Below are 55533 nucleotides of genomic sequence, written 5' to 3'. Positions count from 1 at the left end.
GTGCCGTGGAAGCCCGAAGCGCCCGCTGGGCCGCGGCAGGTGCATTGCTGTTCGTCGCCAGCGATTCCCTGCTGGCCTGGGACCGCTTCGCCGGTGGCCTGCCGTTGGCCAGCCTGCTGGTGTTGTCCACGTACTATGGCGCGCAGTACGCCATCGCCCGCTCGGTGAAACAGCAAAAAGGGGACGGAGGGGATTAAGTCGCAATCCGCACCAAGGCACATACGACTTAATCCCCTCCGTCCCCTTTTTGTGCGGCCTATCGGTGGTTCACGCCGCGCAGGGTGCCCTGCGCATCGAACTGCAGGCGCACGGATTCGCGGTCACCGGCCACTTCGTCCGGCAGCCACACCAGCTTGCCGCCCTTGCGCACGATCACATACACGTGGCCGACTTCGGATGCGGGGTTCTGCAGGGCATTGCGTTGTTCCTGCAATGCCTGCGCCACGCGCGGCACGGCCTCGAAATCGATGCTGGCCAGGGATGTGCTGCTGCGCTGCAGGCTGATGGTCGGCGCGAACTGCTGCGGGTTCACCGGATTGCCCTTGCGCCATTGGCCACGCTCGAAGTGGTAGCTGTCGACGTGGGTCGGCTGCTGCGGGTCGACCAGGTCCAGGTTGATGCGGCCATCGTCGTAGAAGTGGATGCTGTGGAACACCGTCAACCGGTGCCCGGCCAGTGCAGGCATCTGTTCCAGTGCCTGGCGGGCGGCCAGCAGGTAGTCCGCATCGAACAACCGGTTGCTGCGTTCGGGAACCGGCATTGATCGCGGTTCGGGAATCGGAGCGAGCGAAGCGGGCCCCTCGCGCGATGGCGGCATGGTGATCGGCGCGGTCGCGCGGTCAGCCTGCACCGAATGCCCCAGTGTTTCGCCTATCGTCTGCAGCGCACCACCGGCAACGGCGGCGCCGGCCAGCACCAGCAGCACGGCGGAAAATACCACGGGTGTGGAAGGCGACCGCTTCATACAGCCTCCAGGCGCACATTGCTGCGGTCATCCGGGTCGTACAGCAGCGTGACCTGCTCGCGTGGAACGTTGGCCAGCTCGATCAACGGGATGAAGCGGCGCACGCTCACCTGCTGTATGCCACCTTCGCGGTCGGTATATTCCAGCTGGAACTCCACCTGCGGCTGTTCGTTGAGGTAGGTGCCGGTCTGGCGCACCTTCAATACCCGGGCCTCCACACCGATGCCGCGGTACTTCAGCGCGTCTCCGCGGGCATCGGCGTGCAGCAGGCGGCCGAGCAGGCGCAGGACCAGGGCGTAGCCGCACAACACCAGCGGGCACACCAGCAGTGGGTGGCCAAAGGTCAGGAAGGTCCAGCCCAGGCCCTCGCTCTGCAGCCGATAGGCCCACACATAGGCAGCGGCAACGGCTGCGATGCCGAGTGCTGCACCGATGCCGCGTCGCCACAGGCTGGCGACATTCAGTTCGGGCTGGGCACCGTCCAGTACCACGTTCGGGAACGCGCCCGGCACCCGGCTCAGGCGTGCATCGACGTGCCTGCCGACGCCGAAGCGCTGCAGTTGCGGCTTGCTGTCGACTACCAGCAGCAGTTCGCGGATCGGCGTGCCGGACAGGTTCTTGAAGGACAGCTGCAGTTTCCATTGCGCGAAGCCACGCACCTGCACGCCGGTCTGTTCAGCGTGTTCGATCAGCGCATCGCGTGGTTCGCCATCGGCGAGGATGGAGCGAACGCGATGCAGGGCGCGTGGTGGGCCGAGCAGCAGGAAATGCAGGAACGCGAACAGCAGAGCGAGCCATGCAGCGAGCGACAGTGCCAGCAGCAACAGTGCCAGCCACGGTGCACTGCGATCAGCCAGCGCCACCGGCCACGAGGTGCCGAAATAGAGAATGCAGGGGAAGGGCAACGCGAAGAACAGCAGGAACGCGCCCCAGAACCAGAGATAGGCCTTCATGGGGGGAGGTGGCAGACCGGTGGAACAGGCCGCGTAGGTTACTACGCTCAGCGGAACTGCAGGGTAAGCAGGTAGTAGCGGCCGAGCGGATCATCCAGCCCCGGCATCTGCCCGCCATTGCCGACCAGGTAGTTCACCGGTTGCGTGTCGAGCACGTTGTGCACGTCCAGCGCCGCGACGACGCGCGGGCCGAGGCGGCGTGCCAGGTGCAGGTTCCAGCGCAGCTGGCGCGGATTCATGCAGTGGTTCTGTTCGGCCTGATCCTGCGGGCATTCGGCCCCCGGCAGCCAGGCACGGGTGCGACCGACCTGGTTGCCGCGCAGGGCGACGTCCCAGTTGCTGTTCTGCCATTGCGCGTTCAACACCGCAGCCAGTTCGGGTGTCACATGGCCGCGCAGGTCCACGGCGGCCTCGTGGTCACGGCGCCGACGCAGTTCCTGCTGCTTCAGCGCATCGAGTGAGAACAACCATTGGCCGTTGCTGCCGCTGTCGATGCGGTATTCGCCACGCAGGACCCAGTTGCGGGAGGTGGTGCGGCCGATGTTGTCGAACGACAGGCGCAGGCTGCTCAGGTAGCCGTCGTCATCCAGCTCCCAGGTACTGCGATTCCACACCGCATCGCTTGGCTGCAGGGCGAGGATCTCGTTGCGCAGTTCCACGATGTTGTGGGTCAGCGACAGCGAAAACGTGTCGTTGGGTGTCCATGTGGCGGCCAGCGAATGGCTGCGCGATCGCTCGGCCTTCAGTGCATCGTTCTCAACCACGTTGGCCGTGACGCTGCAGCCGCCACTGGCCGTGGCCATTGCACATTCAGGAAGGGCACTGGACACCGGAAGCGTGATCGACCCGAAGTAGCCCGGGGGGCGCCGTTGCTCGAACAGGCTCGGCGCACGGTAGCCGCGTCCGCTGGCCAGCAAGAACGACCAGTGAGGCGTCGGGGTCCAGCGCAGTCCGGCACGTGGCGAGAACGCCATGAAGCCGTCGTCGCGGTCCCAGCGTGCGGCCAGGTCCGCGCGCAGCGTGGGTGCCAGTGGCAGGCCCAGCTCGGTATAGACACCGCTGCTTTGCCGCGACAGGCGGCGTTGCTGCTGCGGCAAACCCAATGCAAGGTCGCCCTGGCTCAGCAGCGCATCCGGATGCGAGGTCCAGCGCTCATGGCGCAGGTCGATGCCGGTCGCCAGTTGCGCATTGCCCCCAGCCATCGCCATCAGCTCACGCTGCACGCCCCACCAGCCCTGCCACTGTGCAGTGCTGCCGCGGTTGCGGATGGATGGGAACAGCGCGTCCATATCGGCTGCCGGCGGCGCGTCGAAGCCGGGAATGAACCTGCGTGCCTGCGTTGCTTCAAGCAGCAGCGCCGTGCGCACCGTGCCTGCCGTGGACAAGGTGACTTCGCTGCGCTGCGCACTGATGCCGGCTTCCCAGCTGCGCCGGCCCTGGTCACGTCCGATGCCGAAGGTGACGTCCGTATCGGTGGCGCGGACCTTGGGACGCACGTTGCCGGCCTCACGCAGCACACTGTTGAAGGTGATGCCCCGCGACACCACCGCAACGGCGGTCGGGCCCAGGTCGAAGCGCTGGCGGTTGTGACTGGCCCGCACCTCGGCATAGGCATAGCGTCCCTCACCCCGTTCGTGCCGGTAGCGCAGGTAGGCCGACGCGGTATCCGAGGCCGGTTGCAGCGAACGCGGCCGGGCGCTGTCGAACCAGCAGCCGTCCTCGCGCCGCTCCAGGGGCGGCTCGCAGCGCCGCGCGGGCACGTACCAGTTGCCCAGGATCGCGCCGATCGGATACAGCGAGGTTTCCGCATGCCAGTCACGCTGGTCACCGGCGACATGTTCGACACGGTGCAGATCGAGACCGGCAAACCAGCGGTCTCCGTTGCCACGTGCGCCGCCCGTGGCGGCCTGCAGGCGGTACTGGCCCGCGTCGCCACGGCTGCTGAGCCCGGTCTGCAGCATGGCTTCGGGCCCATCGGCCTGGTCGCGCAGGATGATGTTGACCACGCCGGACATGGCGTCGGCGCCATAGATGGCCGAGGCACCGCCGCGTACCAGTTCGATGCGGTCGACGAAGCTCAGCGGAATGCCGCCGAGGTCGGTCAGCCCACCCTGTTCCAGCGACACCATCGGATAGCGCGGCAGGCGCCGGCCATTGACCAGGAACAGCGTCGCCCGCGGTCCCATGCCATCGAGGCTGGTGGTGGCCGCTGCACCCACCGGCAGGTACTGCGAATCGCCGCCGCGCGAGGTGCTCATGGCAGGATGGCCGTTCATGCCGGGCAGGTGCCGCAGCAGGTCGAACAGGTTGCCGTAGCCACTGCGCAGGATGTCGTCACGATCAATGGTGGTGACCGGCAGCGTGGTCTGCACCGAAGAGCGTGGCAGCCGGCTGCCGGTGACGTGGATGGGAGCCAGTTCCACCTCGTGCGGCGTGTCGGCGGACCTGGGAGGCGGGCGCGGCAGACGCGGGGCGGTGAACGCTGCCGGCGGCTTGGCAGGCTCGGCATGGACCCGCCGCACGACAAAAGCACCCGAGGACGTGCGCAGGATGCTGACCGGCAGGCCGGCAACCAGTTGCTTCAGCGAAGCCCCGGTATCGCGCTGGCCACGGGTGCCATCGGTGCGCAGACCCTCCAGTTCACGTGCGTCGAACAGCAGGGCGGTGCCACTCTGCCGGGCCCATTGCTGCAGTGCCGGTACCAGTGGGCCGGCGCCCACGTCGATCGCCAGCGTGCCCGCGGGCGTGCCGGCATCGGCCATCGGTACTGCGGCAACGCCCAGGGCAAGGCATAGCAGGGCCCGGAGCAGCCCCCACTGCAGCGCACCCGGACCTGCCTTCACCGCCGGTCTCCTCAGTATGTGCGGCGCAGTTCCAGCGCGCCATCCGGACGCGTCTGGCCAGCCACGGACCACCCCAGTTCCAGCGCCGACAGCAGTTCCTGCGCATCGCCGGCACGGAAGGTACCGCTCACGGCCAGGCTGGCGATCTCAGGATCGGCGATCACCAGCGGCGTGCGGCCGTAACGGTTCATGCGTTCGACCACGATCGACAGGGGGGTGGCATCGAACACCAGTTGCCCCTGCAGCCAGCCTTCAGCGGCGGCAGTGGAGGAGAGGGCAGGGCCTGGCTGGATACGGCCGGAAGGCAGAACCTGCAGCTGCTGGCCGGGCGCCAGCGTGTGCTGCGCTGCGCCGCTGCTGACTTCGACGGCACCTTCCAGCAGCGCGACCTCGACCAGGCCGTCGCGCAGGCGTTCCACCTGGAAGGTCGTGCCGATGTCGCGGATCGTACTGTCGCCGGCGCGCAGTTGCAGCGCCTTGTTCGACGGTGCGACCTGCAGTTGCAGCCGGCCCTGCTCCAGCACCAGCTCACGATGGCGCCAGCCGAAGCGGGCGCGGAGAGTGGTGCCAGCATCCAGCATGGCGACGCTGCCATCGGCCAGTGTCTGCTGCTGTGGCTGGTGCGAATCATTGGCGTAGACCTGTGGCGTCGGGTTGCCGTCGACGGCAGCCATCCAGCCGATGCCGATCGCCATGCAGACACCGGCAGCAGCGGCCACGCCCGGCAACCAGCGCCGGCGCGGCGGACGCGCCGCGCGTGCCGCAGCGGTCCGCAGCCAAGGGTCAGCCGCAAGCCCAGCGCCCTGCTGGAACAGGGTTTCGGCCTGCACCCAGGCTTTGACGTGGGCCGGATCTTCGGCCAGCCAGTCCTCGAACGCTTCGCGTTCGGCCGACGTGCAGTCCGGGGCTTCCAGGCGGGCTACCCAGGCGCTGGCGCGTTCAAACAGCTGTGCATCATCCCTGTGCGGGGTGCCACTCATTGGCCGTCCCTGTCGTTGTGCAGCGGATCCGATCCCAACTCCTGACGCAGGCCCTGCAGGGCGCGGGCGATATGTTTTTCCACGGTCTTGGCAGTAATTCCACAATGCCGCGCGATCTGCGTGTAGCTCATGCCGGTGATGCGGTTGAGCAGATAGACCTCGCGTGCGCGTTCGGGAAGCTTGAACAGGGCCTGCCGCAGCAGGAACAGCATCTGCCCCGACTCGGCCTGGCGCAATGGATCGGGCGAGGAACTGGACGGTTCGTCGCTGCCATCGTGTTCGGCCAGCGGCAGATGCGGCCGCGACAGCGGTGAGCGGCCGCGGTCTGCCAGGCGGTTGCGGGCGATACGATACAGCAGCAGGCGCAGTTCGTCCGGGCCCTGTGCGCGGTAGCGGATCAGCCGCTCCATGCAGTCCTGCGCGATATCCTCCGCATCCTCAGGCCCAACCCCCCGCGTGCGCAGGAACGCGCACAGCGGTGCGCGCTCTTCGCGCACGAACGCGATGAAGGCATCCGCAGGTGCGGGTAGCTCCGGCGCGCGATGGAGCAGGGGAGACGGGGTGGACAGGGCTGGCCTCGACGGTGGGTGGCGAATGCGTCGTCGAGTTTTACGCGACGATGACCGGATGGGGAAGAGTGTGCATCGATCGAATTCCCATTGTGAATGTATTCATTTTTTAGGATCCGTTCCACTGGGGGAGATCACCCCGCTGTGGCGTTGATCGCTCCATCCGCGTGTTGCGGGTGGAGAGAGAGCACATGAAGTATTCGAAGTTGAGCCTGGCCCTGGCCGGGCTGATGGGCGTTGCCGCCATATCCGTGGTGGATGACGTCATGGCAATGAATTATCACGTGCAGGGCGATCGCATCTTCCTGAGTGGCGATGTGACCTACGCCGACGTGGTGTCCCTGCCGGCACTGCTGGCCAAGGCGCAGGCCGAAGGCCGGCCGGTCCGTGAGGTGGTGCTGCGCACGTCCAACGGTGGTGCGTTGATCGCCGGCGAGTGGCTGCAGGGCATCATCCGCACTTCCGGACTGAACACCATCGTGTCCGGCAATTGCATCTCGTCCTGCTCGATCATGCAGTCTGGTGGCGTCGAACGCTATCTGGCCGGCGATCTGCCGCTCATCGACTCGGTGCAGATCCACGCGGCCAGCAGCGGCGGCAAGGTGATCTACACGCCGTCGCCGCGCATGACCCAGATCTACACCGGCAACTACGGTGGTGGCATGGATGCCGGGCTGCTGCACAAGGCCATGTACGAAGTGGTGAAGCCGAACGGCCTGCTGGTGTTTCGCGATCCGGCACGCAGCGCCGGTTCCTCGGTCACTTTCGACCCCGATGGCAGTGGCAGCAAGCTGGAGTCGTTCCCCGGCCAGGATATCTACAGCAACAGGATCATCACCGCGAACGGGTACCGCGATCCGGGCGACACCCTGAACGTTACCGCCAACGTGACCGGCGACATCAACCCCGGCTACCTGCGTACCGGACGCCAGTTGCAGGCGTTCGTCGATGATGATTTCGCGCGCTGGAATACCGACTGGCGATCCACCTACATCAATCTCGCGCAGAGCATCTACAACGCATCCAGCAAGGGTCCGCAGGGCATCGGTGCGCTGTCGGTGCAGGGTTACCTCAGTGACCCGGACATCCAGGACCTGTTGCTGTCCAAGCTGCGGCTGGCTGATCTGGATGTCTCCACGCTGGACAACGCCATGGGCGTGATCCGGGTGAGCAACGGCGCCACCTGGCGCACGTCCGCGACGACGGGTGCGGATTTCATGCTGGTCGACAATGGCACCATCGCGCTGGAAGGCGGTGCCCTGCGCGCATCGGAAGTGCGCGTGCTCGGCGCAGGCATGCTGGTCGGCCATGGCGACGTGGCGGGTACTGCGATGGACCGCGCTGCATTGCTGGACGGCACCGGCCCGTCGTACCGCGAAGACGGTTTCAACCGCCTGCGCGTGTTCGGCACGCTGATGCCGCGCGGTGGCGACCTGGTCACCCATGGCTACGTCAACATCATGCCGGGCGGCAAGGTGCTGTTCGACGTTACAGAGAATGGCGGCACCGCTGCAGGCCGCCTGCGCGTGGGTACCTTCTTCGATGACGAGCAGACCGAGGGGGCACTGGTGATCTCCAAGGGTGCCTTCCTCGAACTGAACGTGGCGCAGGGCTACTACGGCCAGGATTTCCGTCGTGATCTGGTTGAGGGCCCGATCTACCAGGGTGGCTTCGAAGAGGCCGTGCGCCTGGGTGACACCGGCTACAGTGCCAGCATCAGCGGTGATGTGTTCCGTCCCCGCCACAATTCGCTGTTGAGCTTCAACGTGAAGCAGACGGCCGACGGCCTGTGGCTGACCGCCAACCCCGGCTTTGACCAGCTGGGCCTGTTCGCCAACGGTACGTCCGGCGACGGCCTGGGCCGTGCGCTGGCGACGGCCTCCGATCGCCAGGACAAGGGGCTGAGATCGCTGCTGGGCGCACTGCAGTTCGCCGACCGCGATGTGATCGCACAACAGGCCGGTGCCCTGCGCGGTGATGCGCACGCCAGCCTGCGCCTGGCAGACACCGCACTGGTGGGCAGCATCGGCAACGTCGTGCAGCAGCACCAGTCGGCCATGCGCAGCGGCGGCGATGCCGATGGCCTGGCCTCGCAGGTGGCGCAGTCGGTCTCCTCCCAGCCGGGCATGCGCCATGGCAGCCTGTTCAACCAGCTGGCGATGCACCTGGTCGAACCGGCGCCGGGCAGCGTTGCGGGTAGCGGTGACGCCGGACGCAGCCATGGCATCTGGGCACGTGGTTTCGCCAGCCATGGCCGCATCGATGCCGACGGTGGCGTGGCCGGCCTGAGCCACAACATCGGCGGCATCGTGGTCGGTGCCGACACCCGCGTGGCCGATGACCGCGTGACCCTGGGCGTCAGCGTGGCCGCGGCGGACATGTCGACCAAGGCCAGCGATGGCTCTGGTTTCACCGGTGATGTGCGCGCGCTGGACGTGGGCGGTTACCTCGATGCGACGTACGCGCGCGGCTATCTGTCGGCGGCCGTGCGCTACACCGATCTGCGGCATGACACCCGTCGCAGCATCGGCGGTATCGATGGCCTGCAGCAGCCCCTGCGCGCGAAGTACAGCAACGATGCGATCTCCGCACGAGTTGAACATGCGTTCTCGTTCACCACCGGCAAGGGCCTGGTGATCCAGCCGTTGCTGCCGGTGGTGGACTACGCGCGCACTTCGGCCACCCGCTTCAACGAAGGGCAGGGCGCCGGTGCGCTGGTTGGCCGCAGTGGCAGCCTGGAGAGCATCCGCGTGGGTGCGGGCCTGCAGCTGTTCAAGACCTTCGAAGGCAACAACGGTGAGCGCATCACCCCGCGCGCCCGGGTGGTCTGGCAGAAGGAGCTGGGCGATTCGCAGGCCCGCTACAGCACCGGCTTCGCCGCAGCTCCGGATCTGGTGTTCGGCGCCAGCAGCCAGGCGGTGGGCGAGCAGGTGCTGGCCTGGAACCTGGGTGTGACCAGCCGTGCCAGCGAGCGGCTGTCGATCATGGCCGATTACGTGGGCGAGCGCCGCGATGGGCAGATCCAGAACGGCGTGATGCTGGGCCTGGGCTGCAGGTTCTAAGTGGCACCCGGCACCGGCGATGACGGCATCGCCGGTGCCATCCCAACGCGGGCGCTGCTGCGGTATGGTCGGTATGGCATTCCACCCAGGCCCATCCATGCAGATCGCCGTCTTCAGTGCCCGTCCCTACGACCGCCACTTCCTTGATGAGGCGAACCAGCGCGATGCAGCTGGGGACGGCTTTGCGTTCGTGTACTTCGATGTGGCGCTGGACGTGCACACGGCGGCGCTGGCGCAGGATTGCGCAGCCGTATGCGTGTTCGTCAACGACCGCCTGGATGCGCCGGTACTGCACGCCCTGCATGCGGTGGGGGTGCGGGCCGTGCTGCTGCGATGCGCAGGTTTCAACAACGTGGATCTGGCGGTTGCAAAAGCGCTGGATCTGTTCGTCGCACGCGTACCGGCCTATTCGCCTGAAGCCGTGGCCGAGCATGCGCTGGCGCTGGTGATGACCCTCAATCGGCAGACCCATCGCGCCTACAACCGGGTGCGCGAAGGCAACTTCATGCTCGATGGCCTGCTCGGGCGCACCCTGCATGGCCGCACCGTGGGCATCGTCGGTACCGGCAAGATCGGCCTGGCCACTGCGCGCATCTTCAAGGGCATGGGCTGCATCGTGCTGGGACACGACCCGTATCCGTCGGCTGCGTTCGGCGGAATCGGCGATAGGGTCGGGCTGGATGAACTGCTGGCACGTGCCGACATCGTGTCGCTGCATTGCCCGCTGACGCCTGAGACCCACCACCTGATCAATGACGCGTCGCTGGCGCGGATGAAGCCGGGCGCGATGCTGGTCAATACCTCGCGCGGCGCACTGGTCGATACCCATGCGGTGATCCGCGCGCTGAAGGCGCGCCGGCTGGGTCATCTGGCCATCGACGTGTACGAGCAGGAAAGCGCGCTGTTTTTCCAGGACCTGTCCGGCGAGATCATCGACGACGAGGCCTTCCAGCGCCTGATGACCTTCCCCAACGTGCTGGTGACCGGCCACCAGGGCTTCTTCACCGTGGAGGCGCTGCAGGAGATCTCGGCGATCACGCTGGGGAACCTGCGGGACTTTGCCGAGGGGCGGGTGTGTGCGAACCGGGTGTAGCGGGCTGAGCCGGGTGGATTGACCGCCGGGGCGCCCAGCCCGTAAAATCGCGGGCTCCGCCGGAATAGCTCAGTTGGTAGAGCGGCGCATTCGTAATGCGTAGGTCGCAGGTTCGACTCCTGTTTCCGGCACCAGTTGCAATGAAAAGCCCCGGCCTTTGGCCGGGGCTTTTTGTTTGGCCGATTGGCGGCGCGACGCCATCAACGCCGCGCCATCCCCGCATCCTTCGCCAGCCACCACGCCAGCTGCTGGAGATAACCACCCGCTGCTCCCGCCAATGCGCCGATCAGCAGGCGTGCGAGCACTCTGGTCCCGCGGCTGGCCCGCTCGCGTACCCATGGCAGCACCGCGACCACCTGCGCACCCAGCAACAGCATCAGTACGTCCAGTCCCGACGCATCCACCAGCGGCAACAACGGCAGCAGATCCGGATTGCAGGCCAGCACGATCACCAGCGTAGCCCCAGGCACGGCCATCAGCCGGCGCCCGGCGGGCAGGGTGGTCCAGCGCAGCAGTCGTTCGATCATGCGCATGACGTTCCTCGGGTCATGCGCGAGAACCCTCGTCAGGCCCAACCGCCCGCACCGGTTGCCGCAGCACGGTCTTCAATCTCGCCGCGTCGGTCTTTCGCGGATCACTCAGGTAGATCTCATGGTGGGGGCCGGCAAAGGTGTAGCCCAGCGAAGGCATCAGTTCGTCGTGCAGATGAGCCAGGATCGGGCCTTCGTCATCGTAGGCGCCCACATGCAGGGTCTGCAGGCAGAGGCCTTCCTCAAGCACCCTATGACGAAGGCCAGCCGGTGTCTCGCCCAGCTTCTTCGTCGCCTTGGCGATGGCGGTCTCCAGTTGCCCTGGGCTGATCCCGTCCGGCGTACGGATCATCACCGTCCACGACCACTCGTCCTTGCGGCGTGCCACAAAGCTCGCCGGGTCGTCGGCGGTCCAAAGCGCTTCCAGCGGCGGCACTACGTAGTCCCAGCCCTCGGCCTTCAGCGCGAACTTCAGTGCATAGCTCACTGCATACAGCCACTGCACCGACTGCAGGTAAGCCGGGGCGGTATTCGGGTCGCCGCGGCCGTCGATCATCAGGTAGGGCAACGGCGGCACCTCCACTTGGACGAACCGGCCTGCCGGGGGCTGGTACAGCGCCCGGTCGCGCTTCTTGAAGTCGATCTTGTCCATGGCATCCCTCCTGCCTGGAGCATCCCATGTTCCTGTCTGTCCGCGCACCTGAATCTGTTCAGGCGACTTTGCCGAGCGCGGCGGATCACCGGCCGATGCCATCGTGCGTGCGCGGTGCGACAACGTGTCGCAGCCAGAATCGGGCCTTTCCTGCGCTCGATCAATGTCAATGCCTTTCTTAAATGATGGGTGACGGCCTAAAATTGAAAGGCTGACTCGACCCCACCTGCCTGCCTGTCTTCCGGACCGGTGGGACCGGCTTTGGCCGGAACAGGCAGGGACGGGGAACGGCATTCCCTCGCAATTGGATCGACCGATGATTCCGTTGAAAACCCTTGGGCGCTGGTTGCGCCCGGGCCTGCTGCTGTCGTTGCTGGTGATGCTCACCGGCTGCGATGCCGTGGCCATCCTCAGTCCGAAGGGCCAGATCGGCCAGGATGAGAAGACCCTGCTGATCACGGCCACCGTGCTCATGCTGCTGGTCGTCATCCCGGTCATCATCATGACCCTGACCTTCGCGTGGAAGTATCGCGCCTCCAACACCAAGGCCCGTTACGAGCCGAAGTGGTCCCACTCGACGGCGATCGAGGTGGTGGTGTGGTCGATCCCGTGCATGATCGTGCTGGTGCTGGCGGTCCTGACCTGGCGCTCGTCGCACGCACTGGATCCGTACCGTCCGCTGGATTCGGACGTCAAGCCGGTCACCATCGAGGCGATCTCGCTGGACTGGAAGTGGCTGTTCATCTATCCGGAAGAGAAGGTGGCGGTCGTCAACGAAATCAAGTTCCCGGTCAACACGCCACTGAACTTCAAGATCACGTCCGATTCGGTGATGAATGCGTTCTTCATCCCGCACCTGGGCAGCATGATCTACTCGATGGCTGCGATGGAGACCAAGCTCCACCTGATCGCCAACGAGACCGGTAAATTCCCGGGCATGTCTTCGCACTACAGCGGCGCGGGCTTCGCCAAGATGCACTTCACCGCCTACTCGGTCACCGATGCCGAATACCGCCAGTGGCTGGACCAGGTCCGCGCCGGCGAGCAGACCCTGGACAAGGCCTCGTTCAAGGCCCTGGGCGAAGCACGCAACGCCGAGTGGTATCCGGTCACCTACTTCGGCAAGACCGAAGAAGGCCTGTTCGACTGGGTCATCGCCAAGCACATGGGCGACAACAAGCATTACGGCATGAAGCACTCGCATGCCGGTGCCGCCGCTGCCGACGCCGCCACCCATGAAGCGCACGAGGGCCACGCCCCCAGTGATGCGCATGATTCCAAGGAATCGGGTGAAAACCTGGATGCCAACGAACACGAACACGCAGGCCATGCCGGCCACGCGGGTTCGGGAGAATGAACATGTTGGGAAAACTCTCTCTTGAGTCGATCCCCCACGATCCGATCGTGCTGACCACCCTGGTCGGCGCGGTGCTGGGTGGCCTGGGCGTCGTCGCCCTGATCACCAAGTTCAAGCTGTGGGGCTATCTGTGGAAGGAGTGGTTCACCTCGGTGGACCACAAGAAGATCGGCGTGATGTACCTCATCGTCGCCTTCGTCATGCTGCTGCGCGGCTTCTCCGACGCCATCATGATGCGCACCCAGCAGGCGCTCGCCGTCGGCGGGTCCGAGGGCTACCTGCCGCCGCACCACTACGACCAGATCTTCACCGCCCACGGCGTGATCATGATCTTCTTCGTGGCGATGCCGCTGATCACCGGCCTGATGAACCTGGCCGTGCCGCTGCAGATCGGTGCGCGTGACGTTGCGTTCCCGTTCGTCAACTCGCTCAGCTTCTGGCTGTTCGTGGCGGGCGCGGTGCTGATCATGCTGTCGCTGTGGATCGGTGAGTTCGCCGCCACCGGCTGGCTGGCGTTCCCGCCGTTGTCGGGTATCGAATACAGTCCAAGCGTCGGCATGGACTACTACATCTGGGGCCTGCAGGTGGCGGGTTTGGGTACCACGCTGAGTGGTATCAACTTCTTCATCACCATCCTGAAGATGCGTACCCCCAGCATGAAGCTGATGCAGATGCCGGTGTTCACCTGGACTGCCCTGGTGACCAACGTGCTGATCGTCGCTGCCTTCCCGGTGCTGACCATCACCCTGGTGCTGCTGACCCTGGATCGCTACCTGGGTACGCACTTCTTCACCAATGATGGTGGCGGCAACGCCATGCTGTACATCAACCTCATCTGGATCTGGGGTCACCCGGAGGTGTACATCCTGGTCCTGCCGGCGTTCGGTGTGTTCTCCGAAGTCATCGCCACGTTCTCGCGCAAGGCGCTGTTCGGCTACAAGGGCATGGTGTACGCCACCGCCTGCATCGGCGTGCTGTCGTTCATCGTGTGGCTGCACCACTTCTTCACCATGGGCTCGGGTGCCAACGTCAATGCCTTCTTCGGCATCACGACGATGATCATCTCGATCCCGACCGGCGTGAAGATCTTCAACTGGCTGTTCACCATGTTCCGCGGTCGCGTGCACTTCACCACCCCGGTGCTGTGGACGATCGGCTTCATGGTCACCTTCGTCATCGGCGGCATGACCGGCGTGATGCTGGCGATCCCGGCCATCGACTTCGTGCTGCACAACAGCCTGTTCCTGATCGCCCACTTCCACAACGTCATCATCGGCGGCGTGGTGTTCGGCATGTTCGCCGGCATCACTTACTGGTGGCCGAAGATGTTCGGCTTCCGCCTCAATGAGTTCTGGGGCAAGTGCGCGTTCTGGTGCTGGTTCATCGGCTTCTACGTGACCTTCATGCCGATGTACGTGCTGGGCTTCATGGGCATGACCCGTCGCCTGCAGAGCACCGTCAACCCGGCCTACGAGCCGCTGCTGCTGGTTGCTGCCTGCGGTGCGTTCATCGTCGGCGCCGGCATCCTGTGCCAGATCATCCAGGTGGCCGTGTCGATCCGCGACCGCAAGAAGACCGTGGACCTGACCGGTGACCCGTGGGATGCCCGTACGCTGGAGTGGGAAACCTCCTCGCCGCCGGCCTTCTACAACTTCGCGACCCTGCCGGACGTCACCGAGCTGGACGATTTCTGGGAACGCAAGCAGCGTGGTGAAGCCTGGCCGAAGCCGGCCAAGTACACCGACATCCACATGCCGCGCAACACCGGCACGGGCGTTGTCATCGGTGCCTTCAGTCTGGTGTTCGGCTTCGCGATGATCTGGCACATCTGGTGGCTGGCCATCGTCGGCTTCGTCGGCATGATCGCCACGTTCATCTACCGCACCTTCGACCAGGACGTGGACTACTGGGTCCCGGCCGCCGAGGTGGAACGCATCGAGAACGCACACCGCAAGCACCTGGAAGCCCAGGGCCTGGTGAAGTCGGAGCTGAAGGCATGAGCACCAATACCTCGACCCTGAGCCCTGGGCACGCCGCACACGCGGCGGCCCATGGCCATGACGACCACGAGCACCACGACACCGGCGGCAACACCGTCTTCGGTTTCTGGGTGTACCTGATGAGCGACTGCCTCATCTTCGCCTCGCTGTTCGCCACCTACGTGGTGCTGGCAGGCGGTACCGATGGTGGCCCCACCGCGAAGGACCTGTTCGAGCTGCCGTTCGTGGCGTGGGAAACCGCGCTGCTGCTGACCTCGTCGCTGACCTTCGGCCTGGGCATGATTGCCATGCACCGCAAGCAGATGGGCCAGATGTACCTGTGGCTGGGCATCACCTGGCTGCTGGGCTTCGGCTTCATGTGCATGGAAGTGTGGGAGTTCCAGCATCTGATCCATCAGGGCTACGGTCCGGACCGCAGTGCCTTCCTGTCGGCGTTCTTCGCCCTGGTCGGTACTCACGGCCTGCACGTCAGCGCGGGCCTGCTGTGGCTGCTGGTGATGTTCGTGCAGCTGAAAAAGTACGGCCTGACCGCGACCAACAAGACCCGCATGGCGTGCCTGAGCCTGTTCTGGCACTTCCTGGACCTGATCTGGATCGGCGTGTTCTCCGTCGTCTACCTCAATGGAGCGCTGTAATGGCACATGACAACCATGCACACGACCACGGCACCGGCGGCGAAAGCCACGGCAGCGTGAAGTCGTACCTGATCGGCTTCGTGCTGGCGGTGGTGCTGACCGTCATCCCGTTCTGGATGGTGATGTCGGGCGATTTCTCGCGCACCGTCAACGGTGTGGTGATCGCGGTCACCGCGGTGCTGCAGATGCTGGTCCACCTGGTGTTCTTCCTGCACCTGGACCGCTCTTCGGAAAGCCGCTGGAACGTCAACGCGGCGGCCTTCACCGTCGTGGTGATCGGCATCATCGTGATCGGCACCCTGTGGGTCATGCACAACATGAACGTGCACATGATGCACTGACGTCCTCGCGACGTTGCCACGCAGAAAGGCCGCCCTCGGGCGGCCTTTCTGGTTTTCCGTTGTCCGGTAGTGCCGGCCGCTGGCCGGCAATCGCGGGACGCCGGCCAGCGGCCGGCTTTACCCTGCCACCCGGCGCAGGAATTCCTCTGCCTCCATCGGCCGGCCCAGGTGGTAGCCCTGCAGCTGGTCGCAGCCCAGCTCGCTCAGGTACTCGCGCTGCGCCTGCGTTTCCACGCCTTCGGCCACCACCTGCAACTGCAGGGTGCGGCCCAGCGCAATGATCGACGACACGATGGCGGCATCTTCGTCGTTGCATTCCAGATCACGAACGAACGCGCGGTCGATCTTCAGTTCGGTGGCCGGCATGCGCTTGAGGTACAGCAGGCTGGAATAGCCGGTGCCGAAGTCGTCGATGGCGATGTGCACGCCCATCGTGGTCAGGTCGTTGAGGATGGCCAGGCTGGCATCGACGTCCTTCATCGCGGTGGTCTCGGTGATCTCCAGGGTCAGCCGGGCCGGTTCGATCCGATGCCGCTGCAGTACTTCGCGCACGCTGTCCAGAAGCGCCGGCGAGGCGAACTGCAACGGCGACAGGTTCACCGCCATCGACCAGTCTGCGTGGCCGGCGTCATGCCAGGCGCGCAGCTGTGCACAGGCGCGGTCCAGCACCCAGTCGCCGATGGGGAGGATCAGTCCGCTGCGTTCGGCGATCGGAATGAACACATCCGGCGCCAGCAGCCCCAGCTCCGGGTGCTGCCAGCGCAGCAGCGCTTCGGCGCCGGTGGCCGGTGCGCCCGCGGCCGGGAATTTGGGCTGGTAATGCAGGATCAGTTCGTTGCGGGCGATGGCCTTGCGCAGGTCCTGCAGCAGGCGCAGCTGGCGATTGGCACTGAGCTGCATCGAGGGAGTGAAGAAGGTATAGCCGTTCCGCCCGGTTTCCTTGGTGTGGTACATCGCCGCATCGGCGTGCGCCATCAGTTCGCGCTCATTGCTGGCGTCGTCCGGGTACAGGGCGATGCCCAGGCTGGCGCTGACCTGCAGTTCGGCCGCATCCAGCGTGAACGGCTCACCGGCGGCGGCAATGATGCGCTCGGCCACCACCACCGCATCGTCGGGAATGTCGATGGCCAGCACGATCACGAACTCGTCGCCGCCGAGGCGGGCGAACGTGTCCTGCGGGCGCAGCAGGCCGCCGATGCGCTGCGCCACCGCCACCAGCAGGCGGTCGCCAAGCTGGTGGCCATAGGCATCATTGACCGCCTTGAAACCATCCAGGTCGCAGAACATCACCGCCACCGCATGATTGCGGCGCCGCGCCTTCTCGATGGCCTGCTCGATGCGGTCCTGCAGCAGCATGCGGTTGGGCAGCTGGGTCAACGGGTCGTGCAGTGCCGCCTGGATCAGCTTGTCGTTGGCGTGCGCCAGCGAATCGGCCAGCAGCCCGGTGCGCACGCGCATCTGCCGGTCGAACAGCGAGGCCACCAGGGCGATGCCCAGCGTGGCCACGGTGGTGACGATCACCAGCACCGCCAGCCAGCGCGTGTCGATGCCGCCGCTGCCGACGGCGCCACAGATGCTGCCTTCGGGGAAGCGCGCCGCCGCCATGCCGGTGTAATGCATGCCGACGATGGCCAGGCCCATCACCAGCGATGCGAGCGCGCGCAGCAGCAGGGTGTTGCGCTGCTCGGCGCGCAGCCGGAAGGCGATCCACAACGCCGCACCTGCGGCACCGATGGCCACCGCAATGGAGGCGGCGAACCAGCCGGGGTGATAGTCGATGCCCGGCTGCATGCGCAGCGCGGCCATGCCCAGGTAGTGCATGGTGGCAATGCCCAGGCCCATCAGTACCGCACCGGCCAGCAGCCGCCGCCACGGCAGGCTGGGGCGCGACACCAGCCACAGCGCATAGGCCGAAGCGCCGATCGAGACGGCCAGCGAGTACAGGGTGATGCCCAGGTCGTAGCCGACTGGAATCGGCAGGTCGAAGGCCAGCATGCCGATGAAATGCATCGACCAGATCCCCAGGCCCATGGCCGCCGCGCCACCCGCCAGCCACCAGCGTGCCACGCGCCCCTCGGCCGTGGCCAGGCGGCCGGCCATGTCCAGCGCCGTGTACGAAGCAAGAATGGCCACCAGCAGCGAGATGGCGACCAGGCTCTGACTGTAACTGCCAGTCATGTTGAATCCAGAGGGAGAGGGAGGGGCGCCCGCAAGGCGCACGCCCGCGACAGCTATCGGCGCGGGTGGACGGGACTTGAGCGGTCGCAGCACCTGCGACCCGGCTCGGCTATCCTGCCACGCCTGTTCCCATTGCTGGAAATCATCCGATGGCAAAAGCCCGCACCGCCTACGTCTGCAATGAATGCGGCGCCGAATTCAGCAAGTGGCAGGGGCAGTGCACCGAGTGCAACGCCTGGAACTCGTTGTCGGAGATCGTGCTGGAGAGCGCGGCGGCGGCCAAGGCGCCGGCCTCGCGGCGGGCCGGCTGGGCCGGGAAGATCGACCCGCCGAAGATCACCGCGCTGAAAGACGTGGAGCAGACCGAGCATCGCCGGGTCTCCACCGGCATCGGCGAGTTCGACCGCGTGCTGGGCGGCGGCCTGGTCGAAGGCGCGGTGGTGCTGGTGGGCGGCGACCCGGGCATCGGCAAGTCGACGCTACTGCTGCAGGCGGTGGCGAAGATGGCGGCCGAACTGCCGGTGCTCTACGTCACCGGTGAAGAGTCGCTGGCGCAGGTCGCCGGCCGCGCGCATCGCCTGGAGCTCCCGCTGGACGGCGTCAATGCGCTGGCCGAGACCGGCGTCGAGTCGATCCTGCAGCACGCGGCCAAGGCCGGCCCGCGGCTGATCGTGGCCGACTCGGTGCAGACCCTGTGGACCGAAACGCTGACCGCGGCGCCCGGCTCCGTAAGCCAGGTGCGCGAGAGCGCGGCACGGCTGGTGCGCTTTGCCAAGGAAACCGGCACTGCGGTGTTCCTGGTCGGCCACGTCACCAAGGAGGGCGGCATCGCCGGCCCGCGCGTGCTGGAACACATGGTTGATGCGGTGCTGTACTTCGAAGGCGAGAGCGGCAGCCGCTTCCGCCTGTTGCGCGCCTTCAAGAACCGGTTTGGTGCGGTGAACGAACTGGGCGTGTTCGCGATGGGGGACAAGGGCCTGAAGGAAGTCTCCAATCCATCGGCCATCTTCCTGTCCGGCGGCAGCACCCATCAGCCGGGCAGCTGCGTGATGGTCACCCGCGAGGGCACGAGGCCCCTGCTGGTGGAGGTGCAGGCGCTGGTCGATGCATCGCCGCTGTCGAACCCGCGCCGTGTCGCGGTCGGCCTGGAGCAGAACCGCCTGGCGATGCTGCTGGCGGTGCTGCATCGGCACGGCGGCGTGCTGGTCGGCGACCAGGACGTGTTCGTCAACGTGGTCGGCGGCATCCGCGTGCAGGAGACCGCCGCCGACCTGCCGGTGCTGCTGGCGGTGCTGTCGTCGCTGCAGGATCGGCCGCTGGCGGAGAAGACCATCGCCTTCGGCGAGGTGGGCCTGTCCGGCGAGATCCGCCCGGTGCCCAATGGCGAAGACCGCCTGCGCGAGGCCGCCACCCATGGCTTCAAGCGCGCCATCGTGCCCAAGGCCAATGCGCCCAAGGGCGGTTCGGTGAAAGGCATGGAGGTGATCGCGGTAGAACGCCTGTCCGAGGCCATCGACGCGGCGTGATGCCAGCCCTGTAGAGCCGAGCCCACGCTCGGCTGCTTTCTGTGGAGTCGAGCCATGCTCGACTGGTGGTCGAACAGCAGCCGAGCATGGGCTCGGCTCTACAAGTGTCCAATGCAGTAACGGTCAGCTTCACTGTGCTAGTTTTTCCCGCTCGACGAAGACGCCCTCTGGCGTCTTTCCGTGCCCAGGAGTAAACGATTACATGCAGGACACCGCGCTCACCACCCCCAACGCCGAGATCCGTCGCGCCGGGGTCGATCTCAATGGACTGATGACGGTGCTGGGCAAGCACCTGTATTCCACCCCGGTGGTGGCGCTGCGCGAACTGGTGCAGAACGCGCACGACTCGATCATCCGCCGCCGCATCGAACAGCCCGGCGTCGCAGTGCCGTCGCGCATCTCGGTGCAGGTCGATGCCGGTGCCGGCGTGCTGCGCATCTCCGATACCGGTGCCGGCCTGACCCGCCAGGAGATCCACGATTACCTGGCCACCGTCGGCGTCGGCTATACCCGTGGCCTGCGCCAGGGCGGCGAGGACGATGAGGGCCTGATCGGCATGTTCGGCCTCGGGTTCCTGTCGGCCTTCGTGCTGGCGCGCCGGGTCAGCGTGCGCACCACCTCGTACCAGACCCCGGACCTGGGCCATCTGTACGTGTCCAGCAATGCCGAGCAGTACACGGTAAGCGAAGTGCCGGCACGTGCGGTCGGCACCGAGGTGGAGCTGGAGCTGCATCCTGATTTCCTGCCGCTGGCCAACGAGGCGCGCCTGCACGAGGTGCTGGGCCGCTACTGCGCGCTGCTGTCCGAGCCGATCTTCATTGGCGCTGCGACCGAGGCGATCAATCCCGAGCCGCCACCGTGGCGCGATCAGGGGGATGTTGCCGTGCATCCGGTGCAGGCCCGCCGCCAGGCGCTGCAGTTCGCCGCGCGGTTCGAGCATGATTTCGAGCCGATCGTCACCGTGCCGTTGCGTGCCGATGGCAACAGCGATGCCACCGGCCTGCTGTGGGTGCAGGACGGCGCCACCTATGGCACCAGCGACAACCGCAACCTGTCGGTGTTCGTGCGCGGCATGCTGCTGGATGACGACGCGCGCGACCTGCTGCCGCCGTGGGCCGGTTTCATCGGCGGGGTGATCGAATCCTCGCGGTTGACGCCCACCGCCAGCCGCGAAGACCTGCAGCGCGATGACCAGTACCGCGCGGTGCAGCATGCACTGCTGGAGGCGCTGATCGACGGCCTGGCCGACGTCGCGAAACAGCAGCCGGAAGCCTGGCGGCGCGTGCTGACCCGCCACAACGAGGCCCTGCTGGGTGCGGCACTGTGCGATGAGCGCCTGTTCGAACTGCTGATGGAGCATGTGCGGGTGCCGACCTCGCAGGGCGACCTGCCGGCCAGCGCGTTGCCGGCGCGCGGTGCCGTGCATGTCATCCTCGACAACGGCGGTGGCTTTGAAGAGATGCTGTTCCGCGCGATGGGCGTACCGGTCGCGCATGGCCATCGCTACGCGGTGGTGCCGTTCCTGCGACGCTGGGCACAGGCCAAGGGCCTGCGCCTGGTCGAGCTGGGTACCGAGCAGGGCAACCGTGCGCTGTTCCGCAGTGATGACAGCCTCGACGAGGCGCAGCTGGCCTGGCTGCGCGAACAACTGGGTGACGGCGAACAGTTGCTGCCGGCACGCTTCAGCCCGGAGGCGCTGCCGGTGGTGGTGGTGCCCGACCGCGAGGCCGAGCTGAAGCAGCGCCTGGAAGACGACGAGAACGACAAGCGCGTATCGATGGCGGCGCTGCGCCTGGCGCGCCAGTTCACCGCGCGCATCGAATCACGCGCACCATCGCGGCTGTACCTCAACCTCGACAACCCGGCGGTGCAGGCGCTGTTGCGCGCCCAGCGCGAGGGCCATCCGCAGGCCGAGGCCGCAGCCCGCCTGCTGCGCTCGCTGAAAGTCATCGTCGCCGCGCAGGGCCGCCCGCTGGCACGCGCGAACGCTACGCCCGGCCCGGATCTCAACGGCGCCTTTACCGATATCGCCGGTGCCCTGCAGCAGATGCTGCGCTGAGCACCGCACCTTCTCATCCAGCCTTCGCTAGACAGGAGCAATTACCCCCATGGACATCTGGAACTGGGTCGAAAAGCTGCAGGGTGACCTGCGCCAGGCCGGCCAGGCGCAGAACGCGCACCTGCTGAACCGTCTCGCCGACGAGGTCAGTGAACTGCAGATCGACCGCGTCGATGCGCTGCTGCCCGAAGCGCGCGCATTGGGCAAGGCGTTGGACAACCCGTGGGTTGACGTCTATGTCGGCCACTGGGCGCTGCGCAACCGCGTCGGCAACCGCGTGGAAGGCGAAAGCGCACTCGGCGAAGCCGTAGCGCTGTTTGAACGCGCGCACCGCGAGGACACGCTGGAATGCCCGCAGTCGATCTGCGTGACCCAGGACCTGGCCGCCTGCTACGGCAACATCGATGGCCCGGGCTGGGTGCCCGAGCGCATCGAGGTCTGCGATGAAACACTGGGTCGCATCGACCCGAGCTGGGCCTGTTTCCAGTGCCTGAGCTGCGAGAAGGCCGATGCGCTGCTTGATGATGGCCGTGGCCAGGCGGCACTGGATTACCTGCAGGTGCAGGCCGATGCCGTGGAGGCCTGTGGCAAGGAAGTGTTCGACAGCTTCCCGGAGATGCAGATCAAGATCCTGCTGGGCATGGGCCGTGCCGATGAGGCACTGGCGCTGATCGAAAAGCGGGAGGCCGAAGTTGCTGCGTCCGGAGAGTACGAGCCGGCCAACTGCACGGTGCCGCGCCGCCTGTCCAAGGCCTGGGCGCTGGCCCAGCTGGGCCGCGACGAAGAGGCGCTGCAGCAGCTGGTGCCGTGGAGCGAACTGACCCCGAACTACTGGCGGCTGTGGGCAAACACCGCGGCAGCGCTCTGTCAGCGGGATCCGGCGCGCAACAGCTGGGACCTGGGCACGCGCTTCAACACGATCATCGAGCACTTCGCCCGGGTTGGTTCGCATCGCCTGCTGATCGAAGTGGCGGCGCTGAGCCTGGAGCTGGCGCTGCAGCGTGGCGCGCGCTGGGTCGCACTGCGGCAGCTGGAACTGGCCCGCACCCATCTGGCGCAGCTGCGCCAGGACCGTGGTGCCGCGGCCCTGGTGGCCGGCCTGGCCGCGCGCATCGAGGCATTGCCGGACGTCGCGCCGCTGCCGGTGCCGGCCGGCGAGCTGCTGGCATGGCTGGACGCGCAGGGCGAACAGAACCAGTCGCGCGATCCCGAGCGCGAAGCGCAGTGGTTGCTGCAGGCGCATGCCGAGCTGCCCGATGACGAGGCGCTGGCCGACATGGCCGCCTCGGCACTGAATGCCTGCGGCGCGCAGGCCGAGGCGCGGTCGCTGCTGTGGCGGTTCGTGCGCGGCCATGCGCAGCACGATGGCCCCGCGGCCTACACGCTGATGCGCTGGCTGGCCGAACAGGGCGATGACGACGGACTGCGCCAGCTGGCCGATCTCTATCGCGGCAGCGTGCCGGTGTTCGCGCACTGGTGCGAGGTGCAGCGTGCACGCCGCGTGTCCGACTGGCCGGCGCTGGAGCAGGCGGCCCGATCGCTTCTGGAGCTGTCTCCGGGCTCGCACGGCGCGCGCGGCACGCTGGCGCGTATGTACATGGAAACCGGCCGTTTCAGCGACGCCCAGGCCTGTTATGCACAGCTGGTGGAGCTGCTGGAGGAGCCCAATGCCGCGCATTGGGACCACATGAGCGCAGCCAGCGCGGCGCGCGACTGGGACGCCGTGCGCCGCTCGGCGGCGGCGCTTGGCATGGAATTGTCCAGCCAGCAGGGCGTAGTCGAAGAGCCGTGGGGCTGGGTGATCATCCGCAGCGAAGAAAACGGCGAGCCGATGGAGTACTACGCCCGTCGCAGCGGTCCGGTGACCGCGCGCATCGTCGAGAACGCGCCGTCCAACCGCGCCCAGCAGGTGGGCGACTGGGTGGTGTTCGATGCCGCGCTGGTGCATCCGGCACCCGAGGAGGAGGAAGCTCGCGAGCATTTCATCCCGACCTACTCGCAGGTGCATGTGCTGGAGCGCGGCGGCTTCGCCCGCAGCTGGATGATCGATGGCGCGCACCCGGGCGAAGAGGCCTGGAACGCCTTCGTCGAGGCGGCCGAAGCACAGGGCTGGAAGGTGTGGTCACACAGTCGACCGGACTACACCGTCACCGACCCCGATGTGGAGGAGGGGACGCTGCCGGGCCTGCTGTTCACGGTGGCCCAGCCGCAGGACCATGCACCGCTGGCACTACACCGCTTCCTCCAGCAGCAGACCGCGACGTGGCCGCATCCGCATTGCTGGCTGCGGCTTGCCGAGGCCTGTGACCAGGACCGCCAGCCGCACCTGGACGTGATCGAGCGTTACGGGCTGTAAGTAGAGCCGAGCCTGCGCTCGGCTTATGCTGGAACGCAGCCGAGCATGGGCTCGGCTCTACAAGAGATCGCCATCACGACCAAAGGGATTGGACATGCGAAAGACAGGGATGTTCGTGATCGCCGGGGTGCTGCTGGCCCCTACCGCACAGACCGCACCCGCCTACCAGGAGCCTGCGGCTGTCGCCCGCGCTTTCTACGAGGCGACGACCGGCAACGGTGATCTGCTGGAGCCGCCGGCCGCGCTGGTCAGCGTGGCCTTCGGCAAGGCGCTGCGTGATGAGCGCGCCTGCCAACAGCGCGAGGAGGGCATCTGCACGATCGATTCCGATCCGTGGCTGGATGCGCAGGACGGCGACATCGAAACGCCGGTGCGCTACAGCTGGGAAGAGGCGTCGGCCACCGCCGGCCAGGTTGAGATGCGCTACTCGGTGTGGAAGAAGGCTTACCTGACCCGCCTGCCGATGGTGCGCCAGGGGCAGGGGTGCTGGCAGGTTGATGACATCCTCACCAACAGCGGTCGTTCGGTCCGGAAAATCCTGGCGCAGCCGATTCCCTGACCGGCGGCAGCGTCCGCGCATTGCGTGGCTGCCGGCCAGCGGCCGGCACTACCAGGGGGGGGGGGCGGCCGGTGGCCTGCAGTACCGGGGTGGGTGGGAACGGCCGGTGGCCTGCAGTACCTGGGTTGGTGCCGACCGTTGGTCGGCACACGGCCTATCGCGTATGCCCGAACACCAGCTCGATCACGAACTGGCTGCCGAAGAACGCCAGCAGCAGCAACAGCATCGCCGCCAGCGTCCAGTGCACCGCCTTCATGCCGCGCCAGCCGTAGCGGCGGCGGCCGATCAGCAGCACGCCGAACACGATCCACGACAGCACGCTCAGCACGGTCTTGTGCACCAGCTTCTGCGCCAGCAGGTCATCGACGAACAGTACGCCGGTGACCAGGGTCAGGGTCAGCAGCGCGAAGCCGACGGTGATCACCCGGAACAGCAGCGACTCCAGGTCGGCCAGCGGTGGCAGCGCGCGTAGCCATGGCCGGAACTCGCGGCGGCGCAGCGCGCGCTCCTGCAGCCACAGCATGATCGCCAGCAGGGCGGCGATGCTCAGCGTGGCATAGGCCAGCAGGGCCAGCCAGGCGTGGCTGGCCAGGCGCCAGCCCAGCACCTTGCTCGGCTCGTGGCCGTAGCCGTGGTAGGCCAGCAGCAGCACGGCAGCCAGTGGGAACACCACCACGCCCAGCGCCGACATCCGCCCGCGCGCGCCGACCAGCGAGGTCAGCCAGGCCATGCCCAGGCCGACCAGCGACAGCGCGGCGAAGAAGTGCATGTCCGGCCCGCCGGTGGTACGCATCGCCACCATCACGTGGTAACCGCCATGCAGCAGCATCGCCGGCAGGGCGGGCCACAGCCAGGTGGGCGAGCCGGTGGTTTCATCGCGGCCGAGCGCGCGCACCAGCAGGGCACTGGCAGCCAGGTAGAGCAGGACGGCGATGAGAACGATTGTCATCGTTGCAGTTTCGCATACCCCTGTGATGCTGGCGACGGCCCTGTGGTCGCAGTCCGGGGCGACGGCCGGACCCGTTATACTGTCTGCCTTATTGTCCCCCGCTTTCAGACAGGTTGCGCCGCATGTTCGAGTCCCTGACCCAGCGCCTTTCCGGCACCATCGAGCGCCTGCGTGGCCGTGGCCGCCTGACCGAGGAGAACATCCGCGAGGCGACCCGTGAAGTGCGCATCGCACTGCTCGAAGCCGACGTCGCGCTGCCGGTGGTGCAGGCGCTGATCGAGCGCATCAAGGTACGCGCAGTCGGCCAGGAAGTGCTGAAGTCGCTGACCCCGGGCCAGGCCCTGATCAAGGTCGTGCGCGACGAGCTGACCGCCGTGATGGGCGCCGAAGCCAGCGACCTGAACCTCAACGTTCCCGCTCCGGCCATCATCCTGATGGCAGGCCTGCAGGGTGCCGGCAAGACCACCACGGTGGGCAAGCTGGCCAAGCACCTGAAGGAAAAGCGCAAGAAGAAGGTGATGGTGGTGTCGGCCGACGTCTACCGCCCGGCCGCGATCGAGCAGCTCAAGACCCTGGCCGAGCAGGTGGGCGTGCTGTTCTTCCCGTCCAGCGCCGACCAGAAGCCGGAAGCCATCGTGCGCGCGGCCATCGACGATGCGCGCAAGTCGTTCGTGGACGTGCTGCTGGTCGATACCGCCGGCCGCCTGGCCATCGACGAAGCGATGATGGCCGAGATCAAGGCCCTGCACGCGGCGGTGAACCCGGCCGAAACCCTGTTCGTGGTCGACGCCATGACCGGCCAGGACGCGGCCAACACCGCCAAGGCCTTCGGCGATGCCCTGCCGCTGACCGGCGTGGTGCTGACCAAGACCGACGGCGACGCCCGTGGCGGTGCCGCGCTGAGCGTGCGCTACATCACCGGCAAGCCGATCAAGTTCGTCGGTGTCAGCGAAAAGCCGGAAGGCCTGGACGTGTTCCACCCGGACCGCATCGCCAGCCGCATCCTCGACATGGGCGATGTGCTGTCGCTGGTCGAGCAGGTCGAACAGCAGGTCGACAAGGACAAGGCCGCCAAGCTGGCCGAGAAGGTCGCCAAGGGCAAGAAGTTCGACCTGAACGACATGCGTGACCAGCTCGAGCAGATGCAGAACATGGGCGGCATCGGCGGCCTGATGGACAAGCTGCCGGGCCTGGGCAACATCCCCGACCATCTGAAGCAGCAGGTCAGCCAGGGCAAGGAAGTGCCGCGCATGATCGCCATCATCAACTCGATGACCAAGAAGGAACGGCGCAATCCGAACCTGCTCAACGGCTCGCGCCGCGCGCGCATCGCCAAGGGCTCGGGCGTGACCCCGGCCGACGTCAACAAGCTGATGAAGCAGTACATGCAGATGGAAAAGATGATGAGCAAGATGGCTGGCGGCGGCATGAAGGGCATGTTGCGCAGCATGAAGGGCATGATGGGCGCCATGGGCGGCCGCGGCATGCCGTTCCGTTGATGACGGCCCGGTCGCAGTCTGATGTAGCGCCCGAGCCTGTGCTCGGGCGGCGGCGCGCAGGCGACGCAACAAGCCGCCGGGCAGGCTCGACTCTACCCCCGCCCTGCGCGCACCATGGGGGCCTGTCCGAAACGATGGGCCGTCATGCAGAGTTCCGCTGTATCTTCCCGCGTCGAGGCGTTCTGCCGGCGCTTTGACGTTTCCGTTCCGATCCTGCTGGCACCGATGGCCGGCGCCTGTCCGGTGCCGTTGTCGGCCGCGTTGGCCAATGCCGGCAGCATGGGTGCGATGGGCGCGGTGCTGTCGTCATCTGCCGATATCGGTCGCTGGATGGAGGACTTCCGCGCGACCTCCACCGGCCCGGCACAGGTGAACCTGTGGGTGCCTGACCCCGTGCCGACCCGTGACGTTGCCGCCGAGGCCGCCAGCCGCGCCTTCCTCGCGCAGTGGGGCCCGGACGTGCCGGCCAGCGCCGCCGATGCCACGCCCGCCGACTTCGAAGAACAGTTCGCCGCGCTGCTGGCGGCGCGTCCTGCGGTGGCCTCGACCATCATGGGTGTGCTGCTGCCGCGCCACGTGCAGCAGCTGAAGGACGCCGGCATCGCCTGGATCGCGTGCGCGACCACGTTGTCTGAAGCACGCGCTGCCCAGGACGCCGGCGCCGATGCCGTGGTGGCGCAGGGCGTGGAAGCGGGTGGGCATCGTGGTTCATTCGATCCGGCGATGGCCGAGCGCCAGCTGGTCGGCCTGTTCGCGCTGCTGCCACGGCTGGCCGATCACCTGCACATTCCGGTGATTGCCGCCGGCGGCATCGCCGATGGCCGTGGTATCGCCGCCGCACTCACCTTGGGCGCCAGCGCCGTGCAGATCGGCACCGCGTTCCTGCGCACGCCGGAAGCGGCGATCGCCTCGGCGTGGGCCGATGGGCTGGCTGCCAGCGAACCGGAAGACACCTGGCCGACCCGTGCCTTCAGCGGTCGTCTGGGCCGTGGTCTGGCGACACCCTACGTGCGCGCCGCCGCCGCAGAAGGCGCCCCGGCGCCGCGTCCGTACCCGGTGCAGCGCGGCCTGACCGCGCCGATGCGCAAGCAGGCCGTGCAGGAAAACCGCCTGGCCGCGATGCAGGCCTGGGCCGGGCAGTCCGCGTGGATGGCGCCGGCACAGCCGGCCGCCGACGTGCTGCGCGGCATGTGGGAGCACGCGCAGGCACTGTTGCCATGATGGTGAGCTGCAACGGCCGGGCGGCGCAGGTGGAGGATCTGCTGCCGGCGCTGGTGAACTACGGCCACTTCACTTCGCTGCAAGTGCGCGACAGCGCAGCGCAGGGCTTGGACCTGCATCTGGCGCGGCTGTCGCAGGCCACGCGCGAACTGTTCGGCAGCAAACTGGATACGGCGCAGGTGCGGGGCTGGATGGCGCAGGCGCTGCGGCAGGCCGGCCTGGCCGATGCCTCGCTGCGGGTGACGGTGTACTCGCGCCGCTTCGATTTCCGCAATCCGCTGGCGGCGGTGCCGGTGGACGTGCTGGTGGCGGTTTCAGCGCCGGTGACGCTGACCGCCTCCAAGCGTGTGCGCAGCGTGACCTGGCAGCGCGAGCTGCCGCAGCTCAAGCATGTGGGCACCTTCGGCCTGTTCGCCGAGCGCCGCGCGGCGATGGCCGAAGGATTCGACGACGTGCTGTTCGTGACCGCCGATGGCGAAGTGAGTGAAGGCAGTACCTGGAACCTGGCCGTGCACGATGGTGAACGGCTGCTCTGGCCGCAGGCGCCGGCCCTGCGCGGTACGGCTGAGGCGCTGCTGAAGCGGCATTGGCCGCGGGCGCAGGCCACGCAGCCATTGCGGCTGGCGGATATGGCTGGCGTGAAAGCCGCTTTTGCCTGCAACGCCAGCGGCCTGTGGGCACTGGAGGCCATCGACGGACATGTCCTGCCCGGCTCGCAGGCGCTGGCTGAACAGGGCAGGGCGGTGCTGGCGGCGGTGGCCTGGCAGCCGCTCTCCTGAACGAGGCGCGCGGGCTGCCGGTCGCCAAGCATGGCCGCACGCTACCTTGAAGCGTTGCAGCTGGTAGCGCCGGGCCATGCCCGGCGGATGCCGCCGCAGCGAACAACGCACCGGGGTTCCAATCCGATATGAGTACGGTCACCGAGCAGCATCGCGCGGTAGCGATGCACGCAATCAAGATCATGGGCGGTGAGGGGCGGCCCAAGGTCCAGGCCTTTCACGATGATCATCGCCTGCGTTCGGTCGATATCCTTACGACGTCCAACTCGCCGGAAGCAGGGCTGAAGTCCATCTCGTCCATCGGACTATCGGACTATCGGACTATCGGATTTTGCTTTACGTCATTCAGAGGGGCACGAGCTGGAAACCCGCGTCGAGCTCTGCGCGTGTGCAGAACAGGACGCACTGCATTGGGACAACATCGTCGCCTCGACGGCTTTCGCAATCATGCGTGATCGTGCGGCGGTGCAGCCTGGTAGCGTGATTCCCGACATCCTGCGGGACTACTTCCCATCGACACGGATGCCACACGTCTATCTGGTGCCGCCCTTTTTCTGGAATGACGCCAGGTTCCCGGGACTGCAGTTCCCGCCGGTGGCGATCAACTGGCTGCAGTGCATCGCCATCCACGAATCCGAGCGGCAACTTGTCGAGCGGATTGGCGGCGATGCATTTGACGACCTGCTGCAGCGGCACGAGGTAGATGTGCTGGACATGCACCGGGCGCCTGTCGCTGGAGCACGTTGACGTTATCGCCATGGGGACGTCGGCGGGGTAAGTCAGAAGTCGATCACATTGCTGAACAAGAGCCGCCGGGCATGGCCCGGCGCTACCGTGAGGGCGCGGCGTCATATGGGGTTGGCTAGGCCGGGCTCTGCCGCTATAATCGCCCGCTTACCTCGCCATCCTGGCGACTGGGCAATAGGAAAAACACCATGGTCAAGATCCGACTGACCCGCGGCGGCGCCAAGAAGCGTCCGTTCTACCACATCATCGTTACCGACGTGCGCAGCGCGCGCGACGGCCGCAACATCGAGCGCGTTGGGTTCTACAACCCGGTCGCCCAGGGCGCCGAGAAGCGCATCGAACTGGACCTGGCCCGTGTTGACCATTGGGTCAAGAACGGCGCCCAGCCGACCGACAAGGTCCGCAACCTGATCAAGGAAGCGACCAAGTCCCAGGCCGCTGCGGCCTGATCCTGACGGGCCACGCTTCGGCGTGGCCCTCTTGGTTGAAGCAGATGAAAGATATCGAGCGCCGCATCCTGCTGGGCAGGGTTGTCGGCGCTTTTGGTGTGCGCGGCGAGATCAAGCTCGAGTCCTGGACCGAGCCACGTTCCGCCATTTTCCGTTACCAGCCGTGGATCGTGCGCAGCCCGTCCGGCGTGGAAACCACGATTGAAGGTGTACGCGGCCGCGACAGCGGCAAGCACCTGGTCGCCCGTTTCCCGGGCGTCGAGGACCGCGACGTGGTCGAAGCGATGCGCGGCACCGAAATCTACGTGGCCCGCAGTGCATTGCCGCCACCGAAGCCCGATGAGTACTACTGGGTGGACCTGGAAGGCCTGGACGTGACGACCACCGAGGGCGTCGCCCTGGGCCAGGTCTCGCACCTGTTCAGCACCGGCGCCAATGATGTGGTGGTGGTCCGTGGTGACCGCGAGCGGATGATCCCGTTCGTGCTGCCGGACTTCGTCAAATCGGTCGATTTCGAGGCCAATCTGGTCGTGGTCGACTGGGATCCCGAGTTCTGAGCAGACGCATGCGTTTCGACGTCATCACCCTGTTCCCCGAGTTCCTCGCCCAGTCCGCTGGATTGGGCGTGGTCGGGCGCGCGCGGGAGAAGGGGCTGTTCAGCCTGCATGGCTGGAACCCCCGTGATTACGCCGAAGGCAACTATCGCCGGGTGGACGACCGTCCGTTCGGCGGTGGCCCGGGCATGGTGATGCTGATCGAGCCGCTGCAGGCCTGCCTGCAGGCGATCCGTGAGGCTGATCCGACCCCGGCTCCGGTGATCTACCTCAGCCCGCAGGGCGCGCGGTTGACCCAGGCCAAGGTGCGGGAGCTGGCGGCGCTGCCGCGCATGGTCCTGCTCTGTGGCCGCTACGAGGGCATCGACGAGCGTTTCCTGGAGGCCAATGTCGACGAGGAAATCTCCCTCGGCGACTACGTGCTGTCCGGGGGCGAGCTGGGCGCGGCGGTGATCATCGACGCCGTGGCCCGCCTGCAGGACGGTGCCCTGAACGATGCGGAATCGGCGGCGCAGGACAGCTTCGAGGGCGACCTCGGCCTGCTCGACTGCCCGCACTACAGCCAGCCGGCCCAGCACCCGCTTGGGGACGTGCCGGAGGTGCTGCGCTCGGGCAACCACGCAGCCATCGCCGCCTGGCGCCGCCAGCAGTCGCTGCTCCGGACTGCCCAGCGACGCCCGGACCTGCTGGATGAACAGGCGCTGGGCAAGGCCGACCGCAAACTGCTGGACCAGGCCCGCCAGGCCCGGAAACCCAAGGCCAGCCCCTAGCGCAGGGCTGGCTTTATCGGCTATCATGGCCAATTCCCGCCAGCCCCGGTTGGCGCGCGCAGTACCCAAAACAAACGTGCAGCACAGTCCGGTGACTGCATGAGCCCACGTTGTCGATACGACACGCCCACCCGAACAAGAATCGGTGTAACCCATGAGCAAGCTGAACAAGTCCATCGTCGCGGAATTCGAATCCGCCCAGATCACCCGTGAACTGCCGAAGTTCAGCCAGGGCGACACCGTTGTCGTCAACGTGAAGGTGAAGGAAGGCAGCCGCGAGCGCGTGCAGGCCTACGAAGGCGTCGTCATCGCCACCAAGAACGCCGGCCTGAACTCCTCGTTCACCGTGCGCAAGATCTCGCACGGCTACGGCGTCGAGCGCGTTTTCCAGACCCACAGCGCCATCATCGACTCGGTCGAAGTGAAGCGTCGTGGTAAGGTCCGCGCCGGCAAGCTGTACTACCTGCGTGGCCTGGAAGGCAAGGCTGCCCGCATCAAGGAAGACCTGGCTGCCGCTGCTGCCGCCAAGGCTGCCCGTCTGGCCGAAAAGGCCTGATAAACAACTTCGGTTGTTGCCGCGACGGCCACCTTCGGGTGGCCGTTTGCGTTTCCGGCATTGCATCGGCCACGATCGGGTGATGAATGACGTCAATCCGCACTATCCCGTCGTGATCCAATCGGCGCTGCGCTTTCTTGATGACAAGGGGCTGGCACGCGCGCAGTCGGCGCCGCTGTTGCATCGGCTGCTGTGGCGCGCAGGCATCGCACTGCCGCCGCCGATCCTGGCTGGCTTCGGCATCAATGCGCTGGTGCAGGGCCTGCTGTTCGGCCTGTTCTGGACCGCGCTGATGTGGCTGATGCTGTGGCAGGGCAGCGAACGCCCGCTCGCTTTGCTGCTGGTGGCCGGGCTGTTGGCCGGTGCGCTGTTCGGCGTGGTGATGGCGGCCCTGATGCGCGCGCTGCGCCGCCACCGCAAACTGCCGGACTGGCGGCAGTTCCGCGCGGGGCAGGCGGACTGAGCCGATGGCGCAGTGCGCCGTGACCACCCGGCGGGTCCGCGCTAGGCTGCAGCTTCATCCCGATGGACGTATCGTGCGATGCCTGCCAAGCGAACCGCACCTTCCACTGCGCCCACGCTGCTGTCCGGTGGCAACCCGCAGATCGCCAAGGGTGAGGGTAATGCTCCGGTGCAGGCATACATCGATGCCATGCCGGACTGGAAGCGTCCGATCGGCGCGCGACTGGATGCATTGATCGAGCAGGCCGTACCTGGCGTGCACAAGGCGGTGAAGTGGAACTCGCCGATGTATGCGGTGGCTGCGGGCGCAGGCTGGTTTCTCAGCTTCCATTGCTTCACGCGCTACATCAAGGTGGCCTTTTTCCGCGGCGCTGCCTTGACGCCGGTACCACCGGAGCCCTCCAGGAGCGCCGACACGCGCTACCTGCACATCCACGAATCCGGCCTGTTGGATGAAGCGCAGTTCCTGGACTGGGTGCGCCAGGCCGCTGCGCTGCCCGGCGAGCGCATGTAAGCCCGGCATTCCGTTCCCTTCCCGACGAGAGTCCCTGATGGCCACGCATGCTCCCAACCCTGACGATGCCGGAACACCGGCGGCCGAACTGATCGATGCACGCATCGCCGCGCTGGGGGACTGGCGCGGCGAAACGCTGGCACGCGTGCGTGCATTGATCCATGAAGCGCTGCCGGACGTGCAGGAAGCCTGGAAGTGGCGCGGTACACCGGTGTGGGAGCACAACGGCATCCTGTGCACCGGCGAAACCTACAAGCAGGCAGTGAAACTGACCTTCGCCAACGGTGCCGCGCTGGCGGACCCGAAGGGCCTGTTCAACGCCAGCCTGGAGGGCAACACGCGGCGTGCGATCGACATCCATGAAGGTGCGATGCCCGATTCCGCGGCGTTGAAGGCACTGCTGCGCGCGGCGGCGGCGTTCAATGCGGCGAAGAAGAAGCGCTGACCGTCTTTTGTAGAGCCGAGCCCATGCTCGGCTGACAGGCCTGTGCGGACCAACGGTCCGCACCCACCTCACCGTGGCGGGGCTGACTCCAGCGCGGCATCCGGGTCGGCCACCGGCGACGGCGGACAGGCCGGAATCTCCGACGGCGTGGCCAGTTCCTCAGCGCGCGAAGGCTTGCCGATCATCTTCGCCTTGCGCCAGCCGCCCCAGCGGTAATACGCCAGCGACAGCAGCATAGACACGAACGAGCTGACCGGGAAGCTCCACCAGATCGCGTCGGCGCCCCAGTACGGTTGCAGCAGTTCGGCAAACGGCACGCGCACGCCCCACAGCGAGCCGGCCAGGATCAGCAGCGGCGGAATCACCGCGCCGGTGGAGCGCACTACGCCGGAGATCACGAAGCTGACGCCGAAGAACAGGAACGAGCCGATCACTACGTGGTTGAGGTGGCGCGCGATGTCCAGTGCCTGGCTGGCCGGTGGCAGGAACAGCGCCAGCAGCTGGCGATCGAACACCACCAGCGGCAGGATCAGCGCGCCGGTCAGCAGGAAATTGAACAGCACGCCCTGGCGTGCGGTGCCGCGTACGCGGTCCCAGCGCTGCGCACCGACGTTCTGCGCCGCCATCGAAGAGCACGCCGCGCCGATCGCCATCGCCGGCATCTGCAGGTAGTTCCACAGCTGCAGGGACGCGCCGTAGCCCGCGGCGGTGTCGATGCCGTACTGGTTGACCATGGTCATCAGCAGGATCACCGACAGCGAGATCAGCACCATCTGCAGGCCCATCGGTACGCCCTTGATCACCAGCGCCTTGAGGATGGTCAGGTCGAGCCTGAACAGGCGCATGTCGGCGCGGCCCAGCCACAGGGTGTGGCGCTTGTGCCGCATGTACAACAGCAGGCCGGCCAGCGACAGCGTCTGCGCGATCAGCGTGGCCCACGCCGAGCCGGCGATGCCGAGCGCGGGGAGCGGCCCCATGCCGAAGATCAGCACCGGGTTCAGCACGATGTCCAAGGCCACCGACACCAACAGGAAACGGAACGGCGTACGCGAATCACCGGCGCCGCGCAGCGCCGCGGTAAGGAAGGCGAACGCGTACAGCGTCGGCATCGCCAGGAAGATGATCTGCAGGTAGGCCTCGGCCAACGGCAGCGAGGCGGCCGGCGTGCCCATCGCCGCCAGCAGCGGGTGGGCCATGAACCAGCCGGCGATGGCGATGATCACCGACAGGCCGATGAAGAAGGTGGCACTGGTGCCGACCACGCGCCGCGCCTGCGCGATGTCGCGCGCGCCGATCGCCTGTCCGATCAGGATGGTCGAGGCCATGCCGAAGCCGAACACCGAGCCGATCAGGAAAAACATGATGTTGTTGGCGTTCGCGGTGGCGGTCAACGCCGCCTCGCCGAGGAATCGCCCGACCCAGACCGCGTTCACCGACCCGTTCAGCGACTGCGCGATGTTGCCGGCCAGGATCGGCAGCGAAAACAACAGGAGATTGCGCCCGATCGGGCCGGAGGTCAGGTCAAGCGGCGCTTTGGCCATGGAGTGGTGATCGAATCCCGGGAGGCGCACACTAGCACCAAGCCGGTTTGCGGGATGTGGCAATGCATCAACGACTGCAGGTGAAGCGGAGCGTGGCGCTGGCCTTGATCGGCGCCGCCCTGGCCGCATGTTCGACGGGTGACCGGCTGGGCGATACCCAGGTGCGGCCGACCGACCGCCCCGAGTGCCTGGTCGGCAGCCAGCGCCAGGATCTGTCTGCTGGCGTACCCACGTTGATCGGCGGCAGCGGCTGCCGCACCGACCCCGACAACCCGCGTCCCCTGAACAAGCGAACGGAGTAGTCCCTGCCGATGACCGAGCTTTCCCCGCTGTCGCCCAGTGTCCGCCTGGACATCTGGCTGTGGGCGGCCCGTTTCTTCAAGACCCGCAGCCTGGCCAAGCAGGCGATCGAAACCGGCAAGGTGAGCGTGGCCGGGCAGCGCCCGAAATCCTCACGCGCGGTGCGCGTCGGCGAGCACTTGCAGGTCAACCGTGGTGAGGAGCATTTCGAGATCCAGGTGCTGGGCCTGAGCGACCAGCGCGGGCCGGCGCCGGCGGCGCAGCAGCTGTATGCCGAGAGCGAGGCCTCCAAGGCGCGCCGTGCCGAACAGCGTGCGCTGCGCATCGCCGCACGCGATGGTTTCCAGCCGCCGGAGCACAAGCCGGACAAGCGCGCACGCCGGTTGATCCGCGCGCTGGGTGATATCGACGCGTTGTAGGCGTGCGCCGGGTCATTGCCCGGCGCACACAAGCCTCAGCGTTTGTCGCCCAGCAGGCTGCCGCCGATCTTCAGCAGGTCGCCGACACCGAGCTGGCCGTCACCGTCCTGGTCCAGCACGCTGCCGAGCAGGCCGCCGGCGATGCCACCCTGCTGCTGCACCTGCTGTTTTTCCTGGCCGAGGGCCTGGCTGAGCGCGCCTGCATCGGCTTGTCCGCTGCCGAGGCGCTGGGCGAGGAAGGCCATCACGATCGGTGCCAGGATCTGCAGCAGCTGGCTGGTGCGGCCGCTGTCGAGCTGGGTGGCCTGGGCCAGGCCGGTTTCCACCTTCTGCTGGCTGCCGCCGAAGATGTGGCCGAGGATGCCGGCGCCGTCGCTGGCGGCACCACCGCCACCGCCGCCCAGCACTGAACCGAGCACACTGCCCAGGTCCAGCCCACTGTGGTTGTTCTGCAGTGCGCCGAGCAGCGCCTGCGCGCCCTGCGGCTGCGAGGCGTTGTTGCCCAGCGCGCCCATCAGCACCGGCAGTGCGGCACTGATCGCACCGGAGGCCTGGGTGTCGCTGATGCCGATCTGCTGCGACACCTGCTGCAGCGGGGCGCCCTGCAGTTTGGCGAGAAGTTCATCGGTCAGGCTCATCTGCGGAATCCTTGATTGGGGTTGGGCGTGCAGAAGGTACGACGCGGACCGTTAAAACGGCGACGCCGCCCCACACGGAGGCGGCGTGCCGTACACGGGGCAGGGCGATCAGAGCTCGATGTCTTCGGCGCCCGGGGTGGCAGTGGGGAAGTCCGCTTCCGGCTGCGCCGGCTTGAACGGATCCGACGGCTGGCTGGCCAGCGCCTTCAGCGCCGCAGCGACGCCGGCACCGTAGGCCGGGTCGGCCTTGCTGCAGTTGTCGATGTGGCGCTGCTTGATGAAGTCCGGCGCATCGCCCAGGGCGCGGGCGGTGTTGGCGAACAGGCGGTCCTTCTGTGCCTGGTTGTAGCTGCGGAACAGCGCACCGGGCTGGCTGAAGTAGTCGGCGTCGTCCTCACGGAAGTTCCAGAAGTCGGCGTCGCCCCGGATCTTCATCGGCGGTTCGCGATACTGCGGCTGCTCCTGCCACTGGCCGTAGCTGTTGGGCTCGTAGTGCGGCAGGCCGCCGTAGTTGCCGTCCACGCGCATCGCACCGTCGCGGTGGTTGCTGTGCACCGGACAGCGCGCGGCGTTCACCGGAATCTGGTGGTGGTTCACGCCCAGCCGGTAGCGCTGCGCATCGGAATAGGCGAACAGGCGTGCCTGCAGCATCTTGTCCGGCGACGGGCCGATGCCCGGCACCAGGTTGCTCGGCGCGAACGCCGACTGCTCCACGTCCTGGTACCAGTTGACCGGGTTGCGGTTCAGTTCGAACTGGCCCACTTCGATCAGCGGGTAATCGCTCTTCGGCCACACCTTGGTCAGGTCGAACGGATGGATGCGGTAGGTTTCCGCTTCCAGCTCCGGCATGACCTGGATGAACAGCTTCCACTTCGGGAAGTCGCCCTTCTCGATCGCGGCGAACAGGTCGCGGCCGTGGCTTTCGCGGTCATGGCCGACCAGGATCTGCGCCTGTGCGTCGGTCAGCGATTCGATGCCCTGCTGGCTGACGAAGTGGAACTTGACCCAGAAGCGTTCGCTGTCGGCGTTGGTGAAGCTGTAGGTATGCGAGCCGAAACCGTGCATGTGGCGGAAGCTGCGCGGGATGCCGCGGTCGCTCATCACCACGGTCACCTGCAGCAAGGCCTCGGGCAGCAGCGTCCAGAAATCCCAGTTGTTGCGCGCGCTGCGCAGGTTGGTATGCGGGTCGCGCTTCACGGCCTTGTTGAGGTCGGCGAACTTGCGCGGGTCGCGCAGGAAGAACACCGGCGTGTTGTTGCCGACCAGGTCCCAGTTGCCTTCTTCGGTGTAGAACTTCAGTGCGAAGCCGCGGATGTCACGCTCGGCGTCGGCGGCACCACGCTCGCCGGCCACCGTGGTGAAGCGCGCGAACATCTCGGTCTGCTTGCCCACCTTCTCGAACAGCTTGGCGCGCGTGTACCGGGTGATGTCGTGGGTGACGGTGAAGGTACCGAACGCGCCCGAGCCCTTGGCGTGCATGCGGCGCTCGGGAATGATCTCGCGGTTGAGGTTGGCCAGCTTTTCCAGCAGCCACACGTCTTCCATCAGCAGCGGGCCGCGCGGGCCAGCGGTCCTGCTGTTCTGGTTGTCCACCACCGGTGCGCCGAAGGACGTGGTCATCGGCGTGACCGGATCGTCGCCGTGCTTCTGCTTCGGCGTGGTGCTCAGTTCACGCTGCTGCTGGGCGCCTTCTGCCGGCGACGGAGCGGTGTGATACGGGCACTTGGGACTGGTGTTATCGGACTGCCTCATGGCTGGCTCCTGCGGGTGAAGACGGGGGTGGAACATCTTCACTCGACTTTAGCTAGGGCCAGATGAAATGAATAATCGAATGATCCGTTCAGGCCGATAGTTTCTGTCAATTGAAACGTGAAGTAGGATTTGCAGAGCCTTTCGGACGGCCGCCCGCGCCGTGGCGGGAGCCGGGGCCGGGCGCGGCAGTCCTAGAGCAGCGCCTTCAGGCGGTACAACGCTTCCAGTGCCTGCTTCGGGGTCAGCTCATCGGGGTCGATGGCCGCCAGCGCTTCCTGTGCCTTGTTCGATGGCGCGGCGAACAGCCCGAACTGCTGCGGGGCATCCAGCGCCTGCGGCGCCAGTTCGGCGGCATGGCTCTCCCCGCCGCGCTGCTCCAGTTCGGCCAGGCGACGCCGTGCCTGGGCCACGGTGGCGCGCGGCAGGCCGGCCAGTGCGGCCACCTGCAGGCCGAAACTGCGGTTGGCCGGGCCATCCTTGACCGCGTGCATGAACACCAGCGCCTCGCCGTGCTCGACCGCATCCAGGTGCACGTTGGCGATGCCGCTGCGGCCGCCTTCGTACTGTTCGTCGGCCAGCGCGGTCAGCTCGAAATAGTGGGTGGCGAACAGCGTGTAGCAGCGGTTCTGGTAGGCCAGGTGACGGGCCACCGCATCGGCCAGCGCCAGGCCGTCGTAGGTGGACGTGCCGCGGCCGATCTCGTCCATCAGCACCAGCGAATGGGCGGTGGCGTGATGCAGGATGTAGCTGGTCTCGGCCATCTCGACCATGAAGGTCGACTGTCCGCGGGCGAGGTCGTCACCGGCGCCGATGCGGGTCAGGATGCGGTCGATCGGGCCGATCACCGCACGGCTGGCCGGCACGAAGCTGCCGATGTGGGCCAGCAGCACGATCAGCGCGTTCTGCCGCATGTAGGTCGATTTACCGCCCATGTTCGGGCCGGTGATGACCAGCATGCGACGGTCCGGATGCAGGTCCAGGTCGTTCGGTTCGAACGGCTGCTCGCGCACCGCTTCGACCACCGGGTGGCGGCCACGCTCGATCTTCAGGCACGGTGCCGTTTCCAGTTCCGGCCGCGACCAGTCCAGTGCCTGCGCGCGCTCGGCGAAGGCGGCCAGCACGTCCAGTTCGCTCAGCGCAGCGGCGCACTGCTTCAACGGTTCCAGCTGTTCGCCGAGGGTATCCAGCAGCTGCTCGTACAGGTACTTCTCGCGAGACAGCGAACGGTCGCGCGCGGACAGCACCTTGTCTTCGAACGCCTTCAGCTCTTCGGTGATGTAGCGCTCGGCATTGGTCAGTGTCTGGCGGCGGGTGTAGTGCACCGGCGCGCGGTCGGACTGGCCCTTGCTGATCTCGATGTAGTAGCCGTGCACGCGGTTGTAGCCCACCTTCAGGGTGGGAATGCCGCTGCTTTCGCGTTCGCGCTGTTCCAGGTCCACCAGGAACTGGTCGGCGTGGGTGGACAGGCGGCGCAGCTCGTCCAGCTCCTCATCGAAGCCGTCAGCCAGCACGCCGCCGTCGCTCAGTTTCAGCGGCGGCATTTCGGCGATGGCACTGGCCAGCAGCCGCGCGCACGCATCGTGTTCACCAAGTGCGGCATGCAGGGCCTGCAGGCGCGGTGAGTCCAGCGGTGCCAGCACCTCGCGCACGGCCGGCAGCAGCCCCAGGCCGTCGCGCAGCGTGGAGAAGTCGCGCGGGCGCGCCGAGCGCAGCGCAACGCGGGTGAGGATGCGTTCCAGGTCGCCCAGGCGGCGGAACTGCTCGCGGATGTCGGCGTCCGCGCCGCGATCGATCAGGGTTTCCACCGCATGGTGGCGCTGCACCAGCACCTCGCGCAGGCGCAGCGGACGATGCAGCCAGCGGCGCAGCAGGCGCCCGCCCATCGGCGTGACCGTACTGTCGAGCACGCCCAGCAGGGTGTTGCGGGTATCCCCGTCCACGCGCGTATCCAGCTCCAGGTGGCGGCGGGTGGCGGCGTTCATCGCGATCGCCTCGCCGGCGGTTTCCATCGCGATCGAGGTCAGGTGCGGCAGGCGCTGCTTCTGGGTCTCCTCGACATAGCCGAGCAGGGCGCCCGCGGCTGCGGTCGCGCGCGGCTTGTCATCGATGCCGAAGCCGCTCAGGTCATGCAGCTTGAAAAACGCCAGCAGCTGGCGGCGGCCGCTGTCGGCGTCGAACAGCCACGGTGCGCGGCGGCGCACCCCGGTGCGCTGGCGCAGGAACTCCGGCCAGTTCTCCTCGTCCGGCACCAGCAGCTCGGCCGGTTCCAGACGGGCCAGTTCGGCTTCCAGAGCGTCGTCGGTTTCCACTTCGTTGACCAGGAAGCGGCCGCCGGCCAGGTCGGCCCAGGCCAGGCCATAGCCCTGCTTGCTGCGCGACAGGGCCATCAGCAGGGTGTCGCGGCGCTCATCCAGCAGCGCCTCGTCGGTGACCGTGCCGGGGGTGACGATACGCACCACCTTGCGCTCGACCAGGCCCTTGGTCAGCGCGGGATCGCCGATCTGCTCGCAGATCGCCACCGACTCGCCCAGCGCCACCAGCCGTGCCAGGTAGCCTTCGTACGCGTGCACCGGCACGCCGGCCATCGGGATCGGTGCGCCACCGGAACTGCCACGCTGGGTCAGGGTGATGTCGAGCAGGCGCGCGGCCTTGCGCGCGTCGTCGTAGAACAGCTCGTAGAAATCGCCCATGCGGAAGAACAGCAGCAGGTCCGGATACTCGGACTTGGCTGCGAAGAACTGCTTCATCAACGGGGTATGTTCGGCGGACTTGTCTTTGGACATGGGACTCGTGAATCGGGGCGTCCGGCCGCACCGGAGGGCGGCGGCAGCGGAGCCGGTACAGGGCCGTCCATGGTAACTGCTGGGGCGCAGGGCTGCCGCCACTGGTGGCAGGCCGGTGCGGCACGAAAAAGGGTTCAGGCCGGGACCAGGGTGATCTGCCGATGGCTGTCGAAGATCTGCATGACGATCTCGAAGTAGGTCGGGCCCTCGCCCTGTCGCACCGCCTGCAGCCGGCGGGCGATCGCCCGCGCGTTGAAGCTGCCTGGTGCGTCCAGCTTGGCCTGCAGCCACTGGCAGGTCGCCTCCACGCCCAGGGCCGCACGGCTGTGGGCGATATCGCGCCAGATCAGCGTGGCCTGCGCCTGCCCGGCCAACGCGCCATAGCCGCCATGCAGCAGGTCGTCCAGTGCGTCCAGGCTCGGCCCGAGCTGCCATGCCTCGCCGGCCATGAACACGCGGTTGATCTCCGTGTAAAGGCTGGCGATGTCATCAATGGCGGCGCCTTCAATCTGCAGGACGAGGGTCATGCGCCGACTGTAGCGTGGTCCGCGCTGTTGTTGATGGCCCAGCACGAGAGAGCTTTGCGCGGTCGCTCCGGGCTGAATGCCATATGGCATCGCGGTGCGCCTTTGCCACAGGTCACGACGGACGTCGAAGGATGCGTAGAGGGCCAGCGACGATGCGAATCATTGCACTGGCTACGTGGTGGCTTGCTCTGCAGTGGGCGGACGCCACGCCGCCATGCATCTTCTGCATCGGTCATGGATGCCAGGGACTACTCCGGAGAAACACCGATACTGAGCGCGAGTTCATGAGGCTCTCTCGAGAAAGTATCGAACGTTCTTTCCCAGGCCAGAGGCGGAAGGAAGCGTGGCACATGCCTCTGGTGGCTTCTTCGCAGCCCAAGTTAATGCTGGCTACTCGTTCTCCATGCGCCGTCACCGGCTCGCAAAATGAATAACCCGCATTCAGGTCGAATATTGGGTGGTCCGATGCACGTTTGCAATGCGCGGCTGCAGGAATTTGCCGGTGCGCGGTTTTCACAACAGCCCGCACATTTCAGGATATCTGGATCGATACAATAATATCGGCCCATAAAGTTTCCCCTGCCTGCGCCGCCATCGACCGTACGGCCATTGATCAAGGGAATTGAGATGCTCGCCTTACGCAACCTCCGAGTGGGATCCCGGCTGGGCGCCGGGTTTGGTTTGCTGCTGCTGTTCATCGTCGCCATCGTCGGCCTGGCGTTGTACGGAAATCACCTGAAGTCCACCCAGTTCGAGAAAGTGGTGGACGTCAACATGGTGAAAATGCGGTTGTTGAACGAGATGCTGGATACCAATAATGCGGTGCTGATGCAGCGCCGGCTGATGGTGATCAAGCGCGGTGAGGATTTCGACAGGGATTATCGGAAGGCGCAGGAGCTGTCGCAGGCTTACGACGCCATATGGGCCAAGTACATCAAGATTCCGCGTGATGCCACCGGCGATACGCTGGTCGCGCGGATCGACGCGGCACGCAAGGCCACAGACGCGTCCACCCGGCAACTGCATGAGCGCATGAAGGCCGGCGATTTCGACGGTGCAGCCAAGGAGCTGCTTGCCGAGCAGGGCCTGGCGACGGCCTGGAACGAGGCGATCTCCACCCTGCTGCGGCACCAGGAGGTGCTGACGGCGCGCAGCCGCGAGGACTACCGCGCGACCGAGGCGTGGACCGGCACCTTGTCGATCGTGTTCGGCGTGCTGAGCCTGATACTCGGCTCGCTGGCCGCATGGGCCATCACCCGCAGCCTGACCCGGCCGCTGGAGGGAGCCGTGAAGCTCGCCGATGGCATCGCCAACGGGCGGCTGGACAGCAGCATCGACGCCTCCGGCAACGATGAGGTGACGCAGCTGCTCAGGTCGATGCAGCGCATGCAGGCGCAATTGCAGTCTGTGATGGCGGCGCAGGGGGAACTGGCTCGCCAGCACGATGCGGGCAGCCTCAGCTATCGCATGGATGAGAGCGCCTTCCCCGGTGACTACGGGCGCATGGTGCACGAGACCAATGCGCTCGTCGGCTCGCATGTGCAGGTGCAGAACCGGTTGATCGAAGTAATGAAGCACTACGCCAGGGGCGATCTGTCGGTAGACATGGATCCTCTGCCGGGCGAGAAGGCCGCGATCACCCAGGCGATGGACGAGACCAAGACCAGCCTTTCGGCGATCAACGGCGAGATCCGCCGGCTGGCGACGGCAGCAGCGGCGGGGGACTTCAGCCTGCGCGGTGACGAGCAACGCTTCGCTCACGATTTCCACGACATGGTGGCCGGGCTCAACCGGCTGATGCAGACCACCGACGAGAACCTGGTGCAGGTATCGAGCCTGTTGCAGTCCATCTCGCGCGGTGACCTGACCGTGCGCATGCAGGGGGACTTCCACGGGGTGTTCGCCCGGATGCGCGATGACTGCAACGCCACCGTCGACCAGCTCACGCAGATCGTCGGCCGCATCCAGGCCAGCGCGTCCAGCATCAACCTGGCGGCAGGCGAGATCGCCGCGGGCAACACCGACCTGTCGCGGCGCACCGAGCAACAGGCGGCGAACCTGGAAGAGACTGCGGCGTCGATGGAGGAACTGACCTCCACCGTGAAGCAGAATGCCGAGCACGCACGCCAGGCCAATCAACTCGCGATTGGCGCGCACGGTGTCGCGTCGCAGGGCGGCGAGGTGGTCGGACAGGTGGTCACCACGATGTCGGCCATCGAAGCCTCGTCGAAGAAGATCGCCGAGATCATCAGTGTCATCGACGGCATCGCCTTCCAGACTAACATCCTGGCCTTGAACGCGGCGGTGGAAGCCGCGCGTGCAGGCGAGCAGGGCAGGGGCTTTGCGGTGGTGGCCAGTGAGGTGCGCACGCTGGCACAGCGCTCGGCCGGTGCGGCCAAGGAGATCAAGAGCCTGATCGAGGATTCGGTCGGCAAGGTCGCCGATGGATCGGCGCTGGTCCGCCAGGCAGGCACCACGATGGGCGAGATCGTGGCGTCGGTGCAGCGCGTGACCGACATCATGGCTGATATCTCCGCCGCATCGCAGGAGCAGAGCTCGGGCATCGAGCAGGTGAACCAGGCTGTGGTGCAGATGGATGAGACCACGCAGCAGAATGCGGCGCTGGTGGAAGAGGCCAGTGCAGCGGCACGCTCGATGGAAGAGCAGGCCAACCTGCTGGCTGAGGCGGTTTCGGTGTTCCGCACGGGGGCGGCGACGGCAGCGGCGGTGGTACGCCCCGCATTGGCAGCGGTAGCTGCGACGGTCACCCCGGTACGCCGGCCCGCTGCGCTTTCACCCCGCATCGAACCGACACTGGCGGCGAACGCCGGTGGCTGGGAAGAGTTCTAGCAAGGCAGCACGCCGGTAGGGAGACGGCGCCCATCACGATGGCTGATCGTGATGGGCGCGGATTTTCTTCCTGAACGCGCGATGGCCAATGAGGTGGCGGACACGCGCATTTCACCTTGGGTTGCCAACCGCGGGAGGACACTTGCGCCATACCGGAACTCAGGAGATGGCCATGAAGACCTCGACCCGATTGCTTGTGCTGGGCACCCTGCTGGCGGCTTCGTCGGTGGCCGGCGCGCAGACGTATGGGCCGCGCGATGAGGGACGCAAGTTCAACGACGGCAGCCGCGTGGTCTGCAAGAACGTGGAAGTGCAGCGCAACTCGCGCGATCCGAACCGCATCGCCGGTACGGCCACCGGCGCGGTGATCGGCGGCCTGCTGGGTAACCAGGTGGGCGGCGGCAATGGCAAGAAGCTCGCTACCGTGGCCGGTGCTGTGGCCGGTGGTGCGGCCGGTCGCCAGATCCAGGGCAACAGCCAGCAGAAGAATGGCGACCGCGTGGTCGAGCGCCGCTGCGAACGCGTCTATCGCTGATCGATCGCCGACAGCCCCAGTTTTCCCCTTCCACATCGCAGTACTTGAACGCCGGCCCAGCGCCGGCGTTCTTCGTTGCAGGAAAAGGGGACGGAGGGAATTAAGTCGCAATCTCCCAAACCAGCCGCTTACGACTTAATCCCCTCCGTCCCCTTTTTTGCGAGGAGGCGCCAGGTGGCGAGGCTGCCGTAGAGCAGCAGCAGGACGGTGAGGGTGATCAGTTCGTGGCTGATGTCGGCCAGGCGGGCGTCCATCTGGTTCAGGCGCACCATCAGGTTGATGCCCGAGGTGGTCGGCAGCAGCTGTGCCAGCCAGACCAGCGGTTGCGGCGTCATCACCGCCGGCCACGACAGGTTGGCCAGGAAAAACAGCGGGATCGAGGTGGCGATGATGTATTGGAAGGCGCGCTCGCGGGTGCGGAAGAAGCTGCCGACGAACAGGCCGAAGGCCACCGTCGCGGCGATGAACAAGGTGCCGCCCAGCAGCTGGCCCAGCGGGTTGCCGCCGCGCGGATAGTCCTGCACCCAGGCAGTGAAACCGGCGTACCAGAACAGGCCGAACAGGCCGATCAGGCCGAAGCCCATCGCCATGCCGGCCAGGGTCGGCAGGTCGAAGCGCAGGCGCCGACCGAGTGCGAGGCGGCGGCCGCCGAGCAGGACGCCGATGCCCATGAGCAGCGTCTGATGCACGATCAGCTCGGCCACGCCGGGCACGATGGCGCTGCCATAGCCTTCCTGGGTGTTGTACAGCGGGCGCTGTACCAGGGTGACCGGCGGTGCCTGTGGCGCGCCCATGAAGGCGGCCTGGCCGACCACGGCGTCGCGCCCGAATGCGCCCAGTGCATCGGCCACGCTGCCCAGCACCCAGCTGGCACGGCCCAGGTAGGCGCCGTTGCCAAGCAATACCAGCTTGGCCGGATGGCCGCGCAGGATGTCGCGCTCCAGGTTGGCCGGGATCACGACGATGCCTTCGGCGTGGCCGGCTTCGAGCTGCTCGCGTGCGCTGTCGACGTCCGCCGGTTGCCCGACCACGCGCGCAACGCGCAGTGCGTCGAGCTTGCGCAGCAGCTCGCGGCTGGTCGCGCTATGGTCTTCGTCCACCACCAGCACCGGCAGGTTGCCGGCCACCTGGTGCCGGTAGGCGGCTGGATAGAAGAACGAATACAGGATCACCGCACCGACCATCACCACGATCGCGTAGCGGTCGCACAGCACCGCCATCAGGGTCTGCCGCAGGCTGCGCCAGAGCATGCTCATGCGTCAGCCCCTGCGGATTGTGCGGCGGCAGGCGTGCGTGCAAAGGCGATCAGGCGCAGGCCGCCGATGCCACCGGCCACCACCGTCATCAACAGCAGCGTAGCCAGCGGCCATGCCGAAACCTGCAGCGGCGAGCCGATGAACTGCTGCTGGGTCTGCAGCTTGATGTAGGCGCTCAATGGCAGCAGCTGGTGCCAGACGCGGGTAAACAACGGCCCGTCCAGCACCGGGAAGGTGGCACTGGAAAACGCCAGTGCGGTGCCGATGCTCAGACCCACCGCGGACAGCGCGGTACCCATGTCGCGGGTGACGCCGACGAAAAACAACGCGTAGGCGGCCGTGGCCAGGTAGAACAGTGGCTGTGCGAGCAGCAGCAGGAGCACGCTGCCGGCCACACCATCGCCGCGCAGCGAGGCCAGGTAGCCGATGCCGAGCGCGCCATACAGCGAGAACAGCAGGAGGTACGGCGCGACCTTGCCGGCGATCGCCGACCACGGCGTGCGAGCCAACCAGGCGGGCAGGGTGCCATCTCGGATCTCGCGGCCGAGGCTGCCGGCCACCGCAAGTGCCAGTACCAGTGACAGCACCGCCGGGAAGATCAGTGGCAGCAGGAACAATTCGTAGCTGCGCGCCGGGTTGTAGAGGATGTCCGACTGCACCGCGATCGGCGCCGCGCGCAGCTTGCCCGGGCCGACCTGCAGGCCGATGCGCTCGCGCAGCAGGCGTGCGTTCCATGCGGAAACCGCGTCGCCGATATCGCGCGCCGCGGACTGGCCGGTGGTCATGTAGGTGGCGTTGTAATAGGCGAACACCGTGCCCTGGCGTCCACGCAACGCCTGGCGGGTGACATCGCGCGGTACCAGCACGATGGCGAACACGTCCAGGCGGCGCAACTGCGAGCGTGCGTCCTCCAGGTCCGCTGGCTGGCTGGCGACGCGTACGCCGGGACTTGCGTCGAGCATGCGCATCAGCAGGCGGCTGTCACTGCTGTGGTCAAGGTCGACCACAGCGATCGGGATGTCGCGCATCACCGAAGGGGTGAACATCCACGCCATCACCACCAGCATCAGCAGGGGCAGCAGGGTGACCAGCAGCAGGTCGGCACGGTTGCTGCGCAGCGACTGCAGCTCGCGCCGCCACGAAGCGGCGAAGCCGTTGCGGTCCGGGCTCAGTGCTGGGGCCATGCGAACAGCACGCTCATGCCGGGGCGGAAGCCCTCGATGCGGCGTACCGGGCGCACCCGCACCTCGAAGCTGCGGACGTCATAGCCGGACGACTGGCGGGTGGTACGCCAGGTTGCGTAGTCGCCGGCCGGATTGATGAAGTAGACCTCGAACTCACCATCCAGGCCCAGCGCCGGCACGCTGCCCTGCAGTTTGCTGCCGACCTTCAGGCCCTGCATCTGCGATTCGCGCAGGTTCATCGCCACCCACATGCGGTCGATGTCGACCAGGGTGAACACCGGATAGCCGGCCGGCACCAGCTCGCCCGGATCGGCCATGCGCTTGTTGATCTCGCCCGCCACCGGCGCACGTCCTTCCACTTCTGCTCGCGCGGCGTTGACCTCGGCCACCGCGCCCTGCGCCTGCTGTACCTGGCCCTGCGCGGCGCGCTTGTCCTGCTCGCGGGCGCCGGCCAATGCCATGTCGTACTGCGCGCGGGCGGCGCGGGCCAGTTCGCGCGAACTGGTGGCCTGGGCATGCGCTTCATCGCGCTTCTGCCGGGTCATCACCCCTTCGTTGAACAGGTTCTGCACGCGCCGGTAGGTGGCTTCGGCCAGTGTCGCGCCGGCTTCGGCCCGCTTCCAGTTCGCTTCGGCGGCACGGATGTCTTCGCTGCGCGCGCCTTCATCGGCCTTGTCGGCCACCGCCTGCGCAGCGGCCAATGCGCCGTGCGCCTGCTGTTCCTTGGCGGCCACTTCGGGACTGTCGAGCAGGAACAGCACCTGCCCGGGCTGCACGCGATCGCCCTCGCGCACCTTCAGCTCGGCCACGCGCGCGGTGATCTTGGCGGCCACGTTGATCGTGTCCGCATCGGCCATGCCCTGGATCTGGTCGGCCGGGCTGCGCCAGGCCAGCCACAGGCCGAGCACCACCGCGACCAGCAGGACCACCAGCAGGATCGGTCCCAGCCGTCGCTTGCCGGGGGGCGTCGTCGCATCGTCGTGCAGCACATCACTCATGGTCGATCACCTCGTCCGCACGCCGCCGGAATTCTTCGAAACGGTCCATCTGTCCACTGATCTCCAGCAACTGTGCCAGCGCAATGTCGTATTGGTAGGCGGCCTGTGCGCGCTCGACACGGGCGCCGCCCAGGCCGAGCCGCGCATCGATCACATCCAGCGAGGTGGCCTGGCCTTCGCGGAATGCCAGCTCCTGCAGGCGCAGGTTTTCCTGTGCCTGGGCGATGCTGCTGTCGAGCAGCACGAACTGCTGGCGCGCGGTTTCCAGTTCGTTCCAGGCCTTGCGCACACCCAGTGCGACCTGGTTCTCGGCCTCGCGCAGGCCGGCTTCGGCCTGGTCCTGTTGTGCACGCGCGGCGCTGATCTGCGCCGGCCGCGAGTTCGGTGACAGGAAGGTGTACTTCAGCCCGATGCCGAACGCCCAGTCCGGGTCGGTCAGCATCTCGTCGCGGCGACGGAAGTCGTATTGGCCGAAGGCGAAGATCTGCGGCTTCAGCTTGGCCTGCTGCACGCGCACGCCCTGTTCGGCCTGCGCCACCATCGCGCGCAAGCGCGCGATCTGCGGCTGGCGCGCCTGCGCCGTGCGCTCGAAGCTGGTCACCGGTTCCAGCGGCACGCGCTGCACGAACAGCGGCGACACCGGCTGCACCTCGCCACCACTGCGCAGCAGCGTGGACAGCGCGGCCTTCAGCGTGGCCAGGTCATTCACCGTCTTCTGATACTCGCGCTCGGCCTTGTCGCGGGCCACGGTGGCCTGCAGGCGCTGCGCGCGGGTGGCGAAGCCCTCGCGTTCGAGCTTTTCGGCATCGGACAGGTGGCGGTTGAGGCCGTCGCGCACGTCGCGGCGCACGTCCACCGCCTGCTCGGCCAGGCGCTGGCCGAAGTAGGCCTGGGCCAGCTGCACGGTCAATGATTGGCGCTGTGCCTCGCGCTCGGCGTTGGCCTGCTCATGGGCGGCGCTGGCCGCACGTTGCGCGGCCGGGATCACGCCGCCGGTGTACAGCGGCAGCACCGCGGTCACTACCGGGCGTGTACGCCAGTCGCGCTCGGTGAACGACAGTGGCGAATCGATACCGAAGGCTTCAGCCACCGGCGCCAGCGAACCCAGTGGCAGGGTCAGGGTCTTCTGGAACTGCAGGCGGCGCACTTCGCCGGTGATCTCCGGCAGGCGCAGCAGGCGCGTGGCGTCCTGCAGGTCCTGCTTGTTGCGTACCGCTGCATCAGCGGCCGCCAGCGCATCGGAGACCTGCTCCAGGCGTTGCCGTGCCTGTTCCCAGTCCAATGCGGGGGCGTCGTTGCTGTTCTGCGCGGACGCAGCGGTTGGCAGGCAGGTCGCCAGCACCAGCGCCAGTGCGGCCTTCGCGCGGTGCATCCTCGTACGTCGGCCGATCACGCCCATGCCGTCCCAGTGGTAAAGAAGTGCGCAAACGGTAGTGCGCGCCGCGTGAAGCCCGGGTCTGCGATCATCGTTTCGTCCTCAACGAAGGGTGCCGCTGGCCGCAGTGCGCAGCGCCTGGGTGATGTGCTGCAGCGTGCTTGAGCGCACGGCGGCATGCTGCCAGTACAGCGGCACATCGAGCCAGCGGCGGGGTTCCAGGACCACCACGCGGCCAGCGCACACGGCGGGCGCGACCAGGGTTTCCGGGGCCATGCCCCAGCCGAGTCCGCACGCGGCGGCTTCGACGAAACCGGTGGAGGAGGGCAGGTAGTGTAGCGGCGGCTGCAGGCGCGCGCGGGTCAGGCGCCGCACGAAGCGCCATTGCAGTTCATCTTTGCGGTTGAACACCAGCATCGGTGCGCGCGCCAGTGCCGCAGCCTGCATGCCGTCGCTGAAGTACTGGCGGGCGAAGCTGGGCGAAGCAATCGCTTGGTACCGCATGGCGCCGAGCGGGTACACGTTGCAGCCCTTCACCGGCTGGCTTTCGGCGGTGACCGCGCCGAGCACGCTGCCATCGCGCAGCAGTTGCAGGGTGTGGTCCTGGTCGTCCATGCGCAGGTCGAACAGGTAGCCATGGCGCTGGTGCAGGTCGGCGATGGCCGGCACGAACCAGGTGTCAAGCGAGTCGTCGTTGACCGCCAGGGGGATGGGCGTACGCGCAGCGTCGTTGCCACGCTCGGGCAGCAGCTCGGCCAGCGCCTCGGCTTCCAGTGCCTGCATCGGCCGTACCCGGCGCAGCAGCGCTTCACCCGCGGCGGTGGGGCGGCACGGTGCCTGGCGAACCAGCAACACCTGCCCGAGCCTGTCCTCCAGGGCCTTGATCCGTTGCGACAGTGCCGACGGGCTGATCGACAGGCGGCGTGCCGCGGCCTCGAAGCTGCCTTCTTCCAGCACCGCAGCGAATGCGGCCAGCTGCGGATGTACCAGGTCCATGCCGTCGCCTCTTCAGTTTTCCTGCACAGGATAAAGAAAAACCAGATTGTCTTAACCGGCCGTTGGCCGCACCCTGCGCATCCCTTCGCTGCCTGGCTTGTCCTGATGTGGATCGCCGCTACCGCCGCCGGCCTGTTCGCAGGTGCCGGCCTGATCATCGCCATCGGTGCGCAGAACGCCTTCGTCCTGCGCCAGGGCCTGCAGCAGCGCCATGTGGGGAAGGTGGTGCTGGCCTGCGCCGGCGCGGACATCGCGTTGATCCTGGCGGGCGTGGGCGGCATGGGCGTGCTGGTGCTGCAGTGGCCGCTGCTGCTGCAGGTGCTGCGCTTCGGTGGCGCGGCCTTCCTGCTCTGGTATGGCCTGCAGGCGGGGCTGCGCGCATGGCGCGGTGGCAGTGTGCTGGCCGCCGCCGAGGCGCAGGGCGGCAGCGGACGGCAAGTGCTGCTGACCTGCCTGGCCTTCACCCTGCTCAACCCGCACGTCTATCTGGATACCGTGGTGCTGCTGGGCAGCCTGTCCACGCGCTACCCCGGTGACCTGCGCTGGGCCTTCGCCGCCGGTGCGTGCGCCGCCAGCGTGGCCTGGTTCTGCACGCTGGGCTATGGCGCGCGCCTGTTGCAGCCGGTGTTCCGCAGGCCGGACGCCTGGCGGGTGCTGGATGGGGGCGTCGCGATCTTCATGTTCTGCCTGGCAACGCTGCTTCTGCTGCGTCCGCTCTAGGCCGCATCCACCGCGCACAATGGCGTTTCGCCGGGGCGCAGGGTCAATACGCGCACGCCGCTGCGGGTAACCGCCACGGTGTGCTCGAACTGGGCAGACAGCTTGCCGTCGCGGGTGTAGACCGGCCATTGGTCCGGCTGCTGGCGGATGGCCGGCCTGCCCTGGTTGAGCATCGGCTCGATGGTGAACACCATGCCTTCTTCCAGCACCAGGCCGGTGTTGGGATGGCCGTAGTGCAGGATCTGCGGTTCCTCGTGCATTTCCTGGCCGATGCCATGGCCGCAGTATTCCTTCACCACGCTGTAGCCGTGGCTGCGCGCGTAGCGGGCGATGGCGTGGCCGATGTCGCCCAGGCGTGCACCGGGGCGCACCGCAGCGATGCCTTTCCACATCGCCTGGTAGGCGGTCTGCACCAGCCTGCGCGCGGCGTAGTCGACCTCGCCCACCAGGTAGGTGGTGCTGGAGTCGGCGATGTAGCCGTTCTTCTCCAAGGTGATGTCGAGGTTGACGATCTGGCCGTTACGCAGCACGTCGGTGGTGCTGGGCACGCCGTGGCAGATCACGTTGTCGATCGAGGTATTGAGCACGTACGGGAAGCCGTACTGGCCCTTGCTGGCCGGCCGCGCCTGCAGCTCGTCGACGATCATGCGTTCGACGAAATCGTTGATCTCCATCGTGCTGCGGCCCTGCAGCGGCAGCTGGTCGAGTGCGGCGAACACCTGGGCCAGCAGGCGCCCGGATTCGGCCATCAGCGCGATCTCGTCGGGGCGCTTGATGATCGCCATCTGCTCAGACCTGTCCCGGTGCCAGCAGCGGCGGCTGCACGCCGGCAGCCCGCAGTTCGCTGGCGACGATGTCCTGGAAGCTCAGCGTGGGGTTCATCTCGCACAGCATGCCGACCCGGATCCAGAAGTTGGCCTGGGCGTTGATCGAACGGCTGGAGACAGTGCAGGCACGGCGCAACTGGTCGTGCAGGGTGTCATCGATGTTGACGATGCCCATCGGCGGTCCTGGAGTGGGAATATACGAAGCGTATATGTTTCGTATATCCGCCTCAAGCCCGCGTTGTTCAGTCCAGGTGGGTGGCAAAGCGCAGGCGGTTGCCGTCGGGGTCACGCAGCCGCATCTCGCGGCTGCCCCATTCGGTGTCATGCGGCGGCTGTTCGATGGGGACACCCGCGGCGCTGAAGGCGCGGTGCAGCGCGTCTACGTCCTCGACGATGAAGTACACCGCGCCGCCGACCTCACAGTCGCCGCTGTGTTCGGTGAGGAAGATCGTCTGGCCGTCGCGGGTGAGCTGGGCGAACAGTGGGAAGCCTGGTTCGAAGCGGTGTTCCCAGTCGACTACGAAACCCAGTCCCTGCACGTAGAACGGCAGGGTGGTATCGGCGTGGTGCATGCGCAGTTGCGGGATGACGGTCTGGGGCATCGCGGCGGCTCCGGGGCGGAAGTCCAGTGTAGTGCCGGCCGCTGGCCGGCATCCGCATGCGCCCGGGAACAACGAGGTTGCCGGCCAGCGGCCGGCACGACCGGACGCGGTCAGCAGGCGGTTGGCACCGAAGCCATAGCCGCCAGCAGCTCGCGGTTCACCTGTTGGTGCCGCGCCTGCCACGCGGGCAGGTCATCGACACGGATGTCGGGCTGGCCATCCAGCGACGATAGCCAGCGCTTGAAGCGGCTCTGGTAGTTGGCCAGCGACACTTCGCCGGTGATGTCACTGCCGACCAGGCCACCGGCGCGCAGTGCTTCGATCACCACCAGCGCGTGTTCCAGCTGGAAGCGGCCCTGGTCCCAGTTGCTGCGGGCAACGTCCTCGGCGAACACATCCTTGTCGATCGACAGGTAGGTCGGCTGTGGGGATGCGGCCTGCTCGGCGGCGAACGCGGCGACCAGTGCTTCCGGGTGCTCGAAGCGTCGGAACGCACGGCCCATGCCGAGGCGGTGGCCCCAGCCCACGTCCACGTCCATGCACCAGTACGTCAGGCGTCCACCCATCAGCGGTCGCCAGTGGTTCTCCCAGGCATGACCGAGGCCGATATCGCTGGAAGTGATGCCGAGCACATGGATGTGCGAGATCTGCGGCAGCTTGCTGGCGGCGTTCACCCACGAGCCGCAGTGCATGCCGAGCGGGAACCGCATGTTGTCCGGATGGTTGTCCAGCACGACCAGCTGGAATGGCGCCTGCCCATGCATGCGGCGCAGCAGCGGCAGGCTGAGATGGTGGAAGTCACCACTGCCGAGCATGACCGTGCCGAGCTGCGCGGGCAGCGGTGCCAGCACTTCGGCGGCGAAACGGTCCAGGGTGGCATTGCTGCAGGCGAAGCGCAGCGGGTCGTGCCACTGCGGCAGGGCCAGGATCTGCGCCCGGGGCAGCGGCAGCACGCCACCGTCCAGGTCCAGGATCAGCGGCGAACGCACCGGCATCGTTCAACCGCCTCCATCAGGTTCGCCCTGCAGGTACGGGGCCAGCCTGCGAAGGGCGGCACGCAGCAGCGGGGAGCGTGCGTGGATCGCGTGCCGGGTGGAGGTGAAGCGCGCACCCAGTTCGGCCTTGATGCGCGAGTCGGTCCAGCCGGCCACGTAGTGGCTCAGGCCGTGCCGCAGCGCGTACTCGAGGTTGTGCATCCAGCTGACCGCGTACAGGTTGTGCTCGCGCGACTGCGGATAGGCCAGGCCGATGTACTTGTCCACCAGCTTGCCGGCATGCACGTAGCACAGGTTCCAGCCGATCAACCGGCCCTGGTGGCGGTACAGGAACATCCGTCCCTGGCCCTGGCTGTCGGCCAGCAGGTACTGGAAATAGGACAGGTCGAGCTGGTCGAAATGCACCGCGCTCTGCGCGTATACGTCCAGGTACAGCGCGTACAGTTCGGCCTGCAGTTGCGGGTCGGCCAGGGCCGGGTTGCCGGTGGCGATGCAGTCGATCTGCAGGTCATCGCGCGAACGCAACTTGCGACGGATGTTCTTGCGGCGCGAGGATGACAGGCGGCCGAGATAGCCATCGAGCGAATCGAAATCGATCGCCACCCAGGCCAGCGGCATGCCTTCCAGTTCGACGAAGCCGCGTGCCAGCAGCGCCTGCAGGAAGGCGCCGCTGTGTGCGTTGGCCGCGTCGTCCAGCAGCGGTGAATCGACTGCCAGGTCCTTCACCACCAGCAGCCGGGTATCGCCGATCGCGTGACGCGTCACGTCCTCGGCCAGCGCCTCCGGGGCAACGTGTGCCGGCAGCGGGGTGTACTCGGTGCTGGTGGCACCGACGAAGCGCGTCTTCCAGGTGATCCACGGCCGCCACAGGCGCGACAGCGGCAAGCCAAGCAGCTTGCCGCGCAGGTCTTCGTCCATCGTGGTGGTCAGGTCGAGCGGCGCACGGAAGGTCGGCAGGCCGCTGGGGAGCAGGCCTGCCTCGAATCCAAGCGGCGGGTGGGCCAGGAAGCCCTCCAGCAGCACGGCCGGTTCCAGCGCGGTGCTGGATGCGCGTGACGTCATCTCCATCGGCACGGGAACCGGCAGCGCATCGACCTCAGCCCTTGGCCTTGGTCAGCGCCTGGTCGAGCAGGGTGATCGCCAGGCCGATCTCTTCGTAGCTGATGTCCAGCGACGGCGCGAAGGTGATCACGTTCTTGTACCAGCCACCCACGTCGAGCACGAGGCCCATGCGCTTGCCGTCGTGCAGCAGGTCACCGGCCAGGCCGATGTCGACCATGCGGTCCAGCAGCTCCTTGTTCGGGGTGTAGCCGTCGGCCTGGCAGATTTCCGCACGCAGCGCCAGGCCCAGGCCGTCGACGTCGCCGATTTCCGGGTGGCGCTTCTGCAGGCCGCGCAGGCCGTCGAGGAAGTACGCGCCCTTTTCCGGCACGGTGCGCTCGTAATCCATTTCCTTGCCCAGCTTCAGCACTTCCAGGCCCAGGCGGGTGCCCAGTGGGTTGGAATTGAAGGTGGAGTGGGTGGAGCCCGGCGGGAACACGGTCGGGTTGATCAGCTCTTCGCGCGCCCACAGGCCCGACAGCGGGTTCAGGCCGTTGGTCAGCGCCTTGCCGAACACCAGCACGTCCGGGGT

The 55533-nt window shown here is 66.9% G+C and carries 52 protein-coding genes and 1 tRNA gene (2 of these 53 running past the window's edge); 28 read left to right on the top strand and 25 right to left on the bottom strand.

Going from position 1 to position 55533, the window contains the following annotated elements; all coding sequences use genetic code 11:
• A protein-coding gene (locus tag AC5P6A_RS01265; RefSeq protein ID WP_180876093.1) for a lysoplasmalogenase crosses the window boundary here: on the top strand, positions 1–197 show its 3' portion. Its footprint begins 493 nt before the window's first position; the window shows 197 of its 690 coding nt (coding positions 494–690); the start codon falls outside the window, past its left edge; its stop codon occupies positions 195–197.
• 59 nt (positions 198–256) lie between these two features.
• Here the strand turns inward: AC5P6A_RS01265 and AC5P6A_RS01260 are convergent, their stop codons facing one another.
• The 5 genes from AC5P6A_RS01260 to AC5P6A_RS01240 are packed head-to-tail and all read right to left on the bottom strand — an operon-like array spanning position 257 to position 6246.
• The gene (locus AC5P6A_RS01260; RefSeq protein WP_180876091.1) at positions 257–964 is read right to left on the bottom strand and encodes a hypothetical protein; all 708 of its coding nucleotides are present in this window, start codon (positions 962–964) and stop codon (positions 257–259) included.
• On the bottom strand, positions 961–1917 hold the full coding sequence (locus tag AC5P6A_RS01255; RefSeq protein WP_180876089.1) for a hypothetical protein: 957 nt from the start codon (positions 1915–1917) through the stop codon (positions 961–963). The genes AC5P6A_RS01260 and AC5P6A_RS01255 overlap by 4 nt, the downstream gene beginning before the upstream one ends.
• A 47-nt stretch (positions 1918–1964) precedes the next feature.
• The gene (locus AC5P6A_RS01250; protein ID WP_180876087.1) at positions 1965–4760 is read right to left on the bottom strand and encodes a TonB-dependent receptor plug domain-containing protein; all 2796 of its coding nucleotides are present in this window, start codon (positions 4758–4760) and stop codon (positions 1965–1967) included.
• 11 nt (positions 4761–4771) lie between these two features.
• Positions 4772–5740 carry a FecR family protein gene (locus AC5P6A_RS01245; protein WP_021202458.1) on the bottom strand — a complete coding sequence of 323 codons (969 nt, stop codon included), beginning with the start codon at positions 5738–5740 and terminating at the stop codon, positions 4772–4774.
• The gene (locus AC5P6A_RS01240; RefSeq protein ID WP_346714797.1) at positions 5737–6246 is read right to left on the bottom strand and encodes an RNA polymerase sigma factor; all 510 of its coding nucleotides are present in this window, start codon (positions 6244–6246) and stop codon (positions 5737–5739) included. Before AC5P6A_RS01240 ends, AC5P6A_RS01245 begins: the two co-directional genes overlap by 4 nt.
• Positions 6247–6500: 254 nt before the next feature.
• Between AC5P6A_RS01240 and AC5P6A_RS01235 the strand changes: the two genes are divergently transcribed.
• The 3 genes from AC5P6A_RS01235 (at position 6501) to AC5P6A_RS01225 (ending at position 10598) form a co-directional block, all read left to right on the top strand.
• On the top strand, positions 6501–9371 hold the full coding sequence (locus AC5P6A_RS01235; protein ID WP_180876083.1) for an autotransporter family protein: 2871 nt from the start codon (positions 6501–6503) through the stop codon (positions 9369–9371).
• Positions 9372–9468: 97 nt separating this feature from the next.
• Positions 9469–10464, top strand: coding sequence for a 2-hydroxyacid dehydrogenase (locus AC5P6A_RS01230; RefSeq protein ID WP_180876081.1), 996 nt, complete (start codon positions 9469–9471; stop codon positions 10462–10464).
• A gap of 58 nt (positions 10465–10522) precedes the next feature.
• Positions 10523–10598, top strand: a tRNA-Thr gene (locus AC5P6A_RS01225).
• Positions 10599–10664: 66 nt separating this feature from the next.
• On the opposite strand, the gene AC5P6A_RS01220 is transcribed toward AC5P6A_RS01225, so the two are convergent.
• Together AC5P6A_RS01220 and AC5P6A_RS01215 are read right to left on the bottom strand one after the other, a co-directional pair.
• Entirely contained in the window at positions 10665–10997 is a 333-nt protein-coding gene (locus AC5P6A_RS01220) for a hypothetical protein (protein ID WP_180876079.1), read from the bottom strand.
• A gap of 13 nt (positions 10998–11010) precedes the next feature.
• Positions 11011–11646, bottom strand: a complete 636-nt coding sequence (locus AC5P6A_RS01215; protein ID WP_180876077.1) for a GyrI-like domain-containing protein — start codon at positions 11644–11646, stop codon at positions 11011–11013.
• Positions 11647–11962: 316 nt separating this feature from the next.
• Between AC5P6A_RS01215 and cyoA the strand changes: the two genes are divergently transcribed.
• From cyoA to cyoD, 4 genes are read left to right on the top strand one after another with little or no spacing between them, the layout of a single operon-like run.
• Positions 11963–13003, top strand: a complete 1041-nt coding sequence (gene cyoA / locus AC5P6A_RS01210; RefSeq protein WP_164144654.1) for a ubiquinol oxidase subunit II — start codon at positions 11963–11965, stop codon at positions 13001–13003.
• A gap of 2 nt (positions 13004–13005) precedes the next feature.
• The gene (gene cyoB, locus AC5P6A_RS01205; RefSeq protein ID WP_019659275.1) at positions 13006–15003 is read left to right on the top strand and encodes a cytochrome o ubiquinol oxidase subunit I; all 1998 of its coding nucleotides are present in this window, start codon (positions 13006–13008) and stop codon (positions 15001–15003) included.
• Positions 15000–15638 carry a cytochrome o ubiquinol oxidase subunit III gene (gene cyoC, locus AC5P6A_RS01200; protein WP_164144653.1) on the top strand — a complete coding sequence of 213 codons (639 nt, stop codon included), beginning with the start codon at positions 15000–15002 and terminating at the stop codon, positions 15636–15638. Before cyoB ends, cyoC begins: the two co-directional genes overlap by 4 nt.
• The gene (gene cyoD, locus AC5P6A_RS01195) at positions 15638–15979 is read left to right on the top strand and encodes a cytochrome o ubiquinol oxidase subunit IV (RefSeq protein WP_005415725.1); all 342 of its coding nucleotides are present in this window, start codon (positions 15638–15640) and stop codon (positions 15977–15979) included. The genes cyoC and cyoD overlap by 1 nt, the downstream gene beginning before the upstream one ends.
• 117 nt (positions 15980–16096) lie before the next feature.
• Here cyoD and AC5P6A_RS01190 read toward each other — a convergent pair whose 3' ends face one another.
• Complete coding sequence (locus tag AC5P6A_RS01190; RefSeq protein WP_021202465.1) at positions 16097–18157, bottom strand: putative bifunctional diguanylate cyclase/phosphodiesterase; 2061 nt, start codon at positions 18155–18157, stop codon at positions 16097–16099.
• A 149-nt stretch (positions 18158–18306) separates the two neighbouring features.
• On the opposite strand from AC5P6A_RS01190, the gene radA reads away from it, so the two are divergent.
• The 4 genes from radA (at position 18307) to AC5P6A_RS01170 (ending at position 24657) form a co-directional block, all read left to right on the top strand.
• Positions 18307–19683: a DNA repair protein RadA gene (gene radA, locus AC5P6A_RS01185; protein ID WP_019659272.1), complete on the top strand. Its 1377-nt coding sequence runs from the start codon at positions 18307–18309 to the stop codon at positions 19681–19683.
• Between the two features lie 202 nt (positions 19684–19885).
• Entirely contained in the window at positions 19886–21742 is a 1857-nt protein-coding gene (locus tag AC5P6A_RS01180; protein ID WP_019659271.1) for an ATP-binding protein, read from the top strand.
• A 49-nt stretch (positions 21743–21791) separates the two neighbouring features.
• Positions 21792–24098 carry a tetratricopeptide repeat protein gene (locus tag AC5P6A_RS01175; RefSeq protein ID WP_180876075.1) on the top strand — a complete coding sequence of 769 codons (2307 nt, stop codon included), beginning with the start codon at positions 21792–21794 and terminating at the stop codon, positions 24096–24098.
• 94 nt (positions 24099–24192) lie between these two features.
• On the top strand, positions 24193–24657 hold the full coding sequence (locus AC5P6A_RS01170) for a YqhG/Tai3 family protein (RefSeq protein ID WP_180876073.1): 465 nt from the start codon (positions 24193–24195) through the stop codon (positions 24655–24657).
• 154 nt (positions 24658–24811) lie between these two features.
• On the opposite strand, the gene AC5P6A_RS01165 is transcribed toward AC5P6A_RS01170, so the two are convergent.
• Positions 24812–25606 carry a cytochrome C assembly family protein gene (locus AC5P6A_RS01165; protein ID WP_019659268.1) on the bottom strand — a complete coding sequence of 265 codons (795 nt, stop codon included), beginning with the start codon at positions 25604–25606 and terminating at the stop codon, positions 24812–24814.
• Positions 25607–25728: 122 nt separating this feature from the next.
• Between AC5P6A_RS01165 and ffh the strand changes: the two genes are divergently transcribed.
• The 11 genes from ffh to AC5P6A_RS01110 all read left to right on the top strand — a co-directional run bounded on the left by ffh (position 25729) and on the right by AC5P6A_RS01110 (position 33602).
• Positions 25729–27105 carry a signal recognition particle protein gene (ffh, locus tag AC5P6A_RS01160; protein ID WP_010483267.1) on the top strand — a complete coding sequence of 459 codons (1377 nt, stop codon included), beginning with the start codon at positions 25729–25731 and terminating at the stop codon, positions 27103–27105.
• A 144-nt stretch (positions 27106–27249) separates the two neighbouring features.
• The gene (locus AC5P6A_RS01155) at positions 27250–28326 is read left to right on the top strand and encodes an NAD(P)H-dependent flavin oxidoreductase (protein ID WP_180876071.1); all 1077 of its coding nucleotides are present in this window, start codon (positions 27250–27252) and stop codon (positions 28324–28326) included.
• The gene (locus AC5P6A_RS01150) at positions 28323–29105 is read left to right on the top strand and encodes an aminotransferase class IV family protein (RefSeq protein ID WP_180876069.1); all 783 of its coding nucleotides are present in this window, start codon (positions 28323–28325) and stop codon (positions 29103–29105) included. Before AC5P6A_RS01155 ends, AC5P6A_RS01150 begins: the two co-directional genes overlap by 4 nt.
• 315 nt (positions 29106–29420) lie before the next feature.
• The gene (locus AC5P6A_RS01145) at positions 29421–29852 is read left to right on the top strand and encodes a suppressor of fused domain protein (protein WP_495222229.1); all 432 of its coding nucleotides are present in this window, start codon (positions 29421–29423) and stop codon (positions 29850–29852) included.
• A gap of 188 nt (positions 29853–30040) precedes the next feature.
• Positions 30041–30301 (top strand): 30S ribosomal protein S16, encoded by a 261-nt coding sequence (gene rpsP / locus AC5P6A_RS01140; RefSeq protein WP_005415733.1) that lies wholly within the window; start codon positions 30041–30043, stop codon positions 30299–30301.
• 44 nt (positions 30302–30345) lie between these two features.
• Entirely contained in the window at positions 30346–30858 is a 513-nt protein-coding gene (rimM, locus tag AC5P6A_RS01135) for a ribosome maturation factor RimM (protein ID WP_019659264.1), read from the top strand.
• Between the two features lie 8 nt (positions 30859–30866).
• Positions 30867–31625, top strand: coding sequence for a tRNA (guanosine(37)-N1)-methyltransferase TrmD (gene trmD, locus AC5P6A_RS01130; RefSeq protein WP_180876067.1), 759 nt, complete (start codon positions 30867–30869; stop codon positions 31623–31625).
• Between the two features lie 154 nt (positions 31626–31779).
• Complete coding sequence (rplS, locus tag AC5P6A_RS01125; protein ID WP_005408597.1) at positions 31780–32181, top strand: 50S ribosomal protein L19; 402 nt, start codon at positions 31780–31782, stop codon at positions 32179–32181.
• Between the two features lie 82 nt (positions 32182–32263).
• Positions 32264–32644 carry a DUF6404 family protein gene (locus AC5P6A_RS01120; protein ID WP_346714667.1) on the top strand — a complete coding sequence of 127 codons (381 nt, stop codon included), beginning with the start codon at positions 32264–32266 and terminating at the stop codon, positions 32642–32644.
• A gap of 78 nt (positions 32645–32722) precedes the next feature.
• Positions 32723–33157 (top strand): DUF1801 domain-containing protein, encoded by a 435-nt coding sequence (locus AC5P6A_RS01115; RefSeq protein WP_180876062.1) that lies wholly within the window; start codon positions 32723–32725, stop codon positions 33155–33157.
• 37 nt (positions 33158–33194) lie between these two features.
• Entirely contained in the window at positions 33195–33602 is a 408-nt protein-coding gene (locus AC5P6A_RS01110; RefSeq protein ID WP_049482739.1) for a DUF1801 domain-containing protein, read from the top strand.
• Between the two features lie 68 nt (positions 33603–33670).
• Here AC5P6A_RS01110 and AC5P6A_RS01105 read toward each other — a convergent pair whose 3' ends face one another.
• Positions 33671–35143, bottom strand: coding sequence for an MATE family efflux transporter (locus AC5P6A_RS01105; RefSeq protein ID WP_346714668.1), 1473 nt, complete (start codon positions 35141–35143; stop codon positions 33671–33673).
• Positions 35144–35205: 62 nt separating this feature from the next.
• On the opposite strand from AC5P6A_RS01105, the gene AC5P6A_RS01100 reads away from it, so the two are divergent.
• Both AC5P6A_RS01100 and AC5P6A_RS01095 read left to right on the top strand, forming a co-directional pair.
• The gene (locus tag AC5P6A_RS01100; RefSeq protein WP_021202476.1) at positions 35206–35445 is read left to right on the top strand and encodes a hypothetical protein; all 240 of its coding nucleotides are present in this window, start codon (positions 35206–35208) and stop codon (positions 35443–35445) included.
• Positions 35446–35454: 9 nt separating this feature from the next.
• Positions 35455–35862, top strand: a complete 408-nt coding sequence (locus tag AC5P6A_RS01095) for an RNA-binding S4 domain-containing protein (RefSeq protein WP_021202477.1) — start codon at positions 35455–35457, stop codon at positions 35860–35862.
• Between the two features lie 35 nt (positions 35863–35897).
• Here the strand turns inward: AC5P6A_RS01095 and AC5P6A_RS01090 are convergent, their stop codons facing one another.
• The 4 genes from AC5P6A_RS01090 to AC5P6A_RS01075 form a co-directional block, all read right to left on the bottom strand.
• Complete coding sequence (locus AC5P6A_RS01090) at positions 35898–36500, bottom strand: DUF937 domain-containing protein (protein WP_346714669.1); 603 nt, start codon at positions 36498–36500, stop codon at positions 35898–35900.
• A gap of 108 nt (positions 36501–36608) precedes the next feature.
• Positions 36609–38252 carry a catalase gene (locus AC5P6A_RS01085; RefSeq protein WP_429001259.1) on the bottom strand — a complete coding sequence of 548 codons (1644 nt, stop codon included), beginning with the start codon at positions 38250–38252 and terminating at the stop codon, positions 36609–36611.
• 191 nt (positions 38253–38443) lie between these two features.
• The gene (gene mutS / locus AC5P6A_RS01080; RefSeq protein WP_346714670.1) at positions 38444–41035 is read right to left on the bottom strand and encodes a DNA mismatch repair protein MutS; all 2592 of its coding nucleotides are present in this window, start codon (positions 41033–41035) and stop codon (positions 38444–38446) included.
• 134 nt (positions 41036–41169) lie between these two features.
• Positions 41170–41562, bottom strand: a complete 393-nt coding sequence (locus AC5P6A_RS01075) for a barstar family protein (RefSeq protein ID WP_180876055.1) — start codon at positions 41560–41562, stop codon at positions 41170–41172.
• A 627-nt stretch (positions 41563–42189) separates the two neighbouring features.
• Between AC5P6A_RS01075 and AC5P6A_RS01070 the strand changes: the two genes are divergently transcribed.
• Positions 42190–44412 carry a methyl-accepting chemotaxis protein gene (locus AC5P6A_RS01070; RefSeq protein WP_346714671.1) on the top strand — a complete coding sequence of 741 codons (2223 nt, stop codon included), beginning with the start codon at positions 42190–42192 and terminating at the stop codon, positions 44410–44412.
• 166 nt (positions 44413–44578) lie between these two features.
• The gene (locus AC5P6A_RS01065) at positions 44579–44947 is read left to right on the top strand and encodes a glycine zipper 2TM domain-containing protein (RefSeq protein ID WP_005415760.1); all 369 of its coding nucleotides are present in this window, start codon (positions 44579–44581) and stop codon (positions 44945–44947) included.
• Between the two features lie 128 nt (positions 44948–45075).
• On the opposite strand, the gene AC5P6A_RS01060 is transcribed toward AC5P6A_RS01065, so the two are convergent.
• The 5 genes from AC5P6A_RS01060 to AC5P6A_RS01040 all read right to left on the bottom strand — a co-directional run bounded on the left by AC5P6A_RS01060 (position 45076) and on the right by AC5P6A_RS01040 (position 50756).
• Positions 45076–46203, bottom strand: coding sequence for an ABC transporter permease (locus AC5P6A_RS01060; protein WP_227844157.1), 1128 nt, complete (start codon positions 46201–46203; stop codon positions 45076–45078).
• A complete protein-coding gene (locus tag AC5P6A_RS01055; RefSeq protein ID WP_227844158.1) occupies positions 46200–47387 on the bottom strand; it encodes an ABC transporter permease in 1188 nt (395 codons plus the stop codon). The genes AC5P6A_RS01060 and AC5P6A_RS01055 overlap by 4 nt, the downstream gene beginning before the upstream one ends.
• Entirely contained in the window at positions 47372–48385 is a 1014-nt protein-coding gene (locus AC5P6A_RS01050) for an HlyD family secretion protein (RefSeq protein WP_072166865.1), read from the bottom strand. The genes AC5P6A_RS01055 and AC5P6A_RS01050 overlap by 16 nt, the downstream gene beginning before the upstream one ends.
• Positions 48378–49784, bottom strand: a complete 1407-nt coding sequence (locus AC5P6A_RS01045) for a TolC family protein (RefSeq protein ID WP_180876044.1) — start codon at positions 49782–49784, stop codon at positions 48378–48380. Before AC5P6A_RS01045 ends, AC5P6A_RS01050 begins: the two co-directional genes overlap by 8 nt.
• 78 nt (positions 49785–49862) lie before the next feature.
• The gene (locus tag AC5P6A_RS01040; protein WP_171952302.1) at positions 49863–50756 is read right to left on the bottom strand and encodes an ArgP/LysG family DNA-binding transcriptional regulator; all 894 of its coding nucleotides are present in this window, start codon (positions 50754–50756) and stop codon (positions 49863–49865) included.
• Positions 50757–50861: 105 nt separating this feature from the next.
• Between AC5P6A_RS01040 and AC5P6A_RS01035 the strand changes: the two genes are divergently transcribed.
• Positions 50862–51476 carry a LysE/ArgO family amino acid transporter gene (locus AC5P6A_RS01035; RefSeq protein ID WP_171952301.1) on the top strand — a complete coding sequence of 205 codons (615 nt, stop codon included), beginning with the start codon at positions 50862–50864 and terminating at the stop codon, positions 51474–51476.
• Here the strand turns inward: AC5P6A_RS01035 and map are convergent.
• From map to AC5P6A_RS01005, 6 genes are all read right to left on the bottom strand, one after another.
• Positions 51473–52255, bottom strand: a complete 783-nt coding sequence (gene map / locus AC5P6A_RS01030; RefSeq protein ID WP_346714799.1) for a type I methionyl aminopeptidase — start codon at positions 52253–52255, stop codon at positions 51473–51475. The genes AC5P6A_RS01035 and map overlap by 4 nt on opposite strands.
• Before the next feature lie 10 nt (positions 52256–52265).
• Positions 52266–52478: a ParD-like family protein gene (locus tag AC5P6A_RS01025; protein ID WP_005415768.1), complete on the bottom strand. Its 213-nt coding sequence runs from the start codon at positions 52476–52478 to the stop codon at positions 52266–52268.
• A 67-nt stretch (positions 52479–52545) separates the two neighbouring features.
• On the bottom strand, positions 52546–52905 hold the full coding sequence (locus tag AC5P6A_RS01020; protein WP_111098996.1) for a bleomycin resistance protein: 360 nt from the start codon (positions 52903–52905) through the stop codon (positions 52546–52548).
• Positions 52906–53015: 110 nt separating this feature from the next.
• Positions 53016–53900, bottom strand: coding sequence for an arginase family protein (locus AC5P6A_RS01015; protein WP_155029168.1), 885 nt, complete (start codon positions 53898–53900; stop codon positions 53016–53018).
• Positions 53901–53903: 3 nt separating this feature from the next.
• The gene (locus AC5P6A_RS01010) at positions 53904–54968 is read right to left on the bottom strand and encodes a GNAT family N-acetyltransferase (protein WP_346714672.1); all 1065 of its coding nucleotides are present in this window, start codon (positions 54966–54968) and stop codon (positions 53904–53906) included.
• A gap of 28 nt (positions 54969–54996) precedes the next feature.
• On the bottom strand, positions 54997–55533 hold the final stretch of the coding sequence (locus AC5P6A_RS01005; RefSeq protein ID WP_346714673.1) for an aspartate aminotransferase family protein. Its footprint extends 864 nt past the window's final position; 537 of the gene's 1401 nt are visible here — the last part of the coding sequence; the start codon falls outside the window, past its right edge; it ends in the stop codon at positions 54997–54999.

The sequence above is a fragment of the Stenotrophomonas sp. YJH_SMC_20 genome (assembly GCF_059367845.1).
Note: the sequence above shows the minus strand (reverse complement) of the source record. Positions and strands in the feature narration are given on the sequence as shown.

Bases quoted from the DNA above. Each gene is read 5' to 3' on its own strand.
- AC5P6A_RS01260 (WP_180876091.1), bottom strand. From the start codon at position 964: ATGAAGCGGTCGCCTTCCACACCCGTGGTATTTTCCGCCGTGCTGCTG.
- AC5P6A_RS01255 (WP_180876089.1), bottom strand. From the start codon at position 1,917: ATGAAGGCCTATCTCTGGTTCTGGGGCGCGTTCCTGCTGTTCTTCGCG.
- AC5P6A_RS01245 (WP_021202458.1), bottom strand. From the start codon at position 5,740: ATGAGTGGCACCCCGCACAGGGATGATGCACAGCTGTTTGAACGCGCC.
- AC5P6A_RS01235 (WP_180876083.1), top strand. From the start codon at position 6,501: ATGAAGTATTCGAAGTTGAGCCTGGCCCTGGCCGGGCTGATGGGCGTT.
- AC5P6A_RS01230 (WP_180876081.1), top strand. From the start codon at position 9,469: ATGCAGATCGCCGTCTTCAGTGCCCGTCCCTACGACCGCCACTTCCTT.
- AC5P6A_RS01220 (WP_180876079.1), bottom strand. From the start codon at position 10,997: ATGCGCATGATCGAACGACTGCTGCGCTGGACCACCCTGCCCGCCGGG.
- AC5P6A_RS01215 (WP_180876077.1), bottom strand. From the start codon at position 11,646: ATGGACAAGATCGACTTCAAGAAGCGCGACCGGGCGCTGTACCAGCCC.
- cyoA (WP_164144654.1), top strand. From the start codon at position 11,963: ATGATTCCGTTGAAAACCCTTGGGCGCTGGTTGCGCCCGGGCCTGCTG.
- cyoB (WP_019659275.1), top strand. From the start codon at position 13,006: ATGTTGGGAAAACTCTCTCTTGAGTCGATCCCCCACGATCCGATCGTG.
- cyoC (WP_164144653.1), top strand. From the start codon at position 15,000: ATGAGCACCAATACCTCGACCCTGAGCCCTGGGCACGCCGCACACGCG.
- cyoD (WP_005415725.1), top strand. From the start codon at position 15,638: ATGGCACATGACAACCATGCACACGACCACGGCACCGGCGGCGAAAGC.
- AC5P6A_RS01190 (WP_021202465.1), bottom strand. From the start codon at position 18,157: ATGACTGGCAGTTACAGTCAGAGCCTGGTCGCCATCTCGCTGCTGGTG.
- radA (WP_019659272.1), top strand. From the start codon at position 18,307: ATGGCAAAAGCCCGCACCGCCTACGTCTGCAATGAATGCGGCGCCGAA.
- AC5P6A_RS01180 (WP_019659271.1), top strand. From the start codon at position 19,886: ATGCAGGACACCGCGCTCACCACCCCCAACGCCGAGATCCGTCGCGCC.
- AC5P6A_RS01175 (WP_180876075.1), top strand. From the start codon at position 21,792: ATGGACATCTGGAACTGGGTCGAAAAGCTGCAGGGTGACCTGCGCCAG.
- AC5P6A_RS01170 (WP_180876073.1), top strand. From the start codon at position 24,193: ATGCGAAAGACAGGGATGTTCGTGATCGCCGGGGTGCTGCTGGCCCCT.
- AC5P6A_RS01165 (WP_019659268.1), bottom strand. From the start codon at position 25,606: ATGACAATCGTTCTCATCGCCGTCCTGCTCTACCTGGCTGCCAGTGCC.
- ffh (WP_010483267.1), top strand. From the start codon at position 25,729: ATGTTCGAGTCCCTGACCCAGCGCCTTTCCGGCACCATCGAGCGCCTG.
- AC5P6A_RS01155 (WP_180876071.1), top strand. From the start codon at position 27,250: ATGCAGAGTTCCGCTGTATCTTCCCGCGTCGAGGCGTTCTGCCGGCGC.
- AC5P6A_RS01150 (WP_180876069.1), top strand. From the start codon at position 28,323: ATGATGGTGAGCTGCAACGGCCGGGCGGCGCAGGTGGAGGATCTGCTG.
- rpsP (WP_005415733.1), top strand. From the start codon at position 30,041: ATGGTCAAGATCCGACTGACCCGCGGCGGCGCCAAGAAGCGTCCGTTC.
- rimM (WP_019659264.1), top strand. From the start codon at position 30,346: ATGAAAGATATCGAGCGCCGCATCCTGCTGGGCAGGGTTGTCGGCGCT.
- trmD (WP_180876067.1), top strand. From the start codon at position 30,867: ATGCGTTTCGACGTCATCACCCTGTTCCCCGAGTTCCTCGCCCAGTCC.
- rplS (WP_005408597.1), top strand. From the start codon at position 31,780: ATGAGCAAGCTGAACAAGTCCATCGTCGCGGAATTCGAATCCGCCCAG.
- AC5P6A_RS01120 (WP_346714667.1), top strand. From the start codon at position 32,264: ATGAATGACGTCAATCCGCACTATCCCGTCGTGATCCAATCGGCGCTG.
- AC5P6A_RS01115 (WP_180876062.1), top strand. From the start codon at position 32,723: ATGCCTGCCAAGCGAACCGCACCTTCCACTGCGCCCACGCTGCTGTCC.
- AC5P6A_RS01110 (WP_049482739.1), top strand. From the start codon at position 33,195: ATGGCCACGCATGCTCCCAACCCTGACGATGCCGGAACACCGGCGGCC.
- AC5P6A_RS01105 (WP_346714668.1), bottom strand. From the start codon at position 35,143: ATGGCCAAAGCGCCGCTTGACCTGACCTCCGGCCCGATCGGGCGCAAT.
- AC5P6A_RS01100 (WP_021202476.1), top strand. From the start codon at position 35,206: ATGCATCAACGACTGCAGGTGAAGCGGAGCGTGGCGCTGGCCTTGATC.
- AC5P6A_RS01095 (WP_021202477.1), top strand. From the start codon at position 35,455: ATGACCGAGCTTTCCCCGCTGTCGCCCAGTGTCCGCCTGGACATCTGG.
- AC5P6A_RS01090 (WP_346714669.1), bottom strand. From the start codon at position 36,500: ATGAGCCTGACCGATGAACTTCTCGCCAAACTGCAGGGCGCCCCGCTG.
- AC5P6A_RS01085 (WP_429001259.1), bottom strand. From the start codon at position 38,252: ATGAGGCAGTCCGATAACACCAGTCCCAAGTGCCCGTATCACACCGCT.
- mutS (WP_346714670.1), bottom strand. From the start codon at position 41,035: ATGTCCAAAGACAAGTCCGCCGAACATACCCCGTTGATGAAGCAGTTC.
- AC5P6A_RS01075 (WP_180876055.1), bottom strand. From the start codon at position 41,562: ATGACCCTCGTCCTGCAGATTGAAGGCGCCGCCATTGATGACATCGCC.
- AC5P6A_RS01070 (WP_346714671.1), top strand. From the start codon at position 42,190: ATGCTCGCCTTACGCAACCTCCGAGTGGGATCCCGGCTGGGCGCCGGG.
- AC5P6A_RS01065 (WP_005415760.1), top strand. From the start codon at position 44,579: ATGGCCATGAAGACCTCGACCCGATTGCTTGTGCTGGGCACCCTGCTG.
- AC5P6A_RS01060 (WP_227844157.1), bottom strand. From the start codon at position 46,203: ATGAGCATGCTCTGGCGCAGCCTGCGGCAGACCCTGATGGCGGTGCTG.
- AC5P6A_RS01055 (WP_227844158.1), bottom strand. From the start codon at position 47,387: ATGGCCCCAGCACTGAGCCCGGACCGCAACGGCTTCGCCGCTTCGTGG.
- AC5P6A_RS01050 (WP_072166865.1), bottom strand. From the start codon at position 48,385: ATGAGTGATGTGCTGCACGACGATGCGACGACGCCCCCCGGCAAGCGA.
- AC5P6A_RS01045 (WP_180876044.1), bottom strand. From the start codon at position 49,784: ATGGGCGTGATCGGCCGACGTACGAGGATGCACCGCGCGAAGGCCGCA.
- AC5P6A_RS01040 (WP_171952302.1), bottom strand. From the start codon at position 50,756: ATGGACCTGGTACATCCGCAGCTGGCCGCATTCGCTGCGGTGCTGGAA.
- AC5P6A_RS01035 (WP_171952301.1), top strand. From the start codon at position 50,862: ATGTGGATCGCCGCTACCGCCGCCGGCCTGTTCGCAGGTGCCGGCCTG.
- AC5P6A_RS01025 (WP_005415768.1), bottom strand. From the start codon at position 52,478: ATGGGCATCGTCAACATCGATGACACCCTGCACGACCAGTTGCGCCGT.
- AC5P6A_RS01020 (WP_111098996.1), bottom strand. From the start codon at position 52,905: ATGCCCCAGACCGTCATCCCGCAACTGCGCATGCACCACGCCGATACC.
- AC5P6A_RS01015 (WP_155029168.1), bottom strand. From the start codon at position 53,900: ATGCCGGTGCGTTCGCCGCTGATCCTGGACCTGGACGGTGGCGTGCTG.
- AC5P6A_RS01010 (WP_346714672.1), bottom strand. From the start codon at position 54,968: ATGGAGATGACGTCACGCGCATCCAGCACCGCGCTGGAACCGGCCGTG.